The following is a 56,813-nucleotide window of genomic DNA, read 5'->3' on the forward strand; positions in this document are numbered from 1 at the left end:
GGTAACGTGTTGAGTTGACCGGTACTAATAGGCCGAGGGCTTAACCACCCTAAATTTTCTGCTTGCGTCCACTGTGTGATTCACAGCAAACGAACGACCACCCCGGGCTTTTGGCTTGGGTTGCTGGTTGTGTTTCGCTGATGGCTGTTTCGGTGGTCATAGCGGAGGGGAAACGCCCGGTTACATTCCGAACCCGGTAGCTAAGCCCTCCAGCGCCGATGGTACTGCACTCGGGAGGGTGTGGGAGAGTAGGACGCCGCCGGACTCAACGTGAAAGAAAGGCCCACCCCACGAGGGGTGGGCCTTTCTGTTTTTCCGCCCGCTTCGCAACGGGTATGCTTGCCCCTGGGCCGTGACTGGCGCGTTCGGATGGTTGACCATCGGGGAGCGGCTCCGTCGAGACGACGACTTGCCGTGCGCCTGGGCCTCTTCGCTTCGTGATAGGGAGGTCCCATGTCTGAGTTGAACGCTGAATCCACCGCTTTCCGCGCCGCGCTCGAGGTCGTCCGCACCGTCGAGCCGCGGATCGCCGACGCGATCGCGCAGGAGCTCACCGATCAGCGTGAGTCGCTGAAGCTGATCGCCAGCGAGAACTACGCTTCGCCGGCCGTGCTGCTCGCCATGGGCAACTGGCTGTCCGACAAGTACGCCGAGGGCACGATCGGCCGCCGCTTCTACGCCGGCTGCCAGAACGTCGACACCGTCGAGGCGGTCGCCGTCGAGCACGCGAAGGCCCTGTTCGGCGCCCCCTACGCCTACGTGCAGCCGCACTCCGGCATCGACGCGAACCTGGTGGCGTACTGGGCCATTCTCGCCGACCGGGTCGAGGTGCCGTACCTGCAGAAGTTCGAGAAGCGGCAGATCAACGACCTCACCGACGCCGAGTGGGCCGAGCTGCGTCAGGCGTTCGGCAACCAGCGTCTGCTCGGCATGTCGCTGGACGCCGGCGGTCACCTGACCCACGGGTTCCGTCCGAACATCTCCGGCAAGATGTTCGACCAGCGCAGCTACGGCGTCGACCCGGCGACCGGCCAGATCGACTACGCCTCTTTGCGGGAGACGGCCAAGGAGTTCAAGCCCGCGGTGATCGTGGGCGGCTATTCCGCGTACCCGAGGAAAGTGAATTTCGCGAAGATGCGCGAGATCGCCGACGAGGTGGGTGCGACCTTCATGGTCGACATGGCGCACTTCGCCGGCCTGGTCGCGGGTGGCGTGTTCACCGGCGACTACAACCCGATCCCGCATGCGCACATCGTGACGACCACGACCCACAAGAGCCTGCGCGGCCCGCGCGGTGGCGCCGTGTTCTGCCAGCCCGAGCTGTCGTCGCAGGTCGACCGCGGCTGCCCGATGGTGCTCGGTGGCCCGCTGCCGCACGTCATGGCCGCGAAGGCGATCGCGTTCGCCGAGGCCCGGCGCCCCGAGTTCGCGACCTACGCCCAGCAGATCGTCACGAACAGCCAGGCGCTGGCCGAGGGCCTCGCGAAGCGTGGTGTGCAGCTGGTCTCCGGCGGCACCGACAACCACCTCGTGCTGCTCGACGTGCACCCGTTCGGCATCACCGGCCGCCAGGCCGAGCAGGCCCTGCTCGACAGCGGCATCGTGACGAACCGCAACGCGATCCCGAACGACCCGAACGGCGCCTGGTACACCTCCGGCATCCGCATCGGCACCCCGGCGCTCACCAGCCGCGGCCTCGGTGTGGCCGAGATGGATCAGATCGCCGAGCTCATCCACACGGTGCTGGCGAACACCTCGCCGGCCGAGGGCTCGAAGGCGAAGTTCAGCCTGGACGCCGCGCTCTCCGACCGGGTGAGCAAGCAGGCGACCGAGCTCCTCGCGCCGTTCCCGCTCTACCCGACCGTCAGCCTCTGACGATCCCGCGTCGCCGGAACCGCCCCCGCAGGCATCTGCGGGGGCGGTTTTGTCGTCTACGCCGCAAAGGGTAGAAAAGCCAGTTGTGACGAACGTCAGCGGAACCGGTTCCGGATTCCCGGTTATCGATCCCCGGTGAACTCGCCGACCTGCGTGAACACCGGATCACCTGGGAAAAGGCGACGCGGTTCCGGAACCTCGCCGAACTCTGGATTGTGAACGGGCACGCTCCTAGCGTCAGAAACCGGGTGAGCGCTCTCCCAAGATCCTTTCCCGCTCCCGTCCTAGGAGTTCCCATGCCCGTCCTCAGGAGACGTTCCCCCTGGCGGCTCGCCGCCGCGGGTGGCCTGGTCGCCGCCCTGGTCGCCGGATTCACCACGGTCGCCGCCACCGGCGCCGCCGCAGCCGAGGTGCTGCTGTCCCAGGGCAGGCCGGCCACCGCCTCCTCCACCGAGGCGGCCGGCGCCTACTCCGCCGCCGAAGCCGTCGACGGCAACACCGGCACCCGCTGGTCGTCCGCCTTCTCCGACCCGCAGTGGCTCCAGGTCGACCTGGGCAGCTCGCAGCAGATCACCCGGGTCGAGCTGAACTGGGAGACCGCGGCCGCCAAGGCGTTCCAGATCCAGGTCTCGGACAACGCGACGAGCTGGACCACCGTCTACTCGACCACGACGGCGACCGGCGGCAACCAGTCGCTGACGGTCAGCGGCACCGGCCGGTACGTCCGGATGTACGGCACCCAGCGCACCACCGGCTACGGCTACTCGCTCTGGGAATTCAAGGTCTTCGGCGAGTCCGGCGGCGGCCCGACCATCCCGGGTGGCGGCAACCTCGGCGCCAACGTGATCGTCTTCGACCCCTCCATGTCGTCGGCGACCATCCAGTCCCGCGCCGACCAGATCTTCGCGCAGCAGGAGTCGGCGCAGTTCGGCACCGGCCGCTACGTACTCGCGTTCCAGCCCGGCACCTACAACAACCTCAACATCCAGGTCGGGTTCTACACCTCGGTCATCGGTCTAGGGCAAAACCCTCAAGACGTACGCATCAATGGTGATATCACCGTCGACGCCGGCTGGTTCCAGGGCAACGCCACACAGAATTTCTGGCGCTCGGTCGAGAACCTCTCCGTCTATCCGGTCAGCGGGGCGAATCGCTGGGCCGTCTCGCAGGCCGCGCCGTTCCGCCGGATGGATATCCACGGCGATCTCAACCTCGCGCCGAACGGGTACGGCTGGGCCTCCGGCGGCTACATCGCCGACTCCCGGATCAGCGGCTCCGAGGGGCAGTATTCGCAGCAGCAGTGGTTCACCCGGAACAGCCAGATCGGCTCGAACACCAACGCCGTCTGGAACCAGATGTTCGTGGGCGTCCAGGGCGCACCGGCCCAGTCGTTCCCGAACCCGCCGTACACCACGATCACGCAGACGCCGGTCATCCGGGAGAAGCCCTATCTGTACGGCAACGGCGTGTTCGTGCCGGCCCTCCGGTCCAACACCAGTGGGGCGAGCTGGGTGAACGGCAACACGCCCGGTACCACGATCCCGCTGTCGCGGTTCTTCGTCGCGAAGCCCGGCGACTCGGTCGCGACCATCAACGCGGCGCTCGCCCAGGGCCTGAACCTGCTCTTCACCCCGGGCATCTACCAGATCAACCAGACGATCAACGTGACGCGCGCCGACACGGTGGTGCTGGGCCTCGGGTACGCCACGCTGATCCCGGTCGGCGGAGTCACCCCGATGCAGGTGGCCGACGTGGACGGTGTGAAGATCGCCGGCATCCTGTTCGACGCCGGCACCACGAACTCGGCGAACCTGCTCGTCCTCGGTCCGGCCGGCTCGAACGCCAACCACGCCGCCAACCCGACGACGGTCCAGGACGTGTTCTTCCGGATCGGCGGCTACATCGCCGGTAGGGCCACCAACAGCCTGCTGGTGAACAGCAACAACGTGATCATCGACCACATCTGGGCGTGGCGGGCCGACCACGGCAACGCCGGCACCTACGGCTGGACGATCAACACAGCCGACTCCGGGCTGATCGTTAACGGTCAGAACGTGACTGCGTACGGGTTGTTCGTCGAGCACTACCAGAAGTACGAGGTGGTGTGGAACGGCAACGGTGGCCGGACCTACTTCCTGCAGAACGAGAAGCCGTACGACCCGCCGACCCAGGCGGCCTGGCGGACCGGGGCCAACGGGTACGCCGCGTACAAGGTGGCGGACTCGGTGACCAGTCACGAGGCGTGGGGCATGGGCAGCTACTGCTACTTCAACGTGAACCCGTCGATCCACGCCGACCGGGGCTTCGAGGTGCCGGTGACCGCGGGCGTGAAACTCCACAACCTCCTCACCGTCTCCCTCGGCGGCAACGGCGTCATCGACCACGTGGTCAACAACACCGGCGGGCCGGCGCAGGGAACCGCGACCGTCCCCTCCTACGTAGTCAACTTCCCCTAAAACCACCTCCACTCCCGCTCCCTGCCCCGGCTCCCCGCTCCCGATCTTGTGAACGCGCGGCGCACCGTTCCTGCGCAGATCATCAAGATCGGGGAGGAGGGGGTGCGGGAGAGGGCCCGGGCGGGGGCGCAGGCGGGGGCGGTGGAAGGGGGGCCGGGATTTCTCCGCTGCCTCGGGGGATCAGGGTTGTCGCCACCCTGATCTCGCGCGGTGGGCCGTCGTGGCCGTCGATGCGCTCAAAGAGTGCGCTGGCGGCCACGCGGCCTATCCGGGACGGGTGCTGGGCCACCACGGTGACCGGGGGATCGAGGAGGTCGGCGAGAGGGAAGTCGTCGAAGCCGGCCAGGGCGACGGTGTGGTGGCGGCCGAGCCTGCGGAGGGCGCGGACGGCGCCGATGGTGATCAGGTTCTGGCCGGTGAACAGGGCGGTCGGCGGGTCGGGCCGGCGCATCAGCGCGATCGTGGCGCGCTCGGCGGCCTCCTCGCCGCGCAGGTCGTGCACGACCGGGCCGGGGCGGTCGCCGAGGGCCTGGAGGTAGCCGCGGAAGCGTTCGCGCGCCGTCGGGATCCGCTGGTAGTCGCCGAGGAAGGCGATCCATCGGTGCCCGTGGGCGATGAGGTGCCGGACCGCGCCGGCCGCGCCCGCCACGTTCGTGGAGATCACCGTGTCGGCCCGGAAGCCGGACGGCGCGCGGTCGACGAAGACGATCGGCGTGCCTGTGAAGCGGGCCAGGTAGCCCTGATCAGAACCGGTCGGCGCGACGATGAGCCCGTCGGTCTGCCGTTGCCGGAACGCGCGGGCCAGTTCGCGTTCCCGGCTGTCGTCCTCGTCGAGGCTGCCGGTGAGCACGTGCACCCCGCGGGCGTGCGCCTCCTCCTCGATCGCCCGGTGCAGCGCCCCCGAGAACGGGTTCGACACGTCCTCGAGGAGCACGCCGATCGTCCTGGTGCGACGGTCGTTGCGGCGCAGCATGCTGGCACCCAGGTGGGGCCGGTAGTCCAGGGATTCGACGGCGGCGCGGACCCGGGCGGCCAGGTCGGGGGTGACGGTGGGTTCGCCGTTGACGACCCGGGAGACGGTCTTGAGGCTCACGCCCGCGGTGCGCGCTACATCGTTCATGGTCGGCCGTCGCATAGCGACCCCTCGAAAAAATCACGGAGTGCAACACATTGGAAACTCATTGTTGACACTCCGGGAGCCCGAGCGTCTACTCCAGGACAACGTTGTCTCCCGACTTGGGAGGAGAGATGCGCAATAGATCCAAAGTCTTGAAGGCCGGATGTGCCCTGTTTCTGATCATCGCGGCCGCCGGGTGCGGCGGTGATGACGCGGGCGATCAGCCGGTCGTCGGCCTGATCACCAAGACCGACACGAACCCCTTCTTCGTGAAGATGAAGGAGGGCGCCGAGGCGGAGGCCGAGAAGCAGGGCGTCGAACTGCAGACCTTCGCCGGCAAGCAGGACGGCGACAACGAGGCCCAGGTGCAGGCCATCGAGAACCTGATCTCCGCCGGAGCCAAGGGCTTCATGATCACACCGAGCGACTCGAAGGCGATCGTCCCCTCGATCGACAAGGCGAAGCAGTCCAACATGCTGGTGATCGCGCTGGACACGCCGACCGACCCGGCCGACGCCGCGGACGCGACCTTCGCGACCGACAACTACGAGGCCGGGAAGCTGATCGGTCAGTGGGCGAAGGCGAAGTTCGCGAAGGATGGCAAGCAGGCGAAGATCGCGATGCTCGACCTCAACGCCAACCAGGTCTCCGTCGACGTGCAGCGCGACCAGGGTTTCCTCGAGGGCTTCGGCATCCCCAACGGCGACCCGAACCGGATCGGCGACGAGAACGACCCGCGGATCTCCGGGCACGACGTCACCGACGGCAATGAGGACGGCGGCCGTACCGCCATGGAGAACCTGCTCCAGAAGGACCCCTCGATCAACCTGGTCTACACGATCAACGAGCCGGCGGCGGCGGGCGCGTACCAGGCGCTCAAGTCGGCAGGGAAGGACAAGGACGTCGTGATCGTCTCGATCGACGGCGGGTGCCCGGGCGTGGAGAACGTCAAGAACGGCGTGATCGGCGCGACCTCGATGCAGTTCCCGCTGAAGATGGCGGAGCTCGGCGTCCAGGCGATCGCGGCCTACGCGAAGGACGGCACGAAACCGCAGAACACCGCCGGCAAGACGTTCGTCGACACCGGCGTCCAGTTGATCACCGACGACCCGCAGACCGGCGTGGAGGCCGAGGACTCCACGTGGGGCGCGCAGAACTGCTGGGGCTGAGCGATGTCGACCACCACCGCCGACTTCGAGGTCCGGCATCGTGACTCGCTCGGGTTGCGCGTCCAGCACGTGCTGCACGGCAACCCGGTGCTCGGCCCGCTCGCCGTGCTCATCGTGGCGATCGTCGCCTTCTCCATCGTCAACCAGCGCTTCGTCTCGGCGGCCAACCTGTCGCTGGTGCTCGCGCAGGTGACAGTCATCGCGACGCTGGCGCTCGGCCAGACACTGATCATCCTGACCGCGGGGATCGACCTGTCGGCCGGCGCCATCGCGGTCTTCTCGTCGATCCTGATGGCGAACTTCTGCGTGAAGGCCGGCCTGCCCGGCGTCCTGGCGCTGCTGCTCGGCTTCGCCTGCGGCACCGCGATGGGCGCGATCAACGGTTTCCTGGTGACCCGGATCAAGCTGCCACCGTTCATCGTGACGCTCGGCACGCTCACGATCTTCTTCTCGCTCAACGCGGTGGTCAGCCAGAGCGAGACGGTACGCGGCGCCGACATGCCCGGGATCATGACGTGGGCCGGGGACAGCATCCGGTTCGGGCAGTTCCAGGTCACCTACGGCTCGATCATCATGCTCCTGCTGTTCGCGTTCTTCTTCTACGCGCTGAGCTGGACGGCCTGGGGCAAGCACGTCTACGCGACCGGGGACGACGTCGAGGCGGCCCGGCTGGCCGGCATCCGCACCGGCCGGGTGCTGTTCTCGGTCTACACGATCGCGGGCCTGCTCTACGCGGTCGCCGGCTGGATCCTCATCGGACGGCTCGCGTCGGCGAGCCCGAACGTCGGCACCGAGTACAACCTCGACTCGATCACCGCGGTCGTGCTCGGCGGCACCAGCCTCTTCGGCGGCCGCGGCGGCGTGATCGGCACCCTGATCGGCGCGCTGATCGTCGGCGTCTTCCGCAACGGCCTCCAGCTGGCCGGCGTCGAGGTGGTCTGGCAGGGCTTCGCGATCGGCCTGCTGGTGCTGATCGCGGTCTCCCTCGATCAGTGGATCAGGAAGGTCAAGACATGACGCCCGTTCTGGAGGCGAAGAACCTCACCAAACGGTACGGCCGGGTCGTCGCGATCGACGGCAGCGACCTCGAACTCCTGCCGGGCGAGATCCTGGCCGTGATCGGGGACAACGGCGCCGGCAAGTCGAGCCTGATCAAGGCGCTGTCCGGTGCGCTCGTGCCGGACAGCGGCGAGATCCGGCTGGACGGCCGGGTCGTGAACTTCCGCAACCCGATGGACGCCCGCGCGGCCGGCATCGAGACGGTCTACCAGACCCTCGCGGTCGCGCCCGGCCTGGACATCGCGGACAACCTCTTCCTCGGCCGGGAGGAGCGCCGCTCCGGGCCGCTGGGATCGGTGTTCCGGATGCTGGACCGCGGGCACATGCGCTCGGAGGCCCGGCGGCACATGAGCGACCTGGGCGTCGGCACCCTGCAGAACATCCGTCAGGCCGTCGAGTCGCTCTCCGGCGGTCAGCGCCAGGCCGTGGCGGTGGCCCGGTCCGCGGCGTTCGGCAGCAAGGTGGTGATCCTCGACGAGCCGACCGCGGCCCTCGGCGTGAAGGAGGGCAACCGGGTGCTCCAGCTGATCCGGGACGTCCGGGACCGGGGACTCCCGGTGATCCTGATCAGCCACAACATGCCGCACGTCTTCGAGGTGGCGGACCGGATCCACATCCAGCGGCTCGGCCGCCGGGTCGCGGTCATCACCCCGAAATCGCACAGTATGTCGGAGGCGGTCGCCATCATGACGGGTGCGGCCCCGCCGCCGGTGGGGTAAGCCTTGAAGGCATGACTATCGGAATCACTGGCGCCACCGGCAACGTCGGATCCCGATCAGCCCGCCTGTTGATCCAGGCCGGGATCCGCCCCCGGCTTCTGGTCCGGGATCCGGCACGGCTGGATCCCGGCACCGCCGAGCTGTCCGAGGTCGTGCGGGGCGACCTCCTCGACCCGGCGTTCCTCACGGCCGCGACCGAAGGCCTCGACGCGCTGCTCTGGATCACTCCGGAGAACTTCACGGCACCGGATCCGCTCGCCGAGATGGCCGCGATTGCGGCGGCGGGCGCTGCCGCCGTCAAAACCAGCGGGGTACGCCGAGTCGTGCTGATCAGCAGCGTCGGCGCCGAGCGGCGGCACGGGGCGGGCCTGATCGACGGGCTCGCGCAGTCCGAGGAGGTGTTCGCGGCCACCGGCGCCGACCTGCTGATCCTGCGCAACGGCTACTACTTCACGAACCTGTTCGGGAACCTCGACGAGCTGCGCGACGGCCGGCTCACCACGACCATGCCGGCGGACCGGCCGATGCCGTGGGTCGACCCGCGCGACGTCGGTGAGGTCGCGGCCGCGCGGCTGCTCGCCGGGAACTGGTCAGCCACGGAGCTTCAGGCCGTACACGGGCCTCGGGATCTTTCCTGGGGTGAAGTGGCGGAGATCGTCGGGCTCGTGATCGGCCGGAAGGTCGGTCTCGACGTGGTGCCGGACGACGCGATGGCGGCCGGTCTGCGGCAGGCCGGCCTCAGCGACGCGGCGGTCGACGGGCTGGTCCGGATGACGAGCGGGCTGCGCGACGGATTCGAGCCGGAGCAGCCGCGGACCCCGATCACCACCACACCCACCACTCTCGCCTCATGGGTTGCCGGGACTCTCGCCCCGGCACTGGCCGCCTGACGATTTCCCTCAAGGCGAACCGCATCGCGACGATGAGGGGCGCATGTGGTTCCGCCGAGCACACAGGCGCCCGCACGCACGGAACGGCTCGCGCCTGTTCGTGACGTACGCGGCGGCGAGTCTCGTGCCCGTGGTCGCCCTCGGCGCGCTGGTGCTGGAGGGGTACCGCCGCGACGCGGCGGAACAGGGCCGCGAGCAGGGACTCGCCCAGGCCGCGGTGATCGCCGAGATCGCTGTCGCGCCCGCGCTGAACGCCGACGACGTGGGCGCCAGCACGAACATCGACGACGGCCTGACCCTGGCGCAGTCCGCAGGCCTGCAGGACTCCACCGAGCAGGCGATCTTCCGCGGCTCGGTGCTGCGGTTGCGGCTGCGCAGCTTCACCGGCCGGGTGGTCTTCTCCGACGACGGGACGACCAGCGGCGGGGTGTCGATCACCGACTCGGACTTCCAGGCGGCCGCGGCCGGCCAGCCCCGGGCCAAGGTGATCGACTCCGAGGTGATCCGGGTGCTGCGGCCGCTGGTGGCGAGCGCGTCCGGGCAGTCCGTCGGGGTGCTGGAGCTGTACCTGCCGTACCGCGCGGTCGCCGACCGGTTCCACGCGCAGGTGAGCCGCACCTGGTGGACGATCGGCGTCTGCCTCGCCGCCCTCTACCTGGTGCTGGCGCTGCTCGCCTGGTGGACCACCCGCTCGCTGAGCCGGTACGCCGCCCGCCAGGAGTACCAGGCCCTGCACGACACCCTGACCGGCCTGCCGAACCGCGCGGCGTTCCGGAAACAGGCCGACGCCGTCCTCGACAAGGGCGGGACCGGCGCGATCGTGATCGTCGACCTCAACCGGTTCAAGGAGGTCAACGACACCCTCGGCCACCACGCCGGCGACGAGCTGCTGCGGGTGGTCGCCGACCGGATGCACGCCGCGATCGGCCCCGGCGACGTGCTCGCCCGCCTCGGTGGCGACGAGTTCGCCATGCTGCTGCCGGGCCGCGACGCCACCGCCGCGGTCGCGCTCCTCTCCACCGTGCGCGACCGGGTCTCCGCCGAGATGGTGCTGGACGGCGTGCCGCTCAACATCGAGGCCGCGTTCGGCGTCGCGATCTACCCGCGGCACGGCAGCAACGTCGAGGAGCTCAAGCAGCACGCCGACATCGCGATGTACCAGGGCAAGCGCGGCGCCAACGACATCGTCGTCTACACCGGCGGCGGCGCCGGCCACCCGCACCAGTGGCTGGTGGTCCAGGCCGAGCTGCGGCACGCCCTGGAGCGCGACGAGCTGGTCCTGTACTACCAGCCGAAGATCGCCCTGCCGGGCGGCGAGGTGTGCGGGGTGGAGGCGCTGGTCCGCTGGCAGCACCCGACCCGAGGGCTGCTGCCGCCCGGCGAGTTCCTGCCCGCCGCCGAGCACTCCGGCCTGATCGTGCCGCTCACCGAGTGGGTGCTGCGCCGGGCCCTCGCCGACCAGCTCGGCTGGACCGCGACCGGCCGCGACTGGACCCTGTCGGTGAACGTCTCGGCCCGCAACCTGGAGGTGCCCGGCTTCCCCGGGCTGGTCCTGGACCTGCTCGCGGAGACCGGCATCCCGCCGCACCGGCTCATCCTCGAGGTGACCGAGACGGCGCTGGCCGCGGACGCCGACGAGGCGGCCAAGGCGGTCGCCGAGCTGAGCCGCGCCGGCGTCGGCATCTCGGTCGACGACTTCGGCACCGGCTACACCAGCCTCTCCCGGCTGCGCGGCATGCCGATCACCGAGATCAAGATCGACCGGGCGTTCGTCACCGACGTCCTGCACGACCCGCAGAGCCAGGCCATCGTCCGCTCGGTGATCGAGCTGGCGCACGGGCTGGGCAGCCGCGCCACCGCCGAGGGCGTGGAGACCGCGGAGGTACGGACCTGGCTCGCCGAGGCCGGGTGCGACGAGGCGCAGGGCTACCACTTCGGCCGGCCGGCCCCGTGGCCGCAGATCTCCACCCAGCCGCATCTCGAAGGGGTAAGCCGATGAGGATCCGACGGGCGATCGTCGTCCTGCTCCTGCTGGCGGCGGGCGGCTGCGCCACGACGCCGTCCGCCTCGCCGTCACCGGCGGCCGGCGCCCTCGACATCACCGGCGGCGTGACGACCGACCAGGCGCTGCACGACCGGCTGCCCCAGGCCGTCCGGGCCCGCGGCTCGATCCGGCTGGTCACCGACGCCAGTTATGCGCCGATGGAGTATTTCGCCCCGGATGGTCGTACCATCATCGGTTTTTCTCCTGATCTCGCCGCCGCCCTCGGCGAAGTCCTCGGCGTCAAGGCCGAGATGGTGGTCGGCAACTTCAGCGGAGCGCTGGACGAGGTGGCGAAGGGCGAGTTCGACGGCGTGCTCTCGTCGATGACCGACACGAAGGAGCGGCAGGCCCAGGCCGACTTCGTGAACTACCTCAACACCGGCACCTCGATCGTGGTGCAGCGCGGGAACCCGGAGAAGATCACCGGCTTCGAGGACCTCTGCGGCCAGACCGTCGGCACCGAGAAGGGCACCCTCCAGGAGGACATGCTCCGGACGCTGGCGCAGTCGTGCGGCAACCGGCCGCTGGTGATCGACAGCGAGCCGACGAACGCGGACGCGCTGGTGCTGCTGCGCACCGGCCGGGTCACCGCCGTGCCGATCGACTTCCCGCCGGCCGCCTACCTGGTGAGCGACTCCCGCACCGGCGCGTTCTACGAGCTCGCCTCGGAGGCCCAGTACGACCCCGGCCTCTTCGGCATCGCCGTGGCCAAGGAGAACACCGCGCTGCGGGACTGCCTGCGCGAGGCCCTGCAGAAGCTGATCGACTCCGGCGTCTACGGCGAGCTGCTGGCCCGCTGGGGTCTCACATCGAGCGCTGTCAGCACGGCGACAGTCAACGGGGGCTGAAGCTACACACGTGTGTAGTAAGCTGCACACGTGAGTAGCGATCTGACCGCCCGGGCCCGCATCCGCGACGCCGCGATCGCGCTCTTCACCGAGCGCGGCATCGCCGGCGCCACCGTGCGGGACATCGCCCAGGCCGCCGGCGTCTCCTCCGGCCTGCTGCGGCATCACTTCGGGTCCAAGGAGGGCCTGCGCGACGCGTGCGACGAGTGGGCGCTCGCCCGGGTGGCCGAGCTCCAGATCCGCTTCACCGAGTCACAGGCGATCGGGCCGCTCACGCCCGACATCGTCTCCCTCCAGCAATATCTGGTCCGCTCCCTCATGGAGGGCTCGCCGCGCAGCCTCGCCATGTTCGAGGAGACCGTGCGGCACGGCGAGCGCTGGCTCGCCTCCACCCAGCTCAAGACGAGCGACCCGCGGGCCTTCGTCGCGGTCCTCGGCGCCATGAAGATGGGCATGTTCCTGATGCGCGACCAGCTCACCGCGGTGCTCGGTGAGGACGTCGGCGCCATGCCCGGATACCTCCGCATGCTGCGCGCCTCGGTCGAGGTCTTCTCGCAGCCGCTGATCACCCCCGAGCAGATCGAGCAGGCGATGACGGTGCTCGATCGGCATTAGTTTCCATCCTTGGAGCTGCCATGTCAGAGGCCATCGATGTCGAAGGGCTCGTCAAGAGGTTCGGCGCGGTCGCCGCGCTGGACGGGCTCGACCTGCACGTCCGGACCGGCGAGGTGCACGGCTTCCTCGGGCCGAACGGCGCCGGCAAGACCACCACGATCCGGGTGCTGCTCGGGCTGATGCGCGCCGACGGCGGGACCGCCCGGCTGCTCGGCGGCGACCCCTGGTCGGACGCGACCGAGCTGCACCGGCGGCTAGCCTACGTGCCCGGTGACGTCACGTTCTGGCCGTCGCTCACCGGCGGCGAGGTGATCGACCTGCTCGGGCGGCTGCGCGGCGGCCTCGACCCGAAACGCCGCGACGACCTGATCGAGCGGTTCGAGCTCGACCCGCGCAAGAAGGGCCGCACCTATTCGAAGGGCAACCGGCAGAAGGTGGCGCTCGTCGCGGCACTCTCCTCCGATGTGGAGCTGCTGATGCTCGACGAGCCGACCTCCGGGCTCGACCCGCTCATGGAGGAGGTGTTCCGGGAGGTGATCCTCGAGGAGAAGCGGCGCGGCGACCGGACCGTCCTGCTCTCCAGCCACATCCTCGCCGAGGTCGAGGCGCTCTGCGACCGGCTCACCATCATCCGGGCCGGGAAGGCCGTGGAGACCGGCACCCTGGCCGACCTGCGGCACCTCACCCGGACCACGATCCGCGCCGAGCTGACCGGCCCGGTCAACGGCCTCGCCGCCCTCACCGGGGTGCACGACCTGACCAGCGAGGACGGCCGGGTCGCCTTCGACGTCGACGCCGCCGCCCTGGAGCCGGCACTCAAGGTGCTGGTCGCGGCCGGGGTGCGCAGCCTCGTCTCGCAGCCGCCGTCGCTCGAGGAGCTGTTCCTGCGGCACTACTCGCGGGAGTCGTGATGAACGGCGTCCTCCCGCTGCTCCGGCTGGTGCTGCGCCGCGACCGCGTGATCATGCCACTGTGGATCCTCGGGTTCGGGCTCCTGCCGTACCTCTACGTCTCGTCCTTCGCATCGCTCTTCGCCACCGCGCAGGAGCGCGCCGACTACGCCCGGATCAGCGCCGGGAACGCCGGATTCGTGGCCCTCTACGGACCACTGCACGGCGACAGCCTCGGTGAGCTGGTGGTCTGGCGCGGCGGCTTCGTGCCCGTCATGATCGGCCTGGCCGCGCTGCTCACCGTCATCCGGCACACCCGCGCCGACGAGGAGGCCGGCCGCACCGAGCTGATCCGCGCCACCGTCGTCGGCCGGTTCGCGCAACTCGCCGCCGCCCTCATCGCCACGGCCGGCGCGTCGCTGCTGATGGGCGTCGTCGTGGCCGCCACCATGATCGGCGCCGGGCAGCCGGTGACCGGGTCGGTCGCGCTCGGCGCGGTGTTCACGCTCAGCGGCTGGATGTTCGCCGGGGTGGGCGCGGTCGCGGCGCAGATCGCCTCCGGTGCGCGCGGCGCCCGGGGCCTCGCGGTGCTGGCGCTCGCCGTCGCCTACGTGCTGCGCCTCGGCGGGGACATCTCGGCCCCCTTCCTCGCCTGGCTGTCGCCGATCGGGTGGGTGCACCGGGTCTTTCCGTACGGGGCTGACAACGGGTGGCCCGCCGCCCTGGCGCTGATGTTCGCCCTCGCGGCGGTGAGCCTCTCGGCCTCCCTGCTGGCCCGCCGCGACCTGGACGCCGGACTCGTCGTCCCGCGGCTCGGCCCGGCCACGGCCGCCACCTCACTGGCGTCGCCGCTCGCGCTCGCCTGGCGGCTGCACCGGGGCATGCTGCTCGGCTGGACCGCCGGCTTCGCCGCCCTCGGCCTCGTCTTCGGCGGCGTCGGCGGCAGCGTCGTGCAGCTCGCCGGCGACGCGGCGGGCGTCGACGAGATGTTCACCCGGATCGGCGGGGGCGGCGCCGTCACCGACGCCTACTTCGCCACCACGGCGGCGATCTGCGGGCTGATCGCGGCCTGCTACGCGGTCCAGGCCGCACTGCGCATGCGCGACGAGGAGCAGACCGGGCACGCCGAGGCGGTCCTGACCACCTCGGTCGGCCGGCTCGCCTGGGCCTCGTCGCACCTGGTCTTCGCCCTGATCGGGCCGGCCGTCGCACTCCTCGCCGAAGGGCTGCTCGCCGGCGTCATGCACGGCACCCCCGGCCCCGTCCTGGCCGCGTCGCTGGCGCAGCTGCCCGCCGTGTGGGTGCTCGCCGGCGTCACCCTGCTGCTCGTCGGGGTCGTGCCCCGGCTCGCCGCGGTGGCCTGGGCGGCGATCGCGGCCTGCGTCTTGCTGCTGCTGGTCGGGCCGCTCCTCGAGGTCGATCAGTGGGTGCTGGACCTGTCGCCGTTCACGCACGTGCCGCATCTGCCCGGCGGGGTCTTCGCCGCTTCGCCCCTCGTGGCGCTGTCGGGACTCGCCGTCGTGTTCGGCGGGGCGGGGTTGGTGGCGCTGCGGCGGAGGGACATCGCGGCCTGAATCCGGGGTTACCGGCTGGTTGTGGATTTCCTGTGGACAGCCCCGTGGGTGGGGCGTCGTGGGCTGCGGGACCGCCGCTCATCTTCGTACAAATGAAAGAGAGGGCCGGCCTCGAGAGCGAGGCCGGCCCGGTGGACTCGTCAGTGGTCCTTGTGGCGTTTGGGGAGGATCAGCTCCTCGTGGTCGAGTTCGCGGTTGAGGACCCGCAGGCTGTCGTCGTTGAGGTGGCCGGCGTCCCGCCAGCGGAGGAGCTCGTCGCGCTCGGCGTCGATGACCGCTTGGCGGACCATGAGGGCCGCCTCGTACTGGGGTGAGACCGGGACCTCGTTGGAGTCGACCTGTTCGAGGAGGTCGAGGCGGCGGCGGTAGCGGTCCAGGCGGACCTGGAGCTGCTTGCGCATCGTCTCGATGGCCTCGTCCTCGACGTGGTCGTGCTGCTGCTCCTGGATGTCGTCGAGGCGGTCCAGGGCGGCGCGGACCGCCGCCGAACGGGCCTCGTTGCGTTCCCGGGCCCGGTCGGTCTGGTTGGCGCGCAGGCCCAGCCAGCGCACCAGCGGCGCGAAGGTGAGCCCCTGACCGACCAGGGTGACCAGCACGACCGCGATGGCGCAGAAGTGCAGCAGCTCGCGGTCCGGGAAACCGACCGGCAGCGTGAAGATCGCCGCGAGGGTGATGACGCCGCGGGTGCCGGCCCAGCTCAGGACCGTGATCTCCTTGCCGGTGAGCGGGACCTCGCGGCCGTCGGTCTCGTCGTCGTTCTGACCGCCGAGGCGGGTGTGCAGGGAACGCGGCAGCCACTGGGTGAGGATCAGCCAGAGCGGGCGCAGCAGCAGCACCACACCGAGCGTCACCACGAGCGCGATGATGATGGTGCTGGTGGCGTACTTGGAGAGGCCGTCCACCACGTCCGGCACCTGCTGGCCGATCAGCAGGAAGACCATGCCCTCCAGCAGGAAGTCGATGAGCCGCCAGACCGCGCTGGTCTGCAGGCGCGTCGCGCCGGTCGTGTACCGCGGGGTGTCGTGGCCGACGATCAGGCCGGCCACCACGACGGCCAGCACGCCGGAGATGGTGACGTAGTGGTGCACGAAGGCGTTCTCACAGATCAGGTACGCCGCGAGCGGCGTGATCAGGGAGAGCGCGTTGGCGTTGAGCGGGTCCGCGCGGAAGGCCTTGAGGAACCGTACGGCGTAGGCGACCGCCACCCCGACGAGCACGCCGCCGGCCGCCGCGATCACGAACTGGCCGACCGCGTTGTCGAAGTTGAAGTCGCCGGCGTTCTGCGCGGTCACCGCGACGGTCAGGATGGTCAGCGCGGTGGCGTCGTTGAGCAGGCCCTCGCCGGAGATCAGCGTGACCATCTTGTTGGGCAGGCCGGCCCGCCGGCCGACGGCCAGCGACGCGACCGGGTCGGGAGGCGCCACCGCGGCGCCGAGGGCGACACCGGCGGCGAGGGTGGCCCCGGCCACCCAGAGCGAGAAGCCGAGGCCGATCAGAAGGGCCGTGACCAGCACGAGCACCACGGAAAGGCTGATCACCGTGCGCATGTTGCGCCGGATGTCGAGCAATGATGAATCGAGCGCGGCGTTGTAGAGCAACGGCGGCAGGATGAAGGTCAGAACGAGTTCGGGCTCCAGCTCGAGGTTGGGGCCCGGCAGGTAGGCGTAGGCAATGCCGATCAGGGTGAGCAGGACCGCCGCGGGGAGGCCGGTCTTCTCGGTGACCCAGCGCACCGCGACGATCACGGCGACCGCGCCCAGGGCGAAAAGCAGGATCTCCTCGAGATTCATTCGATCATTGTCGCTGCTGACCTGCGCCCCTTGTCCGGCGAGGTCGAGCTTTAACGCTGAGTCAGTTTCCGCTGGGCGTCGGCGAGTTCCCGCTGGTGGCTCCGGATCACCGGCAGGGCCCGGCCGGCGATCTTCTCGACCTGCGGCTCGGTGCCGGTGTCGAGGACGACCCGGGCCAGTTTGACGGCGTGCTCGTGGGCGATCAGCTGACTCCCGAGAAAGAGCGTGTCGAACTCCGCCCCGGACGTCGACCGGTACTGCGCGACCAGGGACTTCTGCTCCGAGTTGGGTTCGGCCGGCAGCCGCACGCCGAGGCCGGCGGCCGCCTTGCGGACGACCACGTCGAGCCTGCGGTGGTAGTCGGCGAACTCGCGGCCGAACTCCCGGACGGCCTCGGTCGCGCCCTTGCGACCGGCGATCCGGCCGGCCTGGATCTGGGCGAGATTGCCCTGGTGGGCCGCGATCAGGAAGTCGGCGTCCGGGTTGAGCGGGCGGGCCTGGGCCGGCGCCCCGGCGCCGATCAGGACCAGAGCCGCCATAACGGTTAAAAAGCGACGTAAAGGCATGAGCGCATAATAAAAGGGCCACCCCGAGCGGGGCGGCCCTTTTCACAGCGATCAGTACCGGTAGTGCTCCGGCTTGTACGGGCCCTCGACGTCCACGCCGAGGTATTCCGCCTGCTTCTTGGTGAGGGTGGTCAGCCGGACGCCGAGCGCGTCCAGGTGCAGCCGGGCCACCTTCTCGTCCAGGTGCTTCGGGAGCACGTAGACCTGCTTCTCGTACTCGCCCGGCTTGGTCCAGAGCTCGATCTGCGCCATCACCTGGTTGGTGAACGAGTTCGACATGACGAAGCTGGGGTGGCCGGTCGCGTTGCCCAGGTTCATGAGGCGGCCCTCGGAGAGGACGATCACCGAGTGGCCGTCCGGGAAGCGCCACTCGTGGACCTGCGGCTTGATCTCGATCTTCTCGATGCCCGGCACCTTGGCGAGGCCGGCCATGTCGATCTCGTCGTCGAAGTGGCCGACGTTGCCGACGATCGCGTTGTGCTTCATCGCGGAGAGGTGCTCGACCGTGATGATGTCGGTGCCGCCGGTCGTGGTGATGAAGATGTCGGCCTCGCCGACCACGTCCTCGATCCGGACGACCTGCATGCCGTCCATCGCGGCCTGCAGCGCGCAGATCGGGTCGACCTCGGTGACGACGACGCGGGCGCCCTGGCCCCGGAGGGTCTCGGCGGAGCCCTTGCCGACGTCGCCGTAGCCGCAGACGACGGCGAGCTTGCCGCCGAGCATCACGTCGGTGGCCCGGTTCAGGCCGTCGACGAGCGAGTGGCGGATGCCGTACTTGTTGTCGAACTTGCTCTTGGTGACCGCGTCGTTGACGTTGATCGCCGGGAAGAGCAGGGTGCCCTCCTTGGCGAGCTTGTAGAGGCGGGCCACGCCGGTGGTGGTCTCCTCGGTGACGCCCTTGATCTCGGAGGCGATCTTCGTGAAGCGCTGCCCGTCCGCGGCCAGCGAGGTCCGCAGCGTCTCCAGGATGATCTTGTATTCGAAGACGTCGTCCTCGGTGGCGGCCGGCACCGCGCCCGCGCCTTCGAACTCGACGCCCTTGTGCACGAGCAGGGTGGCGTCACCGCCGTCGTCCAGGATCATGTTCGGGCCCCGGCCGTCGCCGAAGTCGAAGAGCTGCATGGTCGCCCACCAGTACTCCTCGAGCGTCTCGCCCTTCCAGGCGAAGACCGGAACACCGGCCGGCGCCTCGACGGTGCCGGTCGGGCCGACGACGACCGCGGCGGCCGCCTCGTCCTGAGTGGAGAAGATGTTGCAGGAGACCCAGCGGACCTCGGCGCCGAGGGCGACCAGGGTCTCGATCAGCACGGCGGTCTGCACGGTCATGTGCAGCGAGCCGGCGATGCGGGCGCCGGCCAGCGGCTTGCTGTCGCCGAACTCGGTGCGCAGCGACATGAGGCCGGGCATCTCGTGCTCGGCGAGACGCAGCTGGTGGCGGCCGGCCTCGGCCAGCGACAGGTCGGCGACCGCGAAGTCGAGACCGTTGACGGATCGAAGTTTGTCACTCATGAAAGAGGGCTCCTCCCTCTCAGGAGGCGCCCTTGCGTCATCTAACTCGACCGAGCGTGGCGGATCCGTGATCCGTTGCAGCGCCTCTCGATCGGGCGAGACAACTTTAACCGAAGCTCCGCTTGATCACATCCGGCGAAGCGTTCCGTCGGTGTCGGTGATGAGATACGTCCCATCGCCGAGCGGCTGGAGGTCGTACTCGTCGATCGTGACGATTCCCAGTTCGCCGAGGACTTCGCCGGTCCCGGTGTCGACCCGGTAGTGCTTCCAGGCGTCCTCGGTGGCCGACACGACGATCGCGGTGTCCGCCGTCAGATATCCGCCGGCCCACTCCAGATGGTCGTCGAAGGCGCGGACGCGGACCCCCGTACCCAAAAGGTCCGAAAAATCGTGGAAAATGGCGTCTTGTTGGTCGTGGTCCACCGTCATGACGTGCTTCTCGTCCGGAGAGATGCCCACGATGACCCGCGAGCCCCACTCGACGGCCCGCACCTCATCGCCCGGCCCGGCCAGGAAGGTCCGGCTGCCGTCCTGACCCTCACCGACGTCGAGCAGCATCCGGCCGTCGCTCAGGGCGAACTGCCCGCCCCCGTGCCCCTCGGTCGGCAGCGGGTGGCGGGCCCGGAGCTCGCCGGTCGCCGCGTCCAGCACGATCCACTCGTCCGGCCGATCGCGCCCGGCCAGCACGTTCGGGACATAGGCCCAGACCACTGATTCGTCGGCGGAGAGGGCGACGGCGGTCTCCGCGATGTAGTCACCGATCTTGGCGCCGAGATCGAAGCGCCAGGCGTCGGATCGGATCGCGTCGCCGGTCGCGTAGATCAGCCGGTCGCGGCTGCGCGGCACGGCGAACCCCTCGATCGCCGGATCCGCCGGGAACGTCCGGACGAGCTCGAGATCGGCGTCGAACACCTCGACGCCACTGTCGGTCAAGCGGGAGATCACGCGCACCCCGGAAGCCTATCGAGGGTTCAAGCCGTCACGCGAAGGAGCGAGAAAACATCAAGGACCTTCCATAAAACATCAAAATCCCATCATTCTGTACGACGTGAAGCACCCCTACCGGATACGCGAGATAGCAGCGACAGCCGGATTGAGCCAGGCGACGGTGGACCGTGTGCTGCACAACCGCGGCGGGGTCCGGGAGAGCACCGTCCGGCAGGTGCACCAGGCGATCGCCGAGCTGGACCGGCAGCAGTCGCAGTCCGGCCGCACCTTCGTGATCGACGTCGTCCTGAAGACCTCGCGCGCCTACGGCGCCGCCGTCCGCACCGCCCTCGACGCGGAGATCGCCGAGATCCCGGTGACGGTCCGTCCCCGGCTGCACGTCACCGCCGAGTCCGCCGATCTCGTGCGGGCGCTCGACCGGGTCGGCCGGTCCCGCTCGCACGGCCTGATCGTGCTGGCGCCGCCGGCGGACGCGGTGGCCGACGCGGTGGCCCGGCTCGGGGTGCCGGTCGTGACCCTCAACGCGGACCTGCCGGCCGGCAAGCGGATCGCGCATGTCGGGGTGGACTACTTCGACTCCGGAGCGACCGCCGCCTACCTGGTCGAGCGGCTCCTCGCGGAGCGGGCCGGCGACGTGCTGGTGATCAACGGCCGGGGCGAGCGGGAGGACGGCTTCCGCTCGGTGCTGCCGGCGCGGCGGATCATCACGGCCGGCCCGGAGGTCGGCCCGCTGCGCGGGATCATCGCCGGCAATCCGACGATCCGGGCCGTCTACTCCGCCGGGACCTGCGGGAACGAGGCGATCGTCGCGGCGTTCGCGGAGGAGCGGCGCAACTACGACGTCTTCGTGGCGCACGGCCTGGACGAGGAGAACGTGGCGCTGCTGCGGGCCTTCCGGATCTCCGCGGTGCTGCACCAGGATCTGCGGGCCGACATGCGGAACGCCTGCCTCGCGATCCTGCGGGCGCAGGGCGCGCTGCCCGGCCCGATCGGCTCGCATCCGTCGGCGGTCCAGGTGATCACGCCGTACAACGTGCCGCCTTTTGACCTGTGATTGCAATTTCCGAGCAAGTTCATGAAAGACATGGACGGACCCTTGTGAGTTAGATCACCGGACATCTATCGTCGGCTCACCCACCGAAAGAAAGAGCCCTCGATGTCTGTGCGACCTCGCTGGTCCGCCCTGCTTCTCGGCGCGGCCCTGGTTGTCACCGGGACCGCGGTACCCGCTTCCGCCTCTCCGTCCTACAAGATCACTCGCGCCGCGATCGACCCTTCCCTGACCGCCGGCCGCGGCGCCTCCGTCGCGTTCGTCGAGCAGGAGGCCGAGCACGCCCGCACGACCGGCACGGTGATCGGCCCGGACCGGACCGCCTACACGCTCCCGGCCGAGGCGTCCGGCCGCTCCGCCGTGACCCTCGACCCGGGCGAGTTCGTCGAGTTCACGCTGCCGCGCGCGGCCAACGCGATCACCGTGCGCTACAGCATCCCGGACGCGCCGACCGGCGGCGGGATCACCGCGCCGCTGACCGTGTCCACCGCGCACGTCCAGCGGACGATGACGCTCACCTCGCAGTATTCCTGGCTCTACAACCAGTACTCGTTCACCAACGACCCGCAGGCCGACCTCCTGCACCCGGATTGGTGGATCACCGAGTGCCAGTGCGTGCCGGCCGCCACGACGCCCGCCCCGGTGATCACCAAGCCGTTCCGGCCCGCCCACTTCTACGACGAGCAGCGCCTCCTGCTCGGCCGCACCCATAGGGCGGGCGACCGGATCCGGCTCACCGCCCGGACCGTGCCCACCACGATCGACCTGCTCGACTCGGAGCTGGTCGGGCCTCCGTCGGTGGACCTGCGAGCGGTGAACGTGCTGCTCTTCGGCGCCGACCCGACCGGGCGGAAGGACGCGGCGCCGGCCATCGAGCGGGCCATCGCGTACGCGAAGAGGACGCACCGCGCGGTCTACCTGCCGCCGGGCGTCTTCCAGGTGAACCGGCACATCGTCGTGGACGACGTGACGATCCGCGGCGCCGGCAACTGGTACACGATCGTCAAGGGCCGGCAGGTCGCGCTCGACACCCCGGCGCCGGACGGCTCGATCCACACCGGGGTCGGCTTCTACGGCCGGGACGCCGCGGAGGGCGGCAGCCGCAACGTCCACCTCTCCGGGTTCGCGATCCAGGGCGACGTCCGCGAGCGGATCGACACCGACCAGGTCAACGGCATCGGCGGCGCGATGAGCGACTCGACGATCGACGGCCTGCACATCCAGCACACCAAGGTCGGCCTCTGGTTCGACGGGCCGATGTCGAACGTGAAGGTCACGAACAACGTGATCGTCGACCAGATCGCGGACGGCCTGAACTTCCACACCGGCGTCACCGGCTCGCTGGTCCGCAACAACTTCGTCCGGAACACCGGCGACGACGCGCTCGCCATGTGGGCCGAGAAGACCACGAACTCCGGCAACGTCTTCGACCGCAACACGATCCAGTCGCCGACCCTGGCGAACGGCATCGCGATCTACGGCGGCCACGACATCACGGTCTCCGGCAACCTGGTCGCCGACCCGGTCCGGGAGGGCAGCGCCCTGCACGCCGGCACCCGGTTCGGCGCCGAGCCGTTCACCGGCCGGCTGCGTTTCACCGGCAACACCACGGTGCGGGCCGGCACCTACGAGCTGAACTGGCGGATCGGCCTCGGCGCCATCTGGATGTTCGCCCTCGAGCGCAGCATCGACGCGGACGTGCGGGTGGTCGGCGATCACTACCTGGACAACACCTACAACGCGATCATGTTGGTGTCGGACTGGCCGGTCAAGGATCTCTACTCGATCGACGGCGTCGTCTTCCAAGACCTCAAGATCGATGGTACGGGGACGAGCGTGCTCAGCGCCCGGGCCGGCGGTTCGGCCTCCTTCGCGAACGTGGACGCCCGCAACGTCGGGGCTGTCGGCGTGAACAACTGCGGCCGGTTCGGCTTCCCGGCGACCGGTTCCGAGTTCGGCCTCACCGACCTGGGCGGCAACGACGGCGGCTGGCTCGGTCCGTACCTGCCCAACGTGATCACCTGCGACGACCGTCCCGAGGTGGTCCCGCCGCCGGCGCCGTCCCGCTGGTGACCCGCTGATCCTCCGCCCCCGGTCCTGTGGATCGGGGGCAGAGGGCAGGTCAGGCGGTGAGCCACCAGGGGCTCGAATACGCCACGCCCCAGTCGTTGGCGGGGTGGCCGGACGGGCCGGGGGAGGCGTTCGCCTGCGTCGGGTCCGAGACCCGCAGCACCACCCAGGAGCCGTCGGCCAGATCCAGCGGCACGGTGAACTCGGTGACCACCCCGGCCGTCGTGTCGATCACGTCGGCCACCTGCGGGGCCCGGGTGCCCGGCCGCAGCACCTGGATCTTCAAGGGCTTGCCCGCCCACTCCGGGCCGCGGTCGAGGTCGACGGCGAAGCGCACGTCACCCTTGGTGAAGGGCAGAACACCGCCCATCCGTACGCCCGCGGCGGTCGCGTCCAGGCGCAGGCCGCTCACGCGGGTGGCGAAGAAGCGCCGCGCCCGCATGGCGGCGAGCACCGCGTTCCGGGTGTTCTCGGCGGCCCAGATGCCGGTGCGGCCCTTGCCCTCGGGATAGCCCCACTCGGTGCCGTGCTCGTCGGTCACGCCGGTGAGCCCGGTGCGCCAGCCCGCGTTGAGGCAGGCGTTGAGCGGCGAGCTCTGCCCGCTCGACCAGCCGTCGAAGAGGTAGTCGTCGCCCCGGTTGAACATCTCCAGGCCGACCATCTGCTCGCGCATCGCCGCGTTGTAGGAGAAGTCGTTGAACCACAGCAGTTCCCGGCCGGGGTGGTTGAACCCGCTGATCCCGCCGGACGCGGTGATCCAGTTGTAGAGGCGGGACATGCTGCTGGAACCGCCCAGGTCGGTGAAACTCCCCGTATACCAGACGTTCACGTGGCCGAGCAGCGGATGCGACCACTCGAACCCGCGCAGCGCGGTGTAGGCCCCGGGCGTGTTCGCGGCGTCGGCGAGCTGTCCGGTGCGGTTCTACTCGGAGCTGCTGAGGCCGTTCACCGCGAGGAGCGTGGTGTGGTCGGTGAGGGCGGCGATGTCGAGCCCGGCCGAGCGCATCGACTCGTAGGCGCGGGCCGGGTCGCCGTCGCCGTCCGACATGAGGGTGTGATTGATCTGTCATGGCCTCACAGTGAGGTTTGTGAATGTCTGACAGGTGAACGGCGGGGGATCCGGAAACGGACTGTCGGCTTGGTAGCCTGGTCGGCGCTTCGAGCACCGGGAGATGGGAAACACGTTGAGCCGAACCCTGCTGGTCACCGGTGGCGCCGGTTTCGTCGGCGGCGCCCTGGTCAGGTCGCTGCTGACCGAATACCCGGACGCGGCGATCGTCTCGCTCGACAACTACTTCACCGGGTCGCCGGAGAACCACGTCAACGACCCGCGGGTGACCTACATCGACGGCTCGACCGTCGACATCGCGAAGATCTGGGCCGGCCGCGGGCTGCCCGCCCCCGAGATCGTCTTCCACCTCGGCGAATACTCCCGGATCGTGCAGTCGTTCGAGGATCACGACCTGACCTGGGACTTCAACCTGCTCGGCACCAAGGAGGTCGTGAAGTTCACGGCCGGGCACGGCGCCAAGCTGATCTACGCGGGTTCCAGCTCGAAGTTCGGCAACGACGGTGAGGACGAGAACCTCAACCCGTACGCCTGGACCAAGGCCAAGAACATCGAGTACATCAAGAACTACGCGAACTGGTTCGGTCTCGACTACGCGATCACCTACTTCTACAACGTGTACGGGCCGGGTCAGATCACCAACGGCAAGTACGCGACGGTCATCGGCATCTTCGAGCGGCAGTACCTGGCCGGCGAGCCGCTCACGGTGGTCTCCCCGGGCACCCAGACCCGCGACTTCACGCACATCGACGACATCGTCCGGGGCATCGTGCTGGTGGCCCGGCAGGGCGCCGGCGACGGCTACCTGCTCGGCGCCGGGCACGAGTGGCCGCTCGCCGAGGTCGCGAAGATGTTCGGCACCGAGTTCGTGCTGCTCCCGGCCCTGCGCGGGGAGCGGACCCGCGGTCAGGCCGACATCACGAAGGCGGCCGGCCTGGGCTGGCGGCCGGAGCGCCGGCTGGACGAATACGTCGCCGAGTTCGTGGCGGCGCACCCCCGCTGACACCGGGATATTTCGTAGGAATGGTTTTCCGGGATTGGGGGATCCCGGCTCCATGCAGAACGGGATCAGGGTTGTCGTGGTCGACGGCCACGCCTCCTTCGTCCGCGCCCTGGAAGGGTTGATACCGGAGGTCAGCGGCGGTCGGGCGACCGTCGTGGCCACGACCGGCGAGGCGGCGAAGGTCGGCAGCGTCATGCGCGCTGCCATGCCGGACCTGGTGTTGGTCGATCCGGCGCTTCCTCCGGGAGGCGGCCGGCACCCGGTCACGCTGGTGCGCGAGTCGGCGCCGCAGACCCGGATCGTGGCGCTCGCCGACGAGAGCGACCCGGCCCTCGCCGTCGAGGCGCTGCACGCCGGAGCGGCCGGTGTGCTGCGGCGCTCGGCCGACGTCGCGGAACTACGGCAGCCGCTGCTCGCCGCGCTCGAGGGCTGGGCCGTGGTGCCGCCGGCGCTGCTCACCACCCTGCTCGACCAGGCGCGTCCCCAGCAGCCGCATCCGGCCGCGTCGCACCTCGACGACGACGACCGCCGGCTGCTGAAGCTGATCGCCGGGGGCTCGTCGACGAGTGACATCGCCGGCCTGCTGCACGTGTCCGAACGTACGGTGAAGCGCCTGACCGCCTCCCTGCTGCGCAAGATGAAGGTCTCCAGCCGGACCGAGGCGGCGGCCCTGGCCGGCGCCGCCGGCCTGCTCTAAGAGGCCGGGAGCCCGGCGCCGAGGCGCTGATGGCCGACGCGATCGGTGCCCTTCAGGCGGTCCTCACGACCGGCGGCTCGAGCATCTCCATCCACACGGCGGTGCTGAAGCTGCCGGACGCGAGCGACCCCACCCTGAAGACGTTCCGGGTGGTGAAGGACTAACCGGTGGCCCGGGGTCGCGTGGTCACCGCCGACAGCGGGGTGGCCACGTCCTCCAGCGACTTGCCCTCGGCGTCGATGCCGATGAACGCCTCGACCAGGCCGCCGACCGCCATCACCGCGGCGCCGATCAGGTACCCGATGAACAGCTTGCCCGGGTCGTCCCCCTCGCCGATCAGCGCGCCGTAGAAGACCGGGCCGATCGCGCCGAAGCACTGGGCGATCGCGAAGAACACCGCGATGGCCTGCGCCCGGATCTCCAGCGGGAAGATCTCGCTGACCGTCAGGTACGCCGAGCTCGCCCCCGCCGAGGCGAAGAAGAAGATCACGCTCCAGGCGATCGTCTGCGTCACCACGTTGAGCGCGCCCGCGTCGAAGAGGAACGCCGTGATCGCCAGCAGGATGCCGGAGAGCAGGTACGTCCCCGCGATCATCTTGCGCCGGCCGACCGTGTCGAAGAGCCGCCCGATGGTCAGCGGTCCGATCAGGTTGCCCAGCGCGAACGCCACGAGGTAGAGCGGCGCCGCCTTCTCGGAGACCCCGTAGAACTTCGTGAGCACCAGCGTGTACGTGAAGAAGATGGCGTTGTAGAGGAAGGACTGCGTGATCATCAGCGTGGCGCCGAGCGTCGACCGCGCCGGATAGAGCCGGAAGAGCACCCGCAGCAGCGAGAGATAGCCGTGCGGCTTGGTCGGCCGGATGTCGATCGCCTTGGACTCGTCGAGCGGCGGCAGCGTCTGGCCGGAGGCCTCGGCGGCCCGCTCGATCCGGGCGATGTTCTCCTCGGCCTCCTCCTCGCGGCCGTGCATGACCAGCCAGCGCGGGCTCTCCGGCAGGTGCCGGCGCAGACCCCAGATGGCGACGCCGATGATCGGGCCGAGCAGGAAGGCGATCCGCCAAGCCAGGTTCAGATCCACGTTGTTGAGCAGGATGTACGTGCCGAGCGTGCCGATGATGGCGCCACCCCAGTAGGTGCCGTTCACCCCGATGTCCACCCGGCCGCGGTACTTGGCCGGCATCATCTCGTCGATGGCGGAGTTGATCGCGGCGTACTCGCCGCCGATACCGGCTCCGGCTATGAACCTCGTGAGATACAGGAAGACCAGTGCGGCAGGGCCGTTACCCCAGGTCAGGGCGGTGAGTGCGTTACCGCCGAGGTAGACGGCCAGGGTCACGATGAAGAGGTTCTTGCGGCCGAGCGCGTCGGAGAGCCGGCCGAAGAAGAGCGCGCCGAACACCTCGCCGAGCAGATAGACGGTGGCAATGAGGCCGACCTGGGTCGAACTCAAAGCCAAGGTCTCCTGCTCGGCGAGGACCGGGCCGACGGCGCTGGCCACGGTGATCTCGAGTCCATCGAGGACCCAGGCCGTGCCGAGCGCGAGGATGATGCGGGTGTGGAACGGGGACCAGCTGAGCCGGTCGATCCGGGCGGGGATCAGGCTCCGGATGGTCCGCTGTTCCGCTTCTGCTGTCATGGACGTCCCTCCATATCGAGTGACATTGACCCCGTGATACCCAGGAACCTCACAGCTACGCATGTGGAGGCCGCTGATGACGTTCGGTGTCGCCGTGATCGGAATGGGCTGGATGGGCCGCGTGCACACGCAGGCCTACGCGCGGGTCCGCCACCACTACCCGGATCTCCCGGCGCCCGAGTTGATCGCGGTGGCCGACGACGTTCCCGGCCGGGCCGCCTCCGCGGCGCGGCAGTTCGGCTTCGCCCGATCCACGCTCGATTGGCGGGAGCTGCTCGACGACCCGCGGATCGAGGCGGTGAGCGTCACGGCGCCGAACTTCCTGCACCGGGAGATCGGGGCCGCCGTCGCCGCGTCCGGCCGGCACCTCTGGATCGAGAAGCCGGTCGGGCTCTCCGCCGCCGACGCGCGGGCCATCACCGGTCCCGGCCAGGTCACGGTGGGGTTCAACTACCGGCACGCGCCCGCCGTCGCGAGAGCCCGGGCCCTGCTCGCCGACGGCGCGATCGGCACGGTCACGCACGCCCGGTTCAGCTTCCTCAGCGACTACGCGGCCTCCCCGGACGACGCTCTCACCTGGCGTTTCGAACGTGAGCGCGGCGGCAGCGGCGTACTCGGCGATCTCGGTTCGCACGCCGTCGATCTGATCAGGCATCTGCTCGGCGAGATCGTCTCGACTTCCGCGGCCAGCGCGATCCTCATCCCGCAGCGGCGACGCCCGCTGGGCGTCACTTCCGGCCATGAGCGGGGTACGGGCGAACTGGGCGCCGTGGAGAACGAGGACTGGGTCGGGGCACTCCTCCGGCTCGGATCGGGTGCGCGGGTGTCGCTGGAGGCGAGCCGGGTCGCCACCGGTTCACCGAACGCCTACGGTTTCCAGATCCACGGCACGGCCGGCGCGCTGAGCTGGGATTTCCGCCGGATGGGCGAGCTGCGCGCCGGCGCCGCCACGATCCCGGCCGGCCCGTTCTCGGTCGGCCCCGGCGATGGCGAGTTCGGCGCCTTCCAGCCGGGCGCCGCCATCCCGATGAGCTACGACGACCTCAAAGTCGTCGAGGCGTCCCTCTTCCTCCGCTCGATCGCCGACGGCACGCCGCACGGCCCCACCCTGGCCGACGCGATCCGCGCCGCCGAGGTCCTCGAGGCGATCGCCGACTCCGCGTCGACAGGTCGCAACCGTTTCGTCGTTTCCAATTAATGATCTCCAGAGTAGAGTCGGCGCGCTTCGTCAAGCACCACGGGGGAGATCCGTTGTCCCAGCGCGTCACCAGATCTGCGCTCGCCGCGAGCGTGCTCGTCGCGGCCTCGATGTTCTTCGTCGACCTGTCCACCGGCCCGGCCTCGGCGGCGACCACGCCGACACTGCTGACCGGCGAGCAGCGGCACGCCGTCACCGGCTATCACGCCGACCGGATGGTCGTCGACGGCGTCAACGACCGCCTGCTGGTGGCCGACGACGTGGCCCACCGCGTCCTCGCGGTCGGCTACGCCGGCGCGGTGGTCTCCGAGGTGGCGCTCCCGGACGGCGCGAACGCCGGCGACCTGGAGCTCTCCGCGGACTCGAGCCGGCTCTGGGCGATCGTCCCCGGCCCCAACGTGATCATCTCGTGGGACGCCGCGACGCTCGAGGAGAAGGCGCGCTACCCGATCGCCGCCTACGACCTGGGCAACCTCGCGGTCACCGCGGACAAGGTCTGGTTCACCTACAACAAGAACTATTTCGCCTCGCTCGACCCGGCCACCGGTGAGGTCGTCAAGCACACCCTCGGCAGCGGGACCAACACCTCGGCCTCGCCGCGGCAGCCGCTCATCGCGGCCAGCCCGGCCGACCCGGATCGGCTGGTGCTGACCGACGCGGACACCCGCGGCGACGTCTTCCTCTACGACATCGGCGCGGCGACGCCCGCGCTGGTGGCCACGACCCGGACCGGTCTCTACGGGCACACCGCCCTGGAGTACACGGCCGACGGCCGGATGATCTACGTGGGCGGTGTCGGCGGCGCCTACTACACCTGGGCCGACGATCTGGGCGGCTTCCAGTCCCGCACCATCGCGATGAGCCGGGCCCTGGCCGTCGAGGCAGCCGCGGGCGGATGGCTCGCAGCCGGTCTCCCGCCGGCCGGCGACCAGACCGACCTGCGCCTCTTCCGGGACGCCGAGGGCACCGCGGCCCGGGAGTTCGACTTCCCGATCACGGCGGCGGCGCCCCAGCTGACCGGTCTCGCCTGGGAACCGGGCGGCGACCGGCTCTTCGCGCTCACCACCGAGGAGTCCGGCGCGCAGAGCCTCTGGACGATCGGCACCCCCACGGTCATCCCGAGCCCGAGCGTCCCGGCCGCCACGCCCACCGCGATCACCCTGGCGGCGCCGGCGACCACGCCCCGCGGCGAACTGGTCAGCGTGTCGGGCACCATCACCGGCGGCGTCCCGATGGGCACCGCGCTCACCGTGCGCCGGACCGACCCGGCGTCGCCGGCCGGCGTCACGATTCCGTCCTGGCAGACGAACGCGTCGGGCGGGTTCGGGTTCATGGACACGCCGCCGGTGGCCGGCACGGCCACCTACACGGTCACGTTCGCCGGGACCGCCACCCACGCGCCGTCGTCGGCGCAGATCTCGATCAAGGTCGTCACCGCCCCGGCGCCGGCCCTCGCCGCGACCGCGATCACGCTGAAGGCGCCGGCCACGTCGAAGCGCAACGCGGTGGTGGCCATCCAGGGCCGGCTCACCGGCAGCGGCATCGGCGCCCGCACCCCGGTCACCGTGCGGCGGGCCGACGCCGAGACGCCGGCCGGGAAGAACCTGCAGCAACTGGCCACCGCGGCGGACGGGACGTTCACGGCGCGCGACCACCCGGAGGTCGGCGGGACGGTCACCTACACGGTCTCCTACGCCGGTGACGCGGTCCGCAAGCCGTCGTCGGCGAAGGTGTCGATCGTCGTCGCCAAGAGCACGCCGACGCTCACGCTGAACCGGAACGGCAGCGTCAACGCCTACAACGCGACGGTCACGATGACGGCGCGCCTCGGCGCCACCCACAGGAACCGGACCGTCGAGATCTGGGCCGACCCGTACGGCTCCGACCAGGCGAAGCGGCTCGTCAAGAAGGGGACGGTCAACGGGGCCGGCGACCTGAGCGCCACCTTCAAGCTGACCCGCGACACCACGTTCAGCGCCGTCTTCACCGGTGACACCCGGTACGCCGCCCGCACCGTCACGTCGACGCTGCGGACCAGGGTGGCCGTCTCCACCGCCGTCACCAAGCACTACAAGGTCAAGAACTCGTACTACCACGTGCGGAAGAAGACCCACCCGAAGTTCACCACGACGATGACGCCGTACCCGGGTCGCAAGCAGCGGCTGACCTTCGAGCGGTACTCGGGCGGCAAGTGGGTGGCGTGGAAGACCGGCACCTTCAAGCTCAACGCGGCCGGGAAGTACACGTTCACGCTGACCGGCACGCACAAGACCGGGGTGAAGTACCGGGTGCGGGCCGCGTACCTGACCGGGACGTCCGGCGACAGCGCGAACTACACGACGTACGGCGCCTGGAGATACTTCACCTTCACGAAGTAGGCGGCTCAGAAGGTGTGCCGGTACAGCGAACAGCCCCGGCACACCTCGGGCGGCTCCGCGCTGGACAGCCGGCGGCGGAACTCCCGGTACGGCTCACCGCGCCAGATCTCCGGGAAGCCGCTCTCGGTCAGGTCGCCCAGGGACACGCGGTCATCGCCCATCACCATGCAGCACGGTTGGACCACCCCCGTGCTGGTCACGTAGGCGGCGTCCCAGGGCCAGGTGCAGCCGCCACCACCCTCGTCGTCGAAGCGCGGCAGGCGTACCCGTACCCCCGAATGCGCAGCCACCCGCCTGGCCGCAGCGAAAGCTGCCTCGGCCCGCTCGCGATCGGCGCCGGTCCAGAGCGCCTGATCGGCGGTGAACGTGCGGATCTCCTCGTAGCGCCCGGCCGGATCGGTGTCGTCGAAACTGTGCGACAGGTTCTGCACGCGGAGCTCGTCGACGCCGATCCGATCCAGCAGCCGGACGAGCTCGGGCAGCTCGGCCACGTTGTCGCGCATCGCCACGAAGACCACCCGGATCCACGGCGTCGCGCTGCCGGCGGCGCGTTTCGCCCGCACCAGCCCCGCCAGGTTGTCGATCACGGTCTCGAAGCGGGCGCCGTCCCGGATCCTCTCGTAGGCCGCCGCGCTCGCGCCGTCCAGCGACACGTGCAGCCAGTCGACCCGGCTCGCCACCAGCTCCTCGGCGCGCTTGCGGGTCAGCAGCGTCGCGTTCGTGTTGAAGCCGACCCGGATGCCGCGCCGCACCGCCGCCGCGATCATCTCCGGCAGGTACGGCGAGAGCAGCGGCTCGCCCAACCCCTGCAGGGTGAGCTGCCGCAGCGGCACGTCGCTGACCAGCCGGTGGAAGAGGTCCGGCGCCATCGCCCCGGCCAGCTTGTTGACCGGCGGCCGGTACCGGACCAGGCACATCGTGCAGCGCAGGTTGCACGCCGAGGTGACTTCCACCTGGAGGTGGGCGGGGAGCGGTGGGTCGAGGTCGGTCCGCATGCCGCCGGGCATGCCCATCCCGGGACGGAGGAAACTTATCGTCTGGTAGCTCTCTCCACCACGACCGTCGTCGATTTGATTACGGCGACCGCCACCGAGCCGACCTGCAGGTCCAGCTCGTCGACGGCTTCCCGGCTCATCAGCGAGACCACCCGGAACGGGCCCGCCTGAATGTCCACCTGCGCCATCACGGTGTCCTTCACGACGGCCGTGACGATGCCCCGCAGGCGGTTGCGCGCCGAGGATTCGTCGGCGCGCTCGTCCGGGCCGGCCGCCTGACCGCGCACGAAAGCAGCCAGGTCCACGCCGTCGATGACCCGGTGTCCCTGCTGGTCACGGCTGGCGGCCAGACGGCCCGCGTCGACCCACCGGCGAACCGTGTCGGTGCTGACGCCGAGCAGCTCGGCCGCATCCCCGATCTGGAAAGTCGTCACGCCGATCACCCTAGCCCTGCCGTTCCGGACGTCTTTGCGGGCGCTTTTCCTCTTCTGGGTGCCGGCCTTCTCCTGGCGCCTTCCTCTTCCTGGCGCCTTGCTCCTCCAGCCTGGTCTTTCCGGCCGCCTTGCTTCCCCGCTGTCTGGCCTTTTCCGGCCGCCTTGCTTCCCCGCCGCCTGGCTCTTCCCGCCGCCTGGCCTTCCGGCTGCCTTGCTTTCCGGCCGCGGTCCTGGCCGGCGCCGGTCCACTCTCAGCCGAGTCCGACCATCTCGACAGCACGCTGAACGGCGGTCCGAGGGCTGGTGAGCACGGGCAACCCATCAAGCAACCCGGCGGCCGGAGTCATGCTCGCCTGAGCCAGCACAACAGCATCAACCCGCCCGGCAACCCCGCGAACGAATTCGGCGACCACCTGGTGATAGAGCTCGAATTCCCCGTTCTCAAAATGCACCCAAGCGTCCCGGCAGAGCGCAGAAACAACGGTGACCGCTTTGCCGGAGCGAGAAGCACTCTCCCGAAGCAGAGCAATGGTCGGCTCCAGAGTCGATTCAACGGTGGCCACCACAGCGATCCGCTCACCCATACCAACCGCAACCTCAGCCATGGGCCGATCCACCCGAAGCACAGGCACCCCGACAGGGCCCTCCGACTCCCAGCAGCCCCCGACCCACGCCGAACCCGACCCCCGACCCGCGCCGCTCTTTGCGTGCGCCGCGCCCGTGCCGCTCATCGCGTGCGCCGCGCCCGTGCCGCTCATCGCGTGCTCCGCGCCCGTGCCGCTCATTGCGTGCTCCGCGCCCGCGCCTTTCGGCCCATGCCCGCGCTCCACCTCGCCCGCGGAGCGCTCCCGGCCTGCGCCTTTTCTCGCACCCCCACGATCCCCGCCGCTCGATGCCTGCTCGGCGACCGCCCCGATGGTCGAACAAGTACAAACGATCAGGTCGGCGCCAGCGGCTTCCAGCTCGCCCAGCCGCGCCCGCGTGCGATCCGCGATCTCAGGCGTCACCCCATCGACCCGGGCGTCCGCGAGCAGCGACGCGTCCACCACATGCCGCACCGCCCAGCCCGGCGCCAACTCCGCCATCAACTGCTGGAACGTCTCGACATGAACATCCGCCGTGTGCAGAAATCCGATCGTGGGCATCGGCCCAGTCTCGCAGCAATCAGTCGTACGCCACTGTGGCCTCGGGAACTCCCCGCGCCCGCGCCACCTCCGCAGCCTCCTTCTCGGCCTCCTTGCGCCGGGACGCGGACAACCCGTCGAACAGGCTCACCGTCAGGTCGACCCGTTTCCGCCCGGCCATCCGCGCCCGCCAGACCCCGGCGATCTCCCCGTCGACGAGCAGAACGCCCGGATTGCCCAGGACCCGCCACACCTCCTTCTGCGCGGCCCGGTCCGGAACCAGCAGGTCACGATCGCGCGCCTGTAACAACGGGTCCATGCCAGGCAGCCAGCGCACACCCTTGACCGGCTCGGCTGTCTCGAGCGCCGCCATCTCCGACTCGGGCAGCCAAGCCTTCCGGCCGTCGACCCGGACCTCCACGAGATCACCGGACGGCCACACCTTGCGGATCTCAGCCGCGGAACCACCCAGATACTTGGCCACCTCGCCCGGCCCGGCCGGCCCGAGGAACCGCAGGTAGTTCGCGATGATCCCCTCGATGCCCGCGTTCACGGCAGGCACCGGCGGAGCATCCTCGATCGGGCCGAGCTGCGCATCCTTGCCCCGCGACAGAACCTGCACACCACCGGCGAGACCCGCTTGCTGCCAGACATGGCCCGCGATATGTCGCGCTTTGCAAGACCTGCATTCGTACGTCAATTCGACGGGCACCCGCCTACTAACCTCGGTGCTGGCCGCGCCCCTGGCGATCGGACCGGTGACCACCTCACGCAACGCCTCGGCCGTAGCCGTGAACGCCCGAATCCCGAGCGCAACACCATCCGGAATCTGCCCACTCTTGATCCGCGAACGGGCATCCTCCTCGCTGAGCGGCCACAGCTGCCCACTCAGCGCCAGCAGATCCTCACGTCGATGTAGATGCGGCGCCCCGCGTGCGGCCCACACCGCGATCAAACGCTCGTCGGCCGGCTCCGCACTGGTCCGAGCGGTGAGCGCCACCTCAGCGGAGTCAGGCATGTACTGCTGAACACCGAGATCCAGCACCCCCAAATCGGCAGGCTGGACATCGACGCGCCGGTCCAGTCCAAGCGCCCTCACCCGGAAAGCCATAACCCGTGCACGATCCACACTGACCATGCGCCCTCTCCATTCACCGACCGTCGGAGCGCTGCCTGCCTTTTCTCAGGTGCGACGACCGTACCGCCGGGCTGCGACATTTCTCAGCCGTTCCTGCCGCGTCCCGGAGCGCCCGTCGACGTATTCCCACGTGTCCAGCGTGGTGGGCCCATAGGGTCCTTCCTGGTGGATCGGCGGTTCACCGGTCAACCAGTACCCGCATCGCCGCGCCACCGCCGTGCTCGCCACGTTCGCCGGGTCGATCCGCAACAGCAGCCGGCGAAGCCGCAGCGTGTGGCACGCATAGCCGGACAGCATCGACAGCGCTCCGGACGCGAGCCCGCGCCGCCGAAAGGGCCGGCCGATCAGGTACCCGAGCTCCGCCTCCCGCAACTCCGGGTTCACGGCGAAGAGCAGCACCTCTCCGACCGGTCGTCCACCATCCGTCGTGATCGCGAGCTGAATCCGGCTGCCGTTGGCGCGTCCCTGCTGGGCCCGCTTCAGGTAGGCGCGACCCGCATCGGCGTCGAATGGTGACGGCATCGGCGTCCACCGCGCGATCTCCGGTTCATCCAGCAGGCCGACGAGATCGTCCAGGTCGTCCGGACGCCACTCGCGCAGGACGATGCCGGTTCCCGTCAGCCTCAGCGGATAGGGCAACGGGTCGGCGGTCACCTTCCGAATCCTGCCCACAAAGGCCCGGTCGGTGCTAGTCGCGATCGATATCCAGTCGGCATGTCGATACCGCTCTTGACCAGCGCTCAATAACGATATGCCCTCCTTTGTCAGATCTTCATCCGTACGCCGCCAGCACCCTGGCACCGCGCTCACATCGTTCCGGCGTGCCCGGCCATGGGTGCGCCCTCCGGCGTCGTACTGCTTCGGCATGATCAGCTCATGAGGCACGCACCCGGACACTGGGCCGTCTACAACGCGAACCAATCCACTCGCCCAGTACGCGAACTGTGCCGCCAAGCCATGGCCCTGACCGACTCGGTTCCGAGCGCCAGCCCACGGAAGCGAGTCGCTGTCGATCTCGGCTGTGGCGCCGGCCGGGAGACCGCTGCCCTGCTCACGGACGGCTGGCGGGTATTCGCCCACGACAGCGAGCCCGGAACCGAACTTCGTCTCCTCCGCACCCTCGGAGGCAGGCACCCCGCGCTCACCGTGCGCGTGTGCGCCTTCGAGGACCTGTCAGAACTGCCGGCCGCCGACCTGATCTACGCCGGATACTCCTTGCCCTACCAAACGCGTACCTCCTTCGATCGCCTGTGGACCCTCGTGCGCGCCGCCCTGCGACCCGGCGCCCGCCTGGCCGTGAACCTCTTCGGCGAACGCGACTCGTGGTCCGGCGATCCCACCATGACCTTCCTGTCAGAGGGCGATCTGCGAGCCCTGCTGACCGGACTCGAGGTCGAACACTGGCACGAGGAAGACGCCCCCGGTCCCGCCTTCAGCGGCCCCAAGCACTGGCACGTGTTCGACGTGATAGCCCGCAATCCGCTGTGAACTTTTGATCCGTCGCTGTCTCAGCGACCGCAACTCCTGCTTTGCGGCAATCCGGCTCCGTGCTCAGAGCTTTCGTGCCGTGATCTCCATGCCGGCGGTCCGGAGCCGGTCCACCAGCGCGTCGCCGATGCCTGTGGCCGGGGTCAGCACCCCGCCCTCAGACTTCGGCAGCTTCTCTCTGTCCAGCGCCAGGGCGAGCGCGGCCTCGCCGAGCATCACCGCTGTCGCCGCGTAGCCCGGGTCGCCCTTCGCCCGGAATCGTGCCGTGTATCGCGTACCGGTCGTCGTCGTGGTGAAGACGTCCATCGTGAAGTGCCCGGACTTCTGTCTCTGCTCGCTCGGCCCGGTGCCGGGTTTCGGGAGGACCCGGTCCAGGACGTAGCGGACCGGCGGCACCGCCAGGCCGACAAACAGCCCGCCGAGCGCGACCTTCGTGCCGATCGCCAGCACGGGGGAGAGCGGCGAGGTGCCGACGCTCATCGCCTCGCGGTACCGGAACCGCCGGCCGTACGCCCAGCCGCGCAACGCATTGCTGCGCCGCACCACGCGCGTGTTGTATGACGCCATCACGAACGGCGCCAGGTGTCCGCGCAGCGAGGGATCCACTTCGGAGGCGGGCATGGTGACCATGTCCTCCTGCCGGCCGAGATCGGGTTCGGCCTGCCGATCCGGGCTCAGCGAGTAGGGGCTGGCCCCGATCCGCCGAAGTCCGCGGTCCTTGCTCATCACGTCAACCTGGTACCGCATCGAGTCGATCGTGCCGCCGCTCACCCCGCCACGCAGGCTGGTCACCACCAACGTCGTGTCGGTCAGCTCGCCCGCCTCGTCGGCCTGTACCTGCGAATGCAGCACGTGGACGCCGATGTCGGAGGGAATCGAGTCGAATCCGCAGGAGTGCACGATCCGCGCACCCGTACTGCGGGCGAGCTCGTGGTTCTCGTCGATGCTGTCCCGGGCGAACAGCACCTCGCCGGTCAGGTCGACATAGTCCGTCCCGGCTTTGGCGCAGGAATGGGCGAGAACCCGGCCGTACTTCGCATATGGCCCGGCTGTCGTGATGACCACCCGCGTCGAAGCGGCCATCGTGTCGAGCGCAGCAGCGTCGGTGGCGTCGGCGACCACGAGTGGCCAGTCGACCTTCAGCCGCTGACGGACTGCTTCCAGTTTCTCCGGCGACCGTCCGGCCAGGGCGATCCGTGTGCCCGCCGGCGCGAATCCGGCGAGGTGCCGTGCGACGAGGACACCGACAAAACCCGTGGCGCCATAGACGATCACGTCGAACTCGCGCGCTTGATCGGTCATGGCTGCCGATTGTGCACCCTCGGTGGAGAGTGCGCAGCACATAGCGAACCTCCTGGTAGGCGGGTTGGCGAAAATCTGACGAGTTATCCATACAAGCTCGGATCAAAGGGCTAATTTGGGTTAACAGCAGCACCGGACCGGTTCCAGGCGTAGCGCGCCATCGGTTCGTTGACATTCAGTCGGCAGCCCGCCAGGAGCGGGCACCGTGGCCGGAACGCCGAATCCTGCCGCCGACCACGGATCACAACTCAAGGCATGGAGCGGGGGACCCAAGAGTTCCTCGGCGCTGACGCGTCTTGGGGTGAAGCCGCCCAATGCGGCCGGGCCACTCTGCCCGAACCCGACAGCTGACCTCGCAGGCGTGGAGGACAACTGAAATGGTGCAAATCCGAAAGCAGGTCAACCTGGCGTTCGGTCTAGCCGTCGCTGGTCTCGTCGGTTCGGTGGGCCTGCTGGGCGCCGCCGCGCCTGCGCAGGCCGTGCCGGCCGACGTGAACTGGGACGCCGTCGCCCACTGCGAGTCCGGGGGCAACTGGCGCATCAACACGGGAAACGGGTATTACGGCGGCCTCCAGTTCAGCCGCAGCACGTGGCGTGCCTACGGCGGTACGCGTTACGCCCGGACCGCGAATCAGGCCACGAAGGTCGAGCAGATCCGTGTGGCCGAGCGTGTGTTGCGTGGACAGGGAATCGGCGCTTGGCCGCACTGCGGCAAGCGAGCGAACGTCAAGGTGAGCCGCAAAGCGGTTCGTAAGTCTCCGGCCCGTGCGGCGCGCTCCACCGCTGCTCGCACGGTTCGCACCGCAGCCGGCCGTAGCGCAGCTCTGGAGAGCGCTTCGGTCAACTCGCGGTCGGCCACGCGCACCTATGTCATCCGCAGGGGCGACACTCTCGCGCGCATCGCCGACCGGCACGACATCGCCGGTGGGTGGCGTGCTCTTTACCGCGCCAACGACGACGTCCTCCGTAACCCTCACCGCGTCTACGTCGGTCAGCGGATCAGGCTTTAGGAGCGGGCGAAGGAGACTCCGGGCGTCCCGCTCGGGGCGCCCGGACGGTCGGTCACTCGGGTCGCCGGAACTCCGGCTGGTCGAGCACGCGCAACCAGGTACCGTCGGGCTGTCGTCGTGCGACCTGAGCCCGCGCGCCCGAACCGTCGCTCGGCGGCGTGGACGTGAGAGCCAGGTCGCCACTGATCAGCGTCGGAAGCGGCGGCTCGGGCTCGAACTCGGGCATGTGGGGCAGCAACTCGGCCCATAGTTTGCGGATCGCCTCGCGGCCACGCGTCTGGCCGCCCGGCGGGTATGCCATCACTGCATCCTCCTCATATAAGAGAGCCAGGCCGTCGGCGTCCTTCGCGTTTGCACGCTCGACGAACAGCCTGGTCAGGTCTTCGGGTCGGTGCGCTTGCTCGGTCATGGCTTCAGCGTTCCGCAGGGCACGCCACAAGTCCAACGCATAGTTCTTCTGGCAATCAGTAGAATGACTCATGGACTTGCGTCAGCTCGAGTACTTCGTGGCGGTCGCCGAGACGGCCAACTTCACCCGCGCCGCGGAGCGGGTGCACATCACCCAGTCGGGCGTGAGCGCACAGATAAAGGCGTTGGAGCACGAGCTCGGCGCCCAGCTCTTCGACCGTTCGGGCCGCGTCGCGCGCCTCACCGACGCGGGTGAGGCGGCACTGCGGCACGCCCGCGCGGCACTCGACGCCGCAGCCGATCTGCGCGATGCGATCGATGACGTGTACGGGCTGGTCAGAGGGCGCCTCCGGATCGGCATGGTGATCGGATGCGAGGTGGCGCCCTTTTTCGATGCTTTCGCAGCCTTCCATCGCGAACATCCCGACATCGACGTCGAACTGGTGGAGGCGAATTCCGGCGAACTCGTGGCCGGCGTTCGTTCCGGCGACCTAGATTTGGCGCTGGCCGGGCTGGCAGGTGAGCCTCCCGAGCACCTCGCGAGCCACGTGATAGTCAGCGAACGGCTCGTCGCGCTCGTCCCGCCGGACAGCGCGCTCCTCGGCCAGGAGATAGCGGGCCGGGCACGCCTCCCGGTGACCGCGCTGCCCTCGTACCCGATCATTTCGCTGCCGGTGGGAACCGGCATCCGTGACGTGCTCGATCAAGCCCGCGCCGCGCTGGGTGTTGATCTTTCCGTCGCTCTCGCGGCCACCTCGCCGGACACCGTCGCCGGCCTGGCTCGCCGCGGGCTCGGCGTGGCGGTCCTCAGCGAGTCGATGGCCGCCGCCTATCCCGACCTGACCGCGATTCCGATCGACGGCATCGAGATACCCGCGCTGCTGGCATTGGTCTGGCAGGACCGCAGCAGCCCGGCCCTGGCAGCGTTTCTGCGCCATTGCCGGGCCGTCTTTTGACAAAACCATAGAGAGGTACGCCGAAGAACAGTCCCCTCCCGGATGGGCCGGGAGGGCGGCAGAGGAAAGTGGTGCCCCCGGTAGGAATCGAACCTACGACACACGGTTTAGGAAACCGATGCTCTATCCCCTGAGCTACGAGGGCGCGAAGCGTCATGTTACCCGACCTTCCCGCCGCCATGAGCGAGCACCGCTGGCGTCGTCAGGGCATCTCGACGTCGAAACGGTACCGTTCTATGATCATGCTCCCTGCGCGGTGATCAACCCGCCGGGTCCGGGGGAGGATTCACATGACACTTTCTGCCTGGCTGGCCCGTGCCGGCGTCACCCTGCTCGCGACGGTGTCCGCCGGTCTGATCGCGGCGCCCGCCCAAGCGGCCTCCGCCGGGGTCGTGGCGGTCGTCGGCAAGACCACCGTGGAATACAAGGCGGCGACCGGCGCGAAGAACAAGGTGGTCGTCACGCGGTCCGGCCGGACCGTCACGATCGACGATCGGGTCGCGGTCAAGGCCGGCAAGGGCTGCAAGAAGGTCAAGGGTGACAAGACGAAGGTCCGCTGCAGCCTGTCGAAGTCGCCGACGCGGGTGCGGGTCTACACCTACGACCGCAACGACTCGATCACCAACAAGACCGGTGTGCGGATGACCGCCGACGCCGGCACCGGCAACGACCGCCTGACCGGAGGATCGCTCGGCGACCGGCTGTCCGGCGGCACCGGGAACGACTACATCGACGGCCGCTTCGGCAACGACACGATCTACGGCGGGACCGGCAACGACACCATCCACGGCTGGGCCGGGAACGACACGCTGCGCGGCGGCGACGGCACCGACTACCTGTTCGGTGAGGAAGGCAACGACAAGATCTACGGCGAGGCCGGATCCGACAACCTGGACGGGTACCAGGGGCGGGACTACCTCGACGGTGGCTCCGGCAACGACTCCCTGACGGGAGACGAATACACCGAGGGCACCGCCGCCGACGTCATGCTCGGCGGTTCCGGGACGGACTACGTCAACTACGGCGCCTACACCAAGTCCATCACCGTCGACCTGGACGGATCCCGGGGTGACGACGGCCTGAGGGGCGAGGGCGACACGGTCGGCGCCGATGTCGAGAACATCGCCGCCGGGTCGGGCAACGACCGGCTCACCGGAAACGCGGCGAGCAACACGATCCAGGCCTACATCGGCGACGACGTCGTCTACGGCGGCGCGGGCGACGACTGGCTGTTCGGCGACGACGGCCGGGACAAGGTCTACGGCGGCGCCGGTGACGACTGGCTCGAGGGCGCCGACCGGCCCGACGTGGCCGACCGCCTCGACGGCGGTACCAACGGCCCGCGCGGCGACGAGTGCGTCGCCGGCAAGCGCGACACCGTGGTCGGGTGCGAGCGCTGACAGAAGTTGACTGCATGACGGGCGGTTGAGGGGTTCGAGCACCGCCTGATCCGGAACGATCAAGGCCGTGACCTTCGGGAATGAGGGTCACGGCCTTGCGGGTTCCTGGCTCGTGGATGCCATCGCGGACGCGCTGGCGAGCGCCGAACAGCTCGTTATGCTTCCGTTATCTCGATGTCAGAACCAGAGGCCGATCACGCGCATCGCACCTGGTGACAGGACTGCTGACTTCGAGAACCACGAGGCGGAGTGATGCGACGCAGGGCTCCCATCGCCGGGATTGTGGCGATCTCTGCGCTGGCGAGCGGGTGTGGCGGCCCGGAACGGCTCGACGGCCAGGCCGCGCCGGTTGGTGTGGTCCAGCCGGGCGAGGCGAGTGCGACCGCGAGTGCGACCGCGAGTGCGACGGCGAGTGCGATGCGGGCGACAAATACGGATAAGTCGCCATCGTCGAATGCGAGCGCGAAGTCGGCTGCAAGAGCGACCCTCGGGCCTGCCGGCCTCGGCAAGCTCAAGCTCGGCATGACCGCCGCCCGGGCCGAGGCCACAGGCCTGGTGACCACAGTGGATCTCGGAGAGCGCAACGACAGGTGCAACGCCGACTACGTGACCGAGGACGAGGCGCCCGTCTTCCTCTCTACGGAGCTCGGCATCGCGTCGATCACCGCCTACGCCGGGCTGGCCACGCCGGAGGGAATCGAGCTCGGCAGCACGGCCAAGGCGGTCAAGAGCGCATACCCGGACTGGCGCAGCCTCACGGACGAGGGCCTGACCGGGCGCGGCTGGGCGAAGGTGCCCGGCAACGGCAAGGCGTACTACAACATCTCGATCACCGACGGGGAGGTCAGCTACCTGCAGCTCCAGCTGCGGGAGCAGGACTGCTACGAGTGATCGAGCCGGAGGGTTCGCAGTACGTCATCGGTGCGGTCGGTTCCGTCCACCTGTGTGATCTGCAGGTAGACGCCGTCGAGGAGGACCTCGGTGTAGGCCGCCTCGCATCCGGTCCAGCGTTGTGCGACCCCGGTACGGCCGGCAGCGACCACCCGGCGTTCGGGCAGGCGTGTGCAGTTCCCATGCGACGGGGGTGTGGGACCTGCCGACTCGGTGAAGAGGCCTGCGAAGACGCCGGGTGCGTCGCTGTCGGCGAGGTCGGCGGAGACGCGGAGGCCGGGACGTTCCCCGGCCGGGGTCTCCCATCCACTGTCGCGCAACTGGAGGGCCCACTGTTCCGGAACGGACACGGAGATCGTTCCGGTGCGGTCGGCGACGCGTACCCAGCCGGGCGGGGTGCCGCCGGGCACGGTGGCGCCGGCCGTCGTGGTGAGGGCGGCGAGCGGCAGCACCACCCAGGAGGCGTGCCGGATCCGGCGGGTCTTGGGCGGCACGTCGAGGGCGGCCGCGAACGCGGCGGCGGTCGGGAACCGGCGGGAACGGTCGGCGTCGATCGCCCGCATCACGACGCGATCGAGCTGGCGCGGGATGCCGGGGCGCAGCTTCGACGGCGTGATCGGGGCACGCAGTGCCGGGGTTCGGCCGGTCAGCATCTGATACGTCATCGCGCCGATCGCGTGCACGTCGGCGCGCTCGTCCAGGCCGCCGCCGGGCAGGCGCTGTTCGGGCGCCATGTAACCGGGAGTGCCGGCCGCCACCGTGAAGCCGGAGGCCTGCGCGATCGACTTGGCGAGGCCGAGGTCGGCGACGAGCACCCGTTCGACACCGCGGACCGTGTCGAAGAGCACATTGGACGGCTTGAGGTCGCGGTGCAGCACACCCGACTGGTGGAGGACCGTGACGGCCTCCGCGATGTCGGTGGCGATCCGCACGGTGGTGCCGATCGGCAGCGGGCCGGACTCGAGGCGGTCGGCCAGGGTGCCGCCGGCCGCGTACGTCATGACCTGGTAGGGCCGGCCGTCCGGCAGCTCGCCGAAGTCGTGCACCCGGACCAGCCGCTCGGAGTCGGCCCGGCGCAGGACCTGGGCCTCCTGCTCGAAGCGGGCGCGGACGTCCGGGTGGTGTGCCCAGTTGTCGGCCAGCACCTTGATCGCGACCAGGGAGTCGAGGACGTCGTCCTCGGCGAGCCACACCGTCGCGAAGGCGCCGGCGCCGAGGCGCCGGAGCACGCGGTATCGGCCGATCATGGTGGGTAGGGACACGCCCGTATTATGGGCGCCGATCATCGGCGCGAAAGGCACGGGCACCGCCCACCGGCGAAAAGCCAGCGGCCGGCCAAAGCGAGCGGCCGGTCAAAGCCAGCGGCCGGCCAAAGCGAGCGGCCGGCCAAGCCGGCTCCCGGCTAACGCCGGCTTCCGGCGATAAGCAGGGGCATCGGCTACCGGCGAAAAGGCACGGTCACCGTCTACCGGGGAGAAGGGCATGGGCGCACGCGACGAGGAGCAGGAACAACTGGCGGTCCGCGCGGCCGCGGGCGATCGGGCCGCTCTGGAGACGCTCCTGGCACTGATCCAGCCGGGCGTGCTGCGCCGCTGTGCCCGGTTCCTGCCCTGCTACCAGGACGCCGAGGAGGCCTGCCAGGACGTCCTGCTCCAGGTGGCCCGCAACATCGGCAGCTTCCAGGGCCGATCCAGGTTCAGCACCTGGCTGCATGTGATCATCGCGAACGGGGCGCGGCAGACGTACCGATCCCTGAAGCGCCGTGCGGCGGAGCAGGCACATGCCGAGACGCCCGTCGACGTGCCCGACGCCCGGACCACCAGCGTGATCGCCGGGTCACGCCTGGATCTGCTGGACGCGCTGGAGCAGCTCGAGGCCCGCAAGGCCGACCTTGTCGCGCCGATGGTGCTGCGCGACATCTGCCAGCTGGACTACCGGGAGATCGCGCTGCACCTGGGCATCCCGGAGGGGACCGTGAAGTCGCGGATTCATCAGGCGCGGGGTCACGTCCGCGAGTACCTTTTGACTTGATCTACGACTGTTTACTGGGGCGATGACGGTCTACGGCACTGCCACCCCGACACCGACGAAACGCCGTGGGCTGAAGGCACTGACAGCGACCGCGGCGGCGCTGGTCGCCGTGGGTGCGGTCGCGACATTCCAGCTGGTTCGGGACATTCCGGATGCGACGCTGACGACGACCATCGCGACGACCATCAAGGTTCCCGGCAAGGCGCCGTCGCTGCCCTGGCCCGAGACCGGATCCGCCGAACTCATGGTGGAGGGCCTGGGGCGTCTCGGCGGGTCGGGCGGCGAGAAGGCCGAGCCGATCGGCAGCGTCGCGAAGGTCATGACGGCCTACGTGATCCTCAAGGATCATCCGCTCACCGGCGACGCCGAAGGTCCGTCGCTCACGGTGAAGGCCGCGGACGTGGCGGACTACGAGGGCCGCAAGGCGACCGGCCAGTCCCTCGTGCACGTGGTCGAGGGCGAGAAGCTCACGCAGCGCGACGCCCTGGAGGCGCTCATGCTGCCCTCGGCCAACAACATCGCGCACCAGCTGGCGATCTGGGACGCCGGCAGCGAGAAGGCGTTCGTCGAGAAGATGAACGCCGCGGCCGACGCGCTCGGCATGGACGACACCGAGTACACCGATCCGAGCGGGTTCTTCCCGACGACCATCAGCACCGCCGCTGACCAGGTCGAACTCGCTCGTGCCGCGATCAAGATGCCGGTCTTCGCGGAGATCGTCGAGCTGCGTGAGGCGACCATCCCGGTGGTCGGCACGATCTACAACTACAATGACATGCTCGGTGTCGAGGGCGTCTTCGGCATCAAGACCGGCTCCACCGACGAGGCCGGCGGCAACCTCGTCTTCGCGTCCCGGCTCAAGGTCGGCGGCCGCACGCTGACGGTAGTGGGCGCGGTCTTCAACCAGCCCGGCGCGAACACTCCGGAGCAGCTCGCCGAGGTCAACGTGCACGTCCGCAAGCTGCTCGCCGCGGTCCGCAAGACCGTCAAGGAATACGAGCTGCTCGCCGCGGAGCCGGCCGGGCGGGTGGAGACCGCGTGGGGCGGTTCCACCACGGTGTCGCCTGCGGCGCCACTGAAGGTGGTGGGCTGGCCGGGACTTCCGGTCCCGGTCGCAGTCACGACGGTGCCGCCGGGTCCGTCGATCGCCGCCGGCTCGGTGGTGGGCCAGGTCGAGGCTGATTCCGTACGGGTGGAGCTCCGTGCGGACGGATCCGTCGAGGACCCGTCCCTCTGGTGGAAGCTGACCCGGATTTGAGGCCGGTGGAAGCCGACCCAGCTTTGAGGCCGGTGAAAGCCGACCCGGCTTCCTGAAGGCGCCGAGAAGAGGAGCGCGGGGCGTCAGGCCCGTCCACCCGGCACGTTCACCTGGCGACGCGCGAGGTCCTCGAGGATCTCCGCGGTCGCCGAGGTGCCGAAGCGGGTCACGCCGACCGCGGCCATCGCCAGCATGGTGTCCAGGCTGCGGATGCCGCCGGACGCCTTGACCTGCACGGCCGCCGAGACCGCCGAGCGCATCAGCGCGAGGTCGTCGACGGTCGCGCCGGTCGGGGCGAACCCGGTCGACGTCTTCACGAACGCGGCGCCGGCCCGCTCGGCGGCCCAGCAGGCGGCCAGCTTCTGCTCGTCGGTGAGGTACGCCGTCTCCAGGATGACCTTGACGTGCGCGTCGCCGGCCGCCTTCACGACGGAGAGGATCTCGTTCTCCACCGAGACGATGTCGCCGGACCGCAGCCAGCCGATGTTGAGCACCATGTCGATCTCGGTGGCGCCCTGGTCGACGGCGAGCTCGGTCTCGGCCACCTTGATCTCGGTGGCGCTGTCGCCGTGCGGGAAGCCGATCACGGTGCCGACCGCCACCCGCGTGTCGCGGAGCAGCGAGACCGCGGTGGGCACGTCGCACGGGCGCACGCAGACCGAGGCCACGTCGTACTTCGCGGCGATCGCGCAGCCGGTGCGCACGTCCTCGACGGTGAACTCGGGCCGGAGGATGGAGTGGTCGATCATCTTCGCGATCTGCGGGACGGTGAAGTTCATGTTTTCACGCTAGCTGTCTAGACAGCCAGTTGTCTAGACAGCCTCAGGGATGCCCTAGGGTGGTTGCATGCCCGACTTCGTGCCGCGCTACTTCCGCATCGAACAGGCGCTGCGCGCACGGATCGCCCAGTCCCGGCCGCACGATCCGCTGCCCTCCGAGCCGGAGCTGGCCCGCGAGTTCAGCGTGAGCCGGATGACCGCCCGGGCCGCCGTGACCCAGCTGGTCAACGACGGCCTCGTCTACCGCGCTCCCGGCCGCGGCACGTTCGTCGCGGTGCCGGCCGGCCCCCGTCGTGCCGACAACCTGATCCGGCTCAGCGAGGAGATCCGCAAGCAGGGCCGCAAGCCGTCGGCCCGGGTGCTGCTGGCCGAGCTGCGACCGCCCACCGCGGTCGAGGCGACCCGGCTGCGGCTGCGCGACGGCGACGACGTGGTGGCGATCCACCGGGTGCGCCTCGCCGACGAGGAGCCGATCGCGTTGGAGCGGGCGATCTACCCCGGGGCGCTCGCCGCGCTGCTCGACGCGGACGTCTCCGGCTCGGTTCACGAGGCGATCGTGAGCCTCGGCCGGGTGCCGACCCGGGGTACGGCGACGCTGACCGCCCAGCCCGCCACCGAGGAGGACGCGACGGCGCTGGGCGTCCCGGCCGGCTCGGCCCTGCTCGTCGAGGAACGGCTGATCCTGGACGAGAGTGGGCGGCCGCTCGAGCTGAGCGAGTCGCGCTACGCGGGCGAGCGCTACCGCCTCGACGTGGCCTTCGGAGTCGAACCGCTGTAGGCCGTCGAGCCGCTGTAGGCCGTCGAACCGCTGTGGACCGTCGCGCGCAGACGGTCGACGCGGAATTGCGGCGGACCGTAATTGCGGCCCCGGCGGGCCACGTGACGGCCGCGGAAAGCAATTTGTCCGGTGGGGACGGTCCCGCCTCGTCCCGGCCGTACAAAAACGAACAATAAGGAGCCCGAACTCATCGGCTGAATGCCTTTTCGTTACCTGAAAGAGAATCGATCGTCATGCGGCCTACCTACGCTCCGGCGGATCTACTTCGTTCGGAGGACCTATCTCGATGCGTCCATATATACGCAGCGTGGGTTCCGCCGGTCGGTCCCGCTCGTCACTGTCGACCCGTCCCGGGTTGCGTGCACTGGGCGCCACCGCCGTGGTTACCGCGCTCGGCCTCTCCCTGGCCGGCCCCGCCGTAGCGGCCACTGACGCGCCGTTCATCAGCGAGATTCACTACGACAACACCGGCACCGACAGCGGCGAGGCTGTCGAGATCGAGGCCCCGGCCGGGTTCGACCTGAGCGGCTGGCAGATCGTCCTCTACAACGGCAACGGCGGAGCCGCGTACAACACCGCCACGCTGAGTGGCGTCGTCCCCGCCTCGGGCGTGGTCGTGCAGACCTACCCGACCGACGGTGTGCAGAACGGCGCGCCCGACGGCGTGGCGCTGGTCAAGCCGGACGGCACGATCGCCGAGTTCCTCACCTACGAGGGCACGTTCACGGCGACCAGCGGAGCGGCGGCGGGCGTCGCCGGCACCGACATCGGCGTCTCGGAGACCACCACGACGCCGGTCGGCCACTCGCTCCAGAAGATCGACGGTGTCTGGCAGGCGGCGGCCGCGAACACCTTCGGCGCGCTGAACACGAAGGTGACCGAGCCCGAGGAGCCGGAGGAGCCCACCGAGGGCTGCACCACCGCGATCACCGACTCGATCGCCGAGGTGCAGGGCACCGGCGCGGCGACCGGCGTGGCCGGCAAGACCGTCACGGTCGAGGGCGTCGTGACCGCGGACCACCGCACCGGTGGCTACAACGCGATCGCGATCCAGACCGCCGGATCCGGTGGCGACCGCGCGGTCGCCGCGGGCACCGCGTCCGACGGCATCCAGGTCTACCTCACCTCGAACACCGCGAACCACCCGGCCGTCGCGATCGGCGACCTGGTCCGGGTCACCGGTGTGGTGAGCGAGTACAACGGCCTCACCCAGATCTCCACCGCGGCCAAGGCGGACGTGCAGCTCTGCGCCACCGGCGCGACCGTGCCGACCGCGGTGCCGCTGGCGCTGCCGCTCGACGACGACTCCCGCGAGTCCGTCGAGTCGATGCGGGTGGCGCCGATCGGGACGTACACCGTCTCGGACAACTACAACACCAATCGGTACGGCGAGATCATCCTGGCCGCCGGCGACGACCCGGCCCGGATCCCGACCGACGTGGCCCGCCCCGGTTCCGAGGCCGCCGCGAAGCTGAAGGCCGCCAACAAGGCCGGCCGCATCCTGCTCGACGACGGCAAGACCACGAACCTGGCCACGGCCGGTCTCGCGCCGCCGTACCTCGCCAAGGACGAGCCGCTGCGCGTCGGCGACACGGTGGAGAGCTTCGGCCCGAGCGTCCTGAGCTACGGCTTCAACGAGTGGCGCCTGCAGCCGGCCACCCCGGTCGACGCGAGCACCCCGGCCGGGACCCGGACCTCGTTCAAGCACACCAACCCGCGGACCGCCGGTCCGGCCAAGGTCGGCGGCGACATCAAGGTCGCCAGCTTCAACGTGCTGAACTACTTCGTCCACTTCGGTGGCGAGGCGCGCGGCGCCACCGACGCGGCCGCCCTCGCGAAGCAGGAAGCGAAGATCGTCTCCGCGATCACGGCGCTCGACGCCGACGTCATCGCGCTCATGGAGATCGAGAACTCGGTCCGCTTCGAGGAGACCGACACCCAGCTGGCGCTGAAGACGCTGGTGGGCGCGCTCAACGCGAAGGAGGGCGCGGGCACCTGGGACTACGTCCGTTCGCCGGCCGAGCTGCCGAGCGCGGCCGAGCAGGACTACATCACCAGCGCGATCATCTTCAAGCCGGGCACCGTCACGCCGAAGGGCGCGTCGAAGTCGATCAACGACGAGACGGTCTGGAGCAACGCCCGCGAGCCGATCGCGCAGACCTTCACGTCGGGCGCGATCGACTTCACGGTGGTGGCGAACCACCTCAAGTCGAAGAGCGCTTCGGTCACCCCGACCGGCGACAACGTGGACACCGGTGACGGGCAGGGCGCGTACAACGGCGACCGGGTCCGGCAGGCGAAGTCCCTCGCGGCCTTCGTCGAGGGCCTCGGCACCGACAAGGTGATCCTGCTGGGCGACTTCAACGCGTACGGCCAGGAGGACCCGCTGCAGGTCCTCTACGACGAGGGCTACTCGGACGCGCACACCACGTTCGCCCCGGACAAGTCCTCGTACGTCTACGGCGGCGAGTCCGGATCGCTGGACCACGCGCTGGTCACGAGCGAGTTCTCGAAGCGGATCACCGGCGTCGACATCTGGAACATCAACTCCGTCGAGTCGTTCGCCTTCGAGTACGACGGCTACGCGCCGTTCTACTCGCCCGACCCGTACCGCTCCAGCGACCACGACCCGGTCGTCGTCGGCCTGGACACCGGCGCGGCGGGCCCGGTCGACCTGCAGCTGCTGAGCATCAACGACTTCCACGGCCGGCTCGAGGCGCCGACCGCCGGCAACGGTGGCGCGGCCCAGCTCGTCGGCGCCGTCGACCAGCTGCGTGCGGCCAACCCGAACACCGCGTGGATCTCGGCCGGTGACAACATCGGCGCCTCCACGTTCATCTCCGCGATCGACAGCGACAACCCGACGATCGCCGCGCTGAACGAGGGCGGCCTGGCCGTCTCCGCGGTCGGCAACCACGAGTTCGACAAGGGCCTGTCCGACCTGGTCGGCCGGGTCGAGGACCGGGCCGAGTTCCCGTACCTCGCGGCGAACGTCTACTCCGACGGCGAGCGGGTCCTGCCCGGCTACTCGGTGCAGACCCTCGGCGGCGTGAAGGTCGGCTACATCGGCGTCGTCACCGAGCAGACCGCGTCACTGGTCAGCCCGGACGGCATCAAGGGTGTGGAGTTCCGCGACCCGATCGCCGAGACCAACGCCCTCGCGGCGCAGCTCTCCGACGGCGACGAGGCCAACGGCGAGGCCGACGTGCTGGTGCTGCTCGCCCACGAGGGCGCGGCCGAGACGAACATCGACTCGGCCGAGGCGCTGCAGAACGACGAGGTCTTCGGCGACTTCACCCGGGTGAGCGCCGAGATCGACGCGATCTTCAGTGGACACACCCACCAGCCGTACGCGTTCCAGGTCCCGGTCCCCGGAACCGACAAGACCCGGCCGGTCATCCAGGCCGAGGACTACGGCCTGAAGCTGGGCAAGGCGGTCCTGACGTTCGACCCGGCCACCAAGACGGTCACGAACTCGACCGCCGAGCTGCTGAACGTCACCGGCTACCCGTCGAACGCGGCGGTCGCCAAGATCGTGACCGACGCCAAGGCGACCGCCGAGGTGCTCGGCAAGGCGGAGCTCGGCAGGATCACCGGTGACATCAAGCGGGCCTACACGGCCGCGAACACCGAGGACCGCGGTTCCGAGTCGGTGCTCGGCAACTTCATCGCCGACGTCCAGCTCGACCAGACCAAGGACGCCGGCCGTGGTGGCGCCCAGATCGCCGTGATGAACCCGGGCGGTCTGCGGAACGACCTGCTCTACGGCACCGACGGTGGCGTGGTCACCTACTCGGAGGCCTTCGCGGTCCAGCCGTTCTCCAACGACGTGGTGACGCGCACCCTCACCGGTGACCAGATCCGCAAGGCGCTGGAGGAGCAGTGGCAGCCGCCCGAGGCGTCCCGCCCGGTGCTGCACCTCGGCGTGTCGAAGGGGCTCACCTACTCCTACGACGAGAGCAAGCCGCGCTACTCGAAGATCATCCCGTCGACGCTCAAGCTGAACGGCGTCGTCATCGACCCGGCCGGCAAGTACCGGGTCACCAGCAACTCGTTCCTCGCGTCGGGCGGCGACAACTTCCCGTCGCTGGTCAGCACGGAGAACGTGGTCACCACCGGTGACAACGACCTGACCATGCTGGTGAACTACTTCGCCAAGTACACGCCGATCACCCCGGACACCACGTTCCGCAGCACCAAGGGCGTGGCCGACGTGACGGCGCCGACCGGCACCTACGGCCTGAACGCCGCGGCGCTCTGGCCGGGCCAGTCGGTCACCCTGATCCAGCAGGCCCTGAGCGACGACGTCAGCGCCGCCGACAAGGTCACCCGGGTCGTCGACTGGGGCGACGGCAGCGCCGCGGAGACCCTGGCCGCGGGCGCGACGACCGCGACGCACAAGTACGCGTCCGCGGGCAGCTACACGGTCTCGGTGAAGCTCACCGACGAGGTGGGCAACTCCGGCGCGGCGACGTTCAGCGGCTCGGCCACGGTCGTGGTCGCGGCGCAGGCCGGTCAGTACAGCCTGAACCCGAAGCTGATCTGGCAGAGCGAGTCGACCGACCTCGCCTTCTCCGGCGTGACCGGTGCGACCGAGCTGTCGGTCGCCTGGGGTGACGGCAGCACCACGAAGGTCTCGGCGAACGGCGCCACGGTCTCGCACGCGTACACCAAGCCCGGTTTCTTCCAGGTCAAGGTGACGCCGTCGAACGCCGCCGGCGCCGGTAGGACGGTCACCGTGGGTGTGGTCACCGTCCTCGCGGACTTCTTCAAGCCGGACGTCCGGATCTCCGAGCCGCGCAACGACGACCGGGCCTCGTCCTGGCAGTCGGTCAGCGGCACGACGTTCGACCTGGGGGCCGGTGTGGCCGAGGTCAGCGTGGAGCTGGTCCAGGAGCGCTCCGGCAAGTGGTACTACTTCACCGGCACCACCTGGGTGAAGGCGAGCTCGGAGAAGGACGCCACCGCCAAGGCGAGCACGCTCACCGCGGTCCCGGGCGCCTGGGGCGCGTGGACCGTCGCGACCGCCGGCGTCGAGAAGGGCAGCCTGAAGATCACGTACTGGGCCGAGGACAAGGCGGGCAACACCGCCAAGGCCGAGACCTACCGTACGAAGATCACCAAGTAGGACCCTGATTCAGGAAGGCCCCCACCGGATCGATCCGGTGGGGGCCTTTCGCACATCTCAGCTCCGGCGAGCGCGCCAGCGGAACCCGGCCGCGATCGCCGTGACGATCGACCACGCTGCCACCAGCAGGCCCGCGATCAGCCATCCCACCAGCGCGCACACCACCGAGATCACGGCGAGCACGGCGGCGATGATGAAGAGGGGCAGGGGAGGGCGCCCGGTCGAGGAGACGCTGAAGTTGCCGCCACCCATGCGGGCGCAGAACTCCGGGTCGTCCCGCTGGAGTTGGCGCTCGAGCTGCGCCAGCCGCCGGTTGTCCTCTTTACTGAGCATGCCGCCACCTTCCGGTCCGCCCGCGCCGGTACAGCCGATCGAGATACAGCGATCTCGGTCACAGCCATTGTTACCTCTGAGTTGCTTTTGTGATACGGCTCGGTGTGCCGATTTTTCCGTCCGGCCCGCTCCGCCACGCGCCGCCGCACCCGGGTTCACCGGAAAGATCAGATATGTACGGAACGGCGGCACGCCGCCACGCGGTGTGCCGCCGAATCCCGACCGGAACTGATCAGGCGGGCGCGGTGAGGTCGTAGACCGTGGTGCTGCCGACCGTCCTCGCGGTGAAGTTCGCTGTCACCCACGCGCTGATCTGCGAGCTCTCGTTGCTGCCACCGTTGCCGCCGCCACGGCTGAACCCGCCGCCGCCGATGAAGTAGTGGATCTTCCCCTCGGCGACGTACCGCTGGAACTCCGCGAGGGTGGGTGACGGGTCGGTGCCGTTGAAGCCGCCGATCGCCATGACCGGCTTCTCGGTCGCCAGCTGGTATCCGGACGCGCTCTGCGAGCCGATCGCGGCGGCCACCCAGGTGTACCGGCCGGCGTCCGCCTCGAGCAGTGTCTTCATCTCGTCGCTGACCTCGGCCGCGTCGAGCAGCCCGCCCATGCCGCCGCCACCGCGCATCCCGCCGCCGGTCCGGCCACCGTCACCCTGCCCGCGGTTCTGCCCGCCACCGTTCGGAGCGCCGCCGTTCTGTCCATTTTGTCCCGTGCTGTTCTGGGAGCCGCCGCCGTTTTGGGAGCCGCCCTGAGGAGCGCCGAGACCGCCGCCGCCGGGAAAGCCCTGACCGCCGGGGAAGCCTTGACCGCCACCGGGAAAGCCCTGACCACCGCCAGGGAAGCCGGGCATGCCGCCGCCGGGGAGACCGCCACGATTGAATCCACCGCGGCCACCTCCCGGACCCCCACCGGCCACCGCCGGCCCCGCGGACGGGATGGATCCGGTGTGCGGTTGTGACGCGGTCTGTACGGCGTACGCGGCAGGCCCGGCCAGACCGACGACGGCCGCGACCGATGCAGCCACCAGGGCCAGACGCTGGGCCAAGCGGAAGGTGGCGATCAGCGCGACCGCCGCCAGCAGGCCGACGACCAGCACCGGCATCCGCAGCCAGGGCAGGAAGTCGGCACTGCGGCCGAGAAGCGTGTACGACCACCAGGCCGTCACCGCGACGGCCGCGCCGAGCGTCACCGCCGCGACGAGGTGGCGCCGCCGCTCCCACAGCAGGACCGCGCCCATCGCTACGACACCGCCGATCGCCGGGGCGAGGGCGACCGTGTAGTACGCGTGGAAGATGCCCTGCATGAAGCTGAACACCAGACCGGTCACGAGCAGCCAGCCGCCCCAGACCAGCAGGCCGGCCCGCTGAAGGTCGGTGCGGGCGCGGCGGGCGGTGATCACGAGTCCGGCGGCCGGCAGGATCAGCGCGGCCGGCAGCAGCCAGGAGATCTGACCGCCCTGCGCGCTCTCGAAGAGCCTGCCGAACCCGGCGGATCCCCACATGCCGCCGCCTCCACCCCCGCCGACGCTGCCGGTCTCGTCGCCGTTGAGCCGGCCGAGGCCGTTGTAGCCGAGGGTCAACTCGAGGATGCTGTTGTTCTGCGAGCCGCCGATGTACGGGCGCATCGACGCCGGCACGAGCTCGACGACCGCGATGTACCAACCGGCCGACACCACCAGCGCGACCAGGGCGAGCACCAGCTGGACGAGGCGCCTGCCGAGCTTCGGCGGCCCGGCGATCAGGTACGCGAGGCCGAACGCCGGCACGACGAGCAGCGCCTGGAGCATCTTGGCGAGGAAGCCGAACCCGAGCAGGACACCGGTCAGCACGATCCACTTCGTCGCGCCGGTCTCCACGGCGCGCAGGGTCGTGTACGCCGCCGCGACCATGAGCAGCACCAGCAGCGCGTCCGGGTTGTTGAACCGGAACATCAGCACGGCGACCGGGGTGAGCGCCGAGATCAGTCCGGCCAGCAGACCCGCGGCCGGGCCGAATCCGCGCCGCACCGTGGCGTAGAGCAGTCCCGTGGTGGCGACGCCGAGCAGCGCCTGCGGGACGAGGATGCTCCACGAGCTGAGGCCGAAGATCCGTACCGAGAGCGCCATGATCCAGAGGGCGGCCGGCGTCTTGTCCACGGTGATCGAGTTCGCCGCGTCGGAGGAACCGAAGAAGAACGCCTTCCAGCTCTCCGAGCCGGCCTGCACGGCCGCCGAGTAGAAGGCGTTGCCCCAGCCCGAGGCGCCCAGGCCCCAGATGTAGAGGACGCCGGTGAGCAGGAGGAGGGCGATGAGAGAGAGGCGGATCCAGACGGCGTCGGTGCGATTCCGTGGAGGAGCCGGCTCCGCGATGGCGGGCGCCGGCTCCTCGACGTCGGGCGGCAGCGTCGTGGTCATTCGGGTACTCCCCAGGGAGAGCTGGCGGATTCGTACCCGATGAACGATTGACGGGTGTTCTGTCCCCGCCTTGTGGCTTAGCTGTGGGTTGGTTGTGAAGAGATCACCCGGCGCTTCGCGGACGCCGCGGCGAGCCGCTCCAAGGTGGAGACCGTGGCGTCCCAGCCCATGCACGCGTCGGTGACCGACTGTCCGTAGGTCAGCTCGCCGCCCAGGTCCTGCCGGCCCGGCTCGATGAAACTCTCCAGCATGACGCCGCTGATAGCGCGCTGGCCGTCCTCCATCTGCGCCGCGATGTCCTCGGCCACGATCGGCTGGCGCCTGTGGTCCTTGTTGCTGTTGCCGTGCGAGCAGTCGATGACGAGGCGCTCCGGCAGGCCGGCCTTGCGCAGCAGCTCCACCGAGGCGGCGACGTCCGCGGCGCTGTAGTTCGGCCTGCCGCCACCGCCGCGCAGCACCAGGTGGCAGTCCGGGTTGCCGGTGGTGTGCAGGATCGCCGGGGTGCCGGAGTAGTCGATGCCCGGGAAGACGTGCTGCGCCGCGGCGGCCTGGATCGCGTCGACGGCCGTGGAGACGCTGCCGTCGGGGCGGTTCTTCATGCCGATCGGCATCGACAGCCCGGAGGAGAGCTGGCGGTGCACCTGCGACTCGACGGTCCGCGCGCCGATCGCGCCCCACGCCACGGTGTCCGCGATGTACTGCGGGGTGATCGGGTCGAGGAACTCCACGGCGACCGGCAGCCCGCGGCCGACGACCTCGAGCAGCAGCTTGCGGGCCACCCGCAGGCCGGTGCCGACGTCGCCGGAGCCGTCCAGCGCCGGGTCCATGATCAGACCCTTCCACCCGACGGTGGAGCGCGGCTTCTCGAAGTACACCCGCATCACGATCAGCAGGTCCTCGCTGAGCCGCTCGGCTTCCCGGCGGAGCAGATCGGCGTACTCGCCGGCCGCGATCGGGTCGTGCACCGAACACGGCCCGACCACGACCAGCAGACGCTGATCTCGGCCGTTCAGCACGTCCTCGACCTGTTTGCGGCCCTCCAGCACGGTGTCGTGCAACTCGGACGTGAGCGGCAGCTCGTGGTGCAGCAGGGCCGGGCTCATCAGCGGAACGACCTTCTCGATGCGCTGGTCGCGGACGCGCTGCACCTCTGGGGCTGTCATGGCGTTCTCTCTCTCCTCGGCCGGCGTCGCCGAGGAGGCGAGAGCCGGCTTGCTTGACGCAAACAAAAAGGCAGCGACGTCGTGTCGCTGCCTCAGCCGGCTCTGGCGGGTGTCTCAGGTCATGCGGTCATGGCCGAGGCACCGGCTGTAGCCGGCCTCGTAAACCAATAGAAGGACCACGTGCGAGTCACGTCGGCCAGCATAGCCGTCTCACCGCGCCGGATGTAGTTCCTGCGCGTGTTGTTCAGCTGTTGGGACGACCGGGGGTGGGCCGAGCGGCAGCATCACGGTGAAGACGGTCTGCCCCGGCCGGCTCTGCACGCCGACCTTCCCGCGGTGCGAGGTGACCACGGCGTGCACGATCGACAGGCCCAGCCCGGTGCTGCCGGCCGCCCTCGAGCGGGAGCTGTCGCCGCGGGTGAACCGCTCGAAGATCCTCGATACCAGGTCGTCCGGGATGCCGGGGCCGTCGTCGATCACCTGGAGCACGGCGGCGTCCGGCACCTGACCGACCTTGACCGTGACGGTCGAGCCCTCCGGCGTGTGCGTGCGGGCGTTGGCGAGCAGGTTCGCGAGGACCTGGTGCAGCCGGGCGCCGTCGCCGATCACGGTGACCGGCTCCTCGGGGAGG

Annotated in this window: 47 protein-coding genes, 1 tRNA gene, 1 rRNA gene, 1 pseudogene and 3 riboswitches (1 of these 53 running past the window's edge); of the genes and pseudogenes, 28 read left to right on the forward strand and 22 right to left on the reverse strand. The window is 69.7% G+C overall.

Annotated elements, in window-relative coordinates:
* Positions 1–148 precede the first annotated feature (148 nt).
* From rrf to AB0G10_RS29950, 3 genes are all read left to right on the forward strand, one after another.
* A 5S ribosomal RNA gene (gene rrf / locus AB0G10_RS29940) occupies positions 149–265 on the forward strand.
* Between the two features lie 77 nt (positions 266–342).
* Positions 343–433: riboswitch (ZMP/ZTP riboswitch) on the forward strand.
* A gap of 20 nt (positions 434–453) precedes the next feature.
* A complete protein-coding gene (locus tag AB0G10_RS29945) occupies positions 454–1,875 on the forward strand; it encodes a glycine hydroxymethyltransferase (RefSeq protein WP_360929024.1) in 1,422 nt (473 codons plus the stop codon).
* A gap of 296 nt (positions 1,876–2,171) precedes the next feature.
* Positions 2,172–4,331 carry a discoidin domain-containing protein gene (locus AB0G10_RS29950; RefSeq protein WP_360929027.1) on the forward strand — a complete coding sequence of 720 codons (2,160 nt, stop codon included), beginning with the start codon at positions 2,172–2,174 and terminating at the stop codon, positions 4,329–4,331.
* Between the two features lie 82 nt (positions 4,332–4,413).
* Here AB0G10_RS29950 and AB0G10_RS29955 read toward each other — a convergent pair whose 3' ends face one another.
* Entirely contained in the window at positions 4,414–5,451 is a 1,038-nt protein-coding gene (locus AB0G10_RS29955; protein WP_360929030.1) for a LacI family DNA-binding transcriptional regulator, read from the reverse strand.
* Positions 5,452–5,579: 128 nt separating this feature from the next.
* Here AB0G10_RS29955 and AB0G10_RS29960 point away from each other — a divergent pair, with 128 nt between their 5' ends.
* The 9 genes from AB0G10_RS29960 (at position 5,580) to AB0G10_RS30000 (ending at position 15,256) form a co-directional block, all read left to right on the forward strand.
* Positions 5,580–6,617 (forward strand): substrate-binding domain-containing protein, encoded by a 1,038-nt coding sequence (locus AB0G10_RS29960; RefSeq protein WP_360929033.1) that lies wholly within the window; start codon positions 5,580–5,582, stop codon positions 6,615–6,617.
* 3 nt (positions 6,618–6,620) lie between these two features.
* On the forward strand, positions 6,621–7,634 hold the full coding sequence (locus AB0G10_RS29965; RefSeq protein WP_360929036.1) for an ABC transporter permease: 1,014 nt from the start codon (positions 6,621–6,623) through the stop codon (positions 7,632–7,634).
* Positions 7,631–8,395: an ATP-binding cassette domain-containing protein gene (locus tag AB0G10_RS29970; protein ID WP_360929039.1), complete on the forward strand. Its 765-nt coding sequence runs from the start codon at positions 7,631–7,633 to the stop codon at positions 8,393–8,395. Before AB0G10_RS29965 ends, AB0G10_RS29970 begins: the two co-directional genes overlap by 4 nt.
* An 11-nt stretch (positions 8,396–8,406) precedes the next feature.
* Positions 8,407–9,285, forward strand: coding sequence for an NAD(P)H-binding protein (locus AB0G10_RS29975; protein WP_360929042.1), 879 nt, complete (start codon positions 8,407–8,409; stop codon positions 9,283–9,285).
* Between the two features lie 100 nt (positions 9,286–9,385).
* On the forward strand, positions 9,386–11,284 hold the full coding sequence (locus AB0G10_RS29980) for a bifunctional diguanylate cyclase/phosphodiesterase (RefSeq protein ID WP_360929045.1): 1,899 nt from the start codon (positions 9,386–9,388) through the stop codon (positions 11,282–11,284).
* The gene (locus AB0G10_RS29985; RefSeq protein ID WP_360929048.1) at positions 11,281–12,177 is read left to right on the forward strand and encodes an ABC transporter substrate-binding protein; all 897 of its coding nucleotides are present in this window, start codon (positions 11,281–11,283) and stop codon (positions 12,175–12,177) included. The genes AB0G10_RS29980 and AB0G10_RS29985 overlap by 4 nt, the downstream gene beginning before the upstream one ends.
* A 30-nt stretch (positions 12,178–12,207) precedes the next feature.
* Positions 12,208–12,792 (forward strand): TetR family transcriptional regulator, encoded by a 585-nt coding sequence (locus AB0G10_RS29990; RefSeq protein WP_360929051.1) that lies wholly within the window; start codon positions 12,208–12,210, stop codon positions 12,790–12,792.
* Between the two features lie 20 nt (positions 12,793–12,812).
* Positions 12,813–13,703: an ABC transporter ATP-binding protein gene (locus AB0G10_RS29995; RefSeq protein ID WP_360929054.1), complete on the forward strand. Its 891-nt coding sequence runs from the start codon at positions 12,813–12,815 to the stop codon at positions 13,701–13,703.
* Positions 13,703–15,256 carry an ABC transporter permease gene (locus tag AB0G10_RS30000; RefSeq protein WP_360929057.1) on the forward strand — a complete coding sequence of 518 codons (1,554 nt, stop codon included), beginning with the start codon at positions 13,703–13,705 and terminating at the stop codon, positions 15,254–15,256. Before AB0G10_RS29995 ends, AB0G10_RS30000 begins: the two co-directional genes overlap by 1 nt.
* A 140-nt stretch (positions 15,257–15,396) precedes the next feature.
* Here the strand turns inward: AB0G10_RS30000 and AB0G10_RS30005 are convergent, their stop codons facing one another.
* The 4 genes from AB0G10_RS30005 to AB0G10_RS30020 form a co-directional block, all read right to left on the reverse strand.
* A complete protein-coding gene (locus tag AB0G10_RS30005; RefSeq protein WP_360929060.1) occupies positions 15,397–17,046 on the reverse strand; it encodes a Na+/H+ antiporter in 1,650 nt (549 codons plus the stop codon).
* 50 nt (positions 17,047–17,096) lie between these two features.
* A complete protein-coding gene (locus AB0G10_RS30010; RefSeq protein WP_360929063.1) occupies positions 17,097–17,612 on the reverse strand; it encodes a DUF4142 domain-containing protein in 516 nt (171 codons plus the stop codon).
* A gap of 51 nt (positions 17,613–17,663) precedes the next feature.
* The gene (gene ahcY, locus AB0G10_RS30015) at positions 17,664–19,124 is read right to left on the reverse strand and encodes an adenosylhomocysteinase (RefSeq protein WP_360929066.1); all 1,461 of its coding nucleotides are present in this window, start codon (positions 19,122–19,124) and stop codon (positions 17,664–17,666) included.
* 17 nt (positions 19,125–19,141) lie between these two features.
* A riboswitch (S-adenosyl-L-homocysteine riboswitch) is annotated at positions 19,142–19,219 on the reverse strand.
* 31 nt (positions 19,220–19,250) lie between these two features.
* Entirely contained in the window at positions 19,251–20,075 is an 825-nt protein-coding gene (locus tag AB0G10_RS30020; protein WP_360929069.1) for a hypothetical protein, read from the reverse strand.
* A gap of 97 nt (positions 20,076–20,172) precedes the next feature.
* Here AB0G10_RS30020 and AB0G10_RS30025 point away from each other — a divergent pair, with 97 nt between their 5' ends.
* Together AB0G10_RS30025 and AB0G10_RS30030 are read left to right on the forward strand one after the other, a co-directional pair.
* Positions 20,173–21,126 carry a LacI family DNA-binding transcriptional regulator gene (locus AB0G10_RS30025; RefSeq protein ID WP_360929072.1) on the forward strand — a complete coding sequence of 318 codons (954 nt, stop codon included), beginning with the start codon at positions 20,173–20,175 and terminating at the stop codon, positions 21,124–21,126.
* 102 nt (positions 21,127–21,228) lie between these two features.
* Positions 21,229–23,196 (forward strand): glycosyl hydrolase family 28-related protein, encoded by a 1,968-nt coding sequence (locus AB0G10_RS30030; protein WP_360929075.1) that lies wholly within the window; start codon positions 21,229–21,231, stop codon positions 23,194–23,196.
* 49 nt (positions 23,197–23,245) lie between these two features.
* On the opposite strand, the pseudogene AB0G10_RS30035 reads toward AB0G10_RS30030, so the two are convergent.
* Positions 23,246–24,067 (reverse strand): annotated as a pseudogene (locus tag AB0G10_RS30035) (DUF3604 domain-containing protein); the annotation flags it as partial.
* Positions 24,068–24,115: 48 nt separating this feature from the next.
* Complete coding sequence (locus tag AB0G10_RS30040) at positions 24,116–24,241, reverse strand: hypothetical protein (protein WP_360929077.1); 126 nt, start codon at positions 24,239–24,241, stop codon at positions 24,116–24,118.
* 124 nt (positions 24,242–24,365) lie between these two features.
* Between AB0G10_RS30040 and AB0G10_RS30045 the strand changes: the two genes are divergently transcribed.
* The 3 genes from AB0G10_RS30045 to AB0G10_RS30055 are packed head-to-tail and all read left to right on the forward strand — an operon-like array spanning position 24,366 to position 26,126.
* On the forward strand, positions 24,366–25,265 hold the full coding sequence (locus AB0G10_RS30045) for an NAD-dependent epimerase/dehydratase family protein (protein ID WP_360929080.1): 900 nt from the start codon (positions 24,366–24,368) through the stop codon (positions 25,263–25,265).
* Positions 25,266–25,317: 52 nt separating this feature from the next.
* Complete coding sequence (locus tag AB0G10_RS30050) at positions 25,318–25,962, forward strand: response regulator transcription factor (protein WP_360929083.1); 645 nt, start codon at positions 25,318–25,320, stop codon at positions 25,960–25,962.
* Positions 25,963–25,991: 29 nt separating this feature from the next.
* A complete protein-coding gene (locus AB0G10_RS30055; RefSeq protein WP_360929085.1) occupies positions 25,992–26,126 on the forward strand; it encodes a hypothetical protein in 135 nt (44 codons plus the stop codon).
* On the opposite strand, the gene AB0G10_RS30060 is transcribed toward AB0G10_RS30055, so the two are convergent.
* The gene (locus AB0G10_RS30060; protein WP_360929088.1) at positions 26,123–27,598 is read right to left on the reverse strand and encodes an MFS transporter; all 1,476 of its coding nucleotides are present in this window, start codon (positions 27,596–27,598) and stop codon (positions 26,123–26,125) included. The genes AB0G10_RS30055 and AB0G10_RS30060 overlap by 4 nt on opposite strands.
* A gap of 76 nt (positions 27,599–27,674) precedes the next feature.
* Between AB0G10_RS30060 and AB0G10_RS30065 the strand changes: the two genes are divergently transcribed.
* On the forward strand, positions 27,675–28,796 hold the full coding sequence (locus AB0G10_RS30065; protein ID WP_360929090.1) for a Gfo/Idh/MocA family oxidoreductase: 1,122 nt from the start codon (positions 27,675–27,677) through the stop codon (positions 28,794–28,796).
* 53 nt (positions 28,797–28,849) lie between these two features.
* On the forward strand, positions 28,850–31,174 hold the full coding sequence (locus AB0G10_RS30070; protein WP_360929093.1) for a hypothetical protein: 2,325 nt from the start codon (positions 28,850–28,852) through the stop codon (positions 31,172–31,174).
* Positions 31,175–31,179: 5 nt separating this feature from the next.
* On the opposite strand, the gene AB0G10_RS30075 is transcribed toward AB0G10_RS30070, so the two are convergent.
* From AB0G10_RS30075 to AB0G10_RS30095, 5 genes are all read right to left on the reverse strand, one after another.
* Positions 31,180–32,187, reverse strand: coding sequence for a radical SAM protein (locus AB0G10_RS30075; protein ID WP_360929095.1), 1,008 nt, complete (start codon positions 32,185–32,187; stop codon positions 31,180–31,182).
* 17 nt (positions 32,188–32,204) lie between these two features.
* A complete protein-coding gene (locus tag AB0G10_RS30080) occupies positions 32,205–32,603 on the reverse strand; it encodes a TOBE domain-containing protein (protein WP_360929098.1) in 399 nt (132 codons plus the stop codon).
* A gap of 251 nt (positions 32,604–32,854) precedes the next feature.
* Entirely contained in the window at positions 32,855–33,748 is an 894-nt protein-coding gene (locus tag AB0G10_RS30085) for a hypothetical protein (RefSeq protein WP_360929101.1), read from the reverse strand.
* 19 nt (positions 33,749–33,767) lie between these two features.
* Entirely contained in the window at positions 33,768–34,865 is a 1,098-nt protein-coding gene (locus tag AB0G10_RS30090) for a crosslink repair DNA glycosylase YcaQ family protein (RefSeq protein ID WP_360929104.1), read from the reverse strand.
* A 45-nt stretch (positions 34,866–34,910) separates the two neighbouring features.
* A complete protein-coding gene (locus AB0G10_RS30095; protein ID WP_360929107.1) occupies positions 34,911–35,519 on the reverse strand; it encodes a GNAT family N-acetyltransferase in 609 nt (202 codons plus the stop codon).
* 303 nt (positions 35,520–35,822) lie between these two features.
* Here AB0G10_RS30095 and AB0G10_RS30100 point away from each other — a divergent pair, with 303 nt between their 5' ends.
* Positions 35,823–36,353: a class I SAM-dependent methyltransferase gene (locus tag AB0G10_RS30100; RefSeq protein WP_360929110.1), complete on the forward strand. Its 531-nt coding sequence runs from the start codon at positions 35,823–35,825 to the stop codon at positions 36,351–36,353.
* Between the two features lie 63 nt (positions 36,354–36,416).
* Here the strand turns inward: AB0G10_RS30100 and AB0G10_RS30105 are convergent, their stop codons facing one another.
* Positions 36,417–37,655, reverse strand: a complete 1,239-nt coding sequence (locus tag AB0G10_RS30105) for a saccharopine dehydrogenase NADP-binding domain-containing protein (protein WP_360929113.1) — start codon at positions 37,653–37,655, stop codon at positions 36,417–36,419.
* A 205-nt stretch (positions 37,656–37,860) separates the two neighbouring features.
* A riboswitch (cyclic di-AMP (ydaO/yuaA leader) is annotated at positions 37,861–38,032 on the forward strand.
* Between AB0G10_RS30105 and AB0G10_RS30110 the strand changes: the two genes are divergently transcribed.
* The gene (locus AB0G10_RS30110; protein WP_360929116.1) at positions 38,033–38,665 is read left to right on the forward strand and encodes a transglycosylase family protein; all 633 of its coding nucleotides are present in this window, start codon (positions 38,033–38,035) and stop codon (positions 38,663–38,665) included. It abuts the riboswitch before it with no gap.
* A 52-nt stretch (positions 38,666–38,717) separates the two neighbouring features.
* Here AB0G10_RS30110 and AB0G10_RS30115 read toward each other — a convergent pair whose 3' ends face one another.
* Positions 38,718–39,074 (reverse strand): nuclear transport factor 2 family protein, encoded by a 357-nt coding sequence (locus AB0G10_RS30115; protein WP_360929119.1) that lies wholly within the window; start codon positions 39,072–39,074, stop codon positions 38,718–38,720.
* Positions 39,075–39,144: 70 nt separating this feature from the next.
* Here AB0G10_RS30115 and AB0G10_RS30120 point away from each other — a divergent pair, with 70 nt between their 5' ends.
* On the forward strand, positions 39,145–40,029 hold the full coding sequence (locus AB0G10_RS30120; RefSeq protein ID WP_360929122.1) for a LysR family transcriptional regulator: 885 nt from the start codon (positions 39,145–39,147) through the stop codon (positions 40,027–40,029).
* A 69-nt stretch (positions 40,030–40,098) separates the two neighbouring features.
* Here AB0G10_RS30120 and AB0G10_RS30125 read toward each other — a convergent pair.
* Positions 40,099–40,174, reverse strand: a tRNA-Arg gene (locus AB0G10_RS30125).
* A gap of 145 nt (positions 40,175–40,319) precedes the next feature.
* Here AB0G10_RS30125 and AB0G10_RS30130 point away from each other — a divergent pair.
* On the forward strand, positions 40,320–41,429 hold the full coding sequence (locus tag AB0G10_RS30130; RefSeq protein WP_360929125.1) for a calcium-binding protein: 1,110 nt from the start codon (positions 40,320–40,322) through the stop codon (positions 41,427–41,429).
* Positions 41,430–41,711: 282 nt separating this feature from the next.
* Entirely contained in the window at positions 41,712–42,320 is a 609-nt protein-coding gene (locus tag AB0G10_RS30135) for a hypothetical protein (protein ID WP_360929128.1), read from the forward strand.
* Here the strand turns inward: AB0G10_RS30135 and AB0G10_RS30140 are convergent.
* Complete coding sequence (locus AB0G10_RS30140; protein ID WP_360929130.1) at positions 42,311–43,582, reverse strand: serine/threonine-protein kinase; 1,272 nt, start codon at positions 43,580–43,582, stop codon at positions 42,311–42,313. The genes AB0G10_RS30135 and AB0G10_RS30140 overlap by 10 nt on opposite strands.
* 220 nt (positions 43,583–43,802) lie before the next feature.
* Here AB0G10_RS30140 and AB0G10_RS30145 point away from each other — a divergent pair, with 220 nt between their 5' ends.
* Positions 43,803–44,351 (forward strand): RNA polymerase sigma factor, encoded by a 549-nt coding sequence (locus AB0G10_RS30145; RefSeq protein ID WP_360929133.1) that lies wholly within the window; start codon positions 43,803–43,805, stop codon positions 44,349–44,351.
* A 22-nt stretch (positions 44,352–44,373) separates the two neighbouring features.
* Entirely contained in the window at positions 44,374–45,609 is a 1,236-nt protein-coding gene (locus AB0G10_RS30150; protein ID WP_360929136.1) for a D-alanyl-D-alanine carboxypeptidase, read from the forward strand.
* An 83-nt stretch (positions 45,610–45,692) separates the two neighbouring features.
* Here AB0G10_RS30150 and deoC read toward each other — a convergent pair whose 3' ends face one another.
* A complete protein-coding gene (gene deoC, locus AB0G10_RS30155; protein WP_360929139.1) occupies positions 45,693–46,388 on the reverse strand; it encodes a deoxyribose-phosphate aldolase in 696 nt (231 codons plus the stop codon).
* 67 nt (positions 46,389–46,455) lie between these two features.
* On the opposite strand from deoC, the gene AB0G10_RS30160 reads away from it, so the two are divergent.
* Both AB0G10_RS30160 and AB0G10_RS30165 read left to right on the forward strand, forming a co-directional pair.
* The gene (locus tag AB0G10_RS30160; protein ID WP_360929142.1) at positions 46,456–47,166 is read left to right on the forward strand and encodes a GntR family transcriptional regulator; all 711 of its coding nucleotides are present in this window, start codon (positions 46,456–46,458) and stop codon (positions 47,164–47,166) included.
* Positions 47,167–47,473: 307 nt separating this feature from the next.
* Positions 47,474–52,294 (forward strand): ExeM/NucH family extracellular endonuclease, encoded by a 4,821-nt coding sequence (locus tag AB0G10_RS30165; protein WP_360929144.1) that lies wholly within the window; start codon positions 47,474–47,476, stop codon positions 52,292–52,294.
* Between the two features lie 57 nt (positions 52,295–52,351).
* Here the strand turns inward: AB0G10_RS30165 and AB0G10_RS30170 are convergent, their stop codons facing one another.
* The 4 genes from AB0G10_RS30170 to AB0G10_RS30185 all read right to left on the reverse strand — a co-directional run.
* Complete coding sequence (locus AB0G10_RS30170; RefSeq protein ID WP_360929147.1) at positions 52,352–52,627, reverse strand: DUF3040 domain-containing protein; 276 nt, start codon at positions 52,625–52,627, stop codon at positions 52,352–52,354.
* A 232-nt stretch (positions 52,628–52,859) separates the two neighbouring features.
* The gene (locus AB0G10_RS30175) at positions 52,860–55,019 is read right to left on the reverse strand and encodes a glycosyltransferase family 39 protein (protein ID WP_360929150.1); all 2,160 of its coding nucleotides are present in this window, start codon (positions 55,017–55,019) and stop codon (positions 52,860–52,862) included.
* 77 nt (positions 55,020–55,096) lie between these two features.
* On the reverse strand, positions 55,097–56,182 hold the full coding sequence (locus tag AB0G10_RS30180; RefSeq protein ID WP_360929153.1) for a 3-deoxy-7-phosphoheptulonate synthase: 1,086 nt from the start codon (positions 56,180–56,182) through the stop codon (positions 55,097–55,099).
* Between the two features lie 210 nt (positions 56,183–56,392).
* A protein-coding gene (locus AB0G10_RS30185) for a HAMP domain-containing sensor histidine kinase (RefSeq protein WP_360929156.1) crosses the window boundary here: on the reverse strand, positions 56,393–56,813 show its end. Its footprint extends 1,139 nt past the window's final position; 421 of the gene's 1,560 nt are visible here — the last part of the coding sequence; its start codon lies beyond the right edge, outside the window — the gene reads right to left on this strand; the stop codon is at positions 56,393–56,395.

This window comes from Actinoplanes sp. NPDC023714, assembly GCF_040639855.1.
Lineage (GTDB): Bacteria > Actinomycetota > Actinomycetes > Mycobacteriales > Micromonosporaceae > Actinoplanes.

What these genes read in the sequence shown, in the direction of transcription:
- deoC (WP_360929139.1), bottom strand. Translation starts at nt 46,388, where the DNA reads ATGAACTTCACCGTCCCGCAGATCGCGAAGATGATCGACCACTCCATC.
- AB0G10_RS30065 (WP_360929090.1), top strand. Translation starts at nt 27,675, where the DNA reads ATGACGTTCGGTGTCGCCGTGATCGGAATGGGCTGGATGGGCCGCGTG.
- AB0G10_RS30060 (WP_360929088.1), bottom strand. Translation starts at nt 27,598, where the DNA reads ATGACAGCAGAAGCGGAACAGCGGACCATCCGGAGCCTGATCCCCGCC.
- AB0G10_RS30170 (WP_360929147.1), bottom strand. Translation starts at nt 52,627, where the DNA reads ATGCTCAGTAAAGAGGACAACCGGCGGCTGGCGCAGCTCGAGCGCCAA.
- AB0G10_RS30115 (WP_360929119.1), bottom strand. Translation starts at nt 39,074, where the DNA reads ATGACCGAGCAAGCGCACCGACCCGAAGACCTGACCAGGCTGTTCGTC.
- AB0G10_RS30005 (WP_360929060.1), bottom strand. Translation starts at nt 17,046, where the DNA reads ATGAATCTCGAGGAGATCCTGCTTTTCGCCCTGGGCGCGGTCGCCGTG.
- AB0G10_RS30100 (WP_360929110.1), top strand. Translation starts at nt 35,823, where the DNA reads ATGGCCCTGACCGACTCGGTTCCGAGCGCCAGCCCACGGAAGCGAGTC.
- AB0G10_RS29995 (WP_360929054.1), top strand. Translation starts at nt 12,813, where the DNA reads ATGTCAGAGGCCATCGATGTCGAAGGGCTCGTCAAGAGGTTCGGCGCG.
- AB0G10_RS29950 (WP_360929027.1), top strand. Translation starts at nt 2,172, where the DNA reads ATGCCCGTCCTCAGGAGACGTTCCCCCTGGCGGCTCGCCGCCGCGGGT.
- AB0G10_RS29975 (WP_360929042.1), top strand. Translation starts at nt 8,407, where the DNA reads ATGACTATCGGAATCACTGGCGCCACCGGCAACGTCGGATCCCGATCA.
- AB0G10_RS29965 (WP_360929036.1), top strand. Translation starts at nt 6,621, where the DNA reads ATGTCGACCACCACCGCCGACTTCGAGGTCCGGCATCGTGACTCGCTC.
- AB0G10_RS30050 (WP_360929083.1), top strand. Translation starts at nt 25,318, where the DNA reads ATGCAGAACGGGATCAGGGTTGTCGTGGTCGACGGCCACGCCTCCTTC.
- AB0G10_RS30145 (WP_360929133.1), top strand. Translation starts at nt 43,803, where the DNA reads ATGGGCGCACGCGACGAGGAGCAGGAACAACTGGCGGTCCGCGCGGCC.
- AB0G10_RS30040 (WP_360929077.1), bottom strand. Translation starts at nt 24,241, where the DNA reads ATGTCGGACGGCGACGGCGACCCGGCCCGCGCCTACGAGTCGATGCGC.
- AB0G10_RS29945 (WP_360929024.1), top strand. Translation starts at nt 454, where the DNA reads ATGTCTGAGTTGAACGCTGAATCCACCGCTTTCCGCGCCGCGCTCGAG.
- ahcY (WP_360929066.1), bottom strand. Translation starts at nt 19,124, where the DNA reads ATGAGTGACAAACTTCGATCCGTCAACGGTCTCGACTTCGCGGTCGCC.
- AB0G10_RS30085 (WP_360929101.1), bottom strand. Translation starts at nt 33,748, where the DNA reads ATGCCCACGATCGGATTTCTGCACACGGCGGATGTTCATGTCGAGACG.
- AB0G10_RS30090 (WP_360929104.1), bottom strand. Translation starts at nt 34,865, where the DNA reads ATGGTCAGTGTGGATCGTGCACGGGTTATGGCTTTCCGGGTGAGGGCG.
- AB0G10_RS30120 (WP_360929122.1), top strand. Translation starts at nt 39,145, where the DNA reads ATGGACTTGCGTCAGCTCGAGTACTTCGTGGCGGTCGCCGAGACGGCC.
- AB0G10_RS30105 (WP_360929113.1), bottom strand. Translation starts at nt 37,655, where the DNA reads ATGACCGATCAAGCGCGCGAGTTCGACGTGATCGTCTATGGCGCCACG.
- AB0G10_RS30045 (WP_360929080.1), top strand. Translation starts at nt 24,366, where the DNA reads ATGGGAAACACGTTGAGCCGAACCCTGCTGGTCACCGGTGGCGCCGGT.
- AB0G10_RS29970 (WP_360929039.1), top strand. Translation starts at nt 7,631, where the DNA reads ATGACGCCCGTTCTGGAGGCGAAGAACCTCACCAAACGGTACGGCCGG.
- AB0G10_RS30075 (WP_360929095.1), bottom strand. Translation starts at nt 32,187, where the DNA reads ATGGGCATGCCCGGCGGCATGCGGACCGACCTCGACCCACCGCTCCCC.
- AB0G10_RS30110 (WP_360929116.1), top strand. Translation starts at nt 38,033, where the DNA reads ATGGTGCAAATCCGAAAGCAGGTCAACCTGGCGTTCGGTCTAGCCGTC.
- AB0G10_RS30160 (WP_360929142.1), top strand. Translation starts at nt 46,456, where the DNA reads ATGCCCGACTTCGTGCCGCGCTACTTCCGCATCGAACAGGCGCTGCGC.
- AB0G10_RS29960 (WP_360929033.1), top strand. Translation starts at nt 5,580, where the DNA reads ATGCGCAATAGATCCAAAGTCTTGAAGGCCGGATGTGCCCTGTTTCTG.
- AB0G10_RS30175 (WP_360929150.1), bottom strand. Translation starts at nt 55,019, where the DNA reads ATGACCACGACGCTGCCGCCCGACGTCGAGGAGCCGGCGCCCGCCATC.
- AB0G10_RS30010 (WP_360929063.1), bottom strand. Translation starts at nt 17,612, where the DNA reads ATGCCTTTACGTCGCTTTTTAACCGTTATGGCGGCTCTGGTCCTGATC.
- AB0G10_RS30130 (WP_360929125.1), top strand. Translation starts at nt 40,320, where the DNA reads ATGACACTTTCTGCCTGGCTGGCCCGTGCCGGCGTCACCCTGCTCGCG.
- AB0G10_RS30150 (WP_360929136.1), top strand. Translation starts at nt 44,374, where the DNA reads ATGACGGTCTACGGCACTGCCACCCCGACACCGACGAAACGCCGTGGG.
- AB0G10_RS30055 (WP_360929085.1), top strand. Translation starts at nt 25,992, where the DNA reads ATGGCCGACGCGATCGGTGCCCTTCAGGCGGTCCTCACGACCGGCGGC.
- AB0G10_RS30000 (WP_360929057.1), top strand. Translation starts at nt 13,703, where the DNA reads ATGAACGGCGTCCTCCCGCTGCTCCGGCTGGTGCTGCGCCGCGACCGC.
- AB0G10_RS29985 (WP_360929048.1), top strand. Translation starts at nt 11,281, where the DNA reads ATGAGGATCCGACGGGCGATCGTCGTCCTGCTCCTGCTGGCGGCGGGC.
- AB0G10_RS30180 (WP_360929153.1), bottom strand. Translation starts at nt 56,182, where the DNA reads ATGACAGCCCCAGAGGTGCAGCGCGTCCGCGACCAGCGCATCGAGAAG.
- AB0G10_RS29955 (WP_360929030.1), bottom strand. Translation starts at nt 5,451, where the DNA reads ATGAACGATGTAGCGCGCACCGCGGGCGTGAGCCTCAAGACCGTCTCC.
- AB0G10_RS30030 (WP_360929075.1), top strand. Translation starts at nt 21,229, where the DNA reads ATGTCTGTGCGACCTCGCTGGTCCGCCCTGCTTCTCGGCGCGGCCCTG.